65 protein-coding genes (1 of these 65 running past the window's edge) are annotated in these 53,295 nt (G+C 64.8%); 35 read left to right on the top strand and 30 right to left on the bottom strand.

Features of this window, described 5'->3' with window-relative positions:
• A protein-coding gene (locus GSQ79_RS27660; RefSeq protein ID WP_246725633.1) for a cytochrome c crosses the window boundary here: on the bottom strand, positions 1–669 show its beginning. It extends 822 nt beyond the left edge of the window; 669 of the gene's 1,491 nt are visible here — the first part of the coding sequence; it begins with the start codon at positions 667–669; its stop codon lies beyond the left edge, outside the window.
• Between the two features lie 306 nt (positions 670–975).
• On the bottom strand, positions 976–1,857 hold the full coding sequence (locus GSQ79_RS27655; RefSeq protein WP_158811955.1) for an alpha/beta fold hydrolase: 882 nt from the start codon (positions 1,855–1,857) through the stop codon (positions 976–978).
• 142 nt (positions 1,858–1,999) lie between these two features.
• Between GSQ79_RS27655 and GSQ79_RS27650 the strand changes: the two genes are divergently transcribed.
• From GSQ79_RS27650 to GSQ79_RS27585, 14 genes are all read left to right on the top strand, one after another.
• The gene (locus GSQ79_RS27650; RefSeq protein ID WP_158811954.1) at positions 2,000–3,217 is read left to right on the top strand and encodes a DUF2252 family protein; all 1,218 of its coding nucleotides are present in this window, start codon (positions 2,000–2,002) and stop codon (positions 3,215–3,217) included.
• 95 nt (positions 3,218–3,312) lie between these two features.
• On the top strand, positions 3,313–3,900 hold the full coding sequence (gene hisB / locus GSQ79_RS27645) for an imidazoleglycerol-phosphate dehydratase HisB (protein WP_158811953.1): 588 nt from the start codon (positions 3,313–3,315) through the stop codon (positions 3,898–3,900).
• 171 nt (positions 3,901–4,071) lie between these two features.
• Positions 4,072–4,461, top strand: a complete 390-nt coding sequence (locus GSQ79_RS27640; RefSeq protein WP_158811952.1) for a DUF2628 domain-containing protein — start codon at positions 4,072–4,074, stop codon at positions 4,459–4,461.
• Complete coding sequence (gene hisH / locus GSQ79_RS27635; RefSeq protein ID WP_158811951.1) at positions 4,458–5,108, top strand: imidazole glycerol phosphate synthase subunit HisH; 651 nt, start codon at positions 4,458–4,460, stop codon at positions 5,106–5,108. Before GSQ79_RS27640 ends, hisH begins: the two co-directional genes overlap by 4 nt.
• Positions 5,096–5,839, top strand: a complete 744-nt coding sequence (gene hisA / locus GSQ79_RS27630; RefSeq protein WP_158811950.1) for a 1-(5-phosphoribosyl)-5-[(5-phosphoribosylamino)methylideneamino]imidazole-4-carboxamide isomerase — start codon at positions 5,096–5,098, stop codon at positions 5,837–5,839. The genes hisH and hisA overlap by 13 nt, the downstream gene beginning before the upstream one ends.
• 293 nt (positions 5,840–6,132) lie before the next feature.
• Positions 6,133–7,407, top strand: a complete 1,275-nt coding sequence (gene soxC / locus GSQ79_RS27625; RefSeq protein ID WP_158811949.1) for a sulfite dehydrogenase — start codon at positions 6,133–6,135, stop codon at positions 7,405–7,407.
• Positions 7,397–7,936: a c-type cytochrome gene (locus GSQ79_RS27620; RefSeq protein ID WP_158811948.1), complete on the top strand. Its 540-nt coding sequence runs from the start codon at positions 7,397–7,399 to the stop codon at positions 7,934–7,936. The genes soxC and GSQ79_RS27620 overlap by 11 nt, the downstream gene beginning before the upstream one ends.
• A gap of 196 nt (positions 7,937–8,132) precedes the next feature.
• Positions 8,133–8,489, top strand: a complete 357-nt coding sequence (locus GSQ79_RS27615) for a DUF983 domain-containing protein (RefSeq protein ID WP_158811970.1) — start codon at positions 8,133–8,135, stop codon at positions 8,487–8,489.
• 190 nt (positions 8,490–8,679) lie between these two features.
• The gene (gene hisF, locus GSQ79_RS27610; RefSeq protein WP_158811947.1) at positions 8,680–9,453 is read left to right on the top strand and encodes an imidazole glycerol phosphate synthase subunit HisF; all 774 of its coding nucleotides are present in this window, start codon (positions 8,680–8,682) and stop codon (positions 9,451–9,453) included.
• Positions 9,450–9,791, top strand: a complete 342-nt coding sequence (locus GSQ79_RS27605) for a phosphoribosyl-ATP diphosphatase (RefSeq protein WP_158811946.1) — start codon at positions 9,450–9,452, stop codon at positions 9,789–9,791. The genes hisF and GSQ79_RS27605 overlap by 4 nt, the downstream gene beginning before the upstream one ends.
• Complete coding sequence (gene coaA / locus GSQ79_RS27600; protein ID WP_158811945.1) at positions 9,792–10,754, top strand: type I pantothenate kinase; 963 nt, start codon at positions 9,792–9,794, stop codon at positions 10,752–10,754.
• Positions 10,755–10,874: 120 nt separating this feature from the next.
• Positions 10,875–11,102, top strand: a complete 228-nt coding sequence (locus GSQ79_RS27595; RefSeq protein WP_158811944.1) for a hypothetical protein — start codon at positions 10,875–10,877, stop codon at positions 11,100–11,102.
• Positions 11,103–11,202: 100 nt separating this feature from the next.
• Positions 11,203–11,667 (top strand): DUF2721 domain-containing protein, encoded by a 465-nt coding sequence (locus GSQ79_RS27590; protein WP_158811943.1) that lies wholly within the window; start codon positions 11,203–11,205, stop codon positions 11,665–11,667.
• A gap of 10 nt (positions 11,668–11,677) precedes the next feature.
• Positions 11,678–12,334: a glutathione S-transferase family protein gene (locus GSQ79_RS27585; protein WP_158811942.1), complete on the top strand. Its 657-nt coding sequence runs from the start codon at positions 11,678–11,680 to the stop codon at positions 12,332–12,334.
• Between the two features lie 44 nt (positions 12,335–12,378).
• Here the strand turns inward: GSQ79_RS27585 and GSQ79_RS27580 are convergent, their stop codons facing one another.
• From GSQ79_RS27580 to GSQ79_RS27565, 4 genes are all read right to left on the bottom strand, one after another.
• A complete protein-coding gene (locus tag GSQ79_RS27580; protein WP_158811941.1) occupies positions 12,379–13,428 on the bottom strand; it encodes a site-specific tyrosine recombinase XerD in 1,050 nt (349 codons plus the stop codon).
• Between the two features lie 2 nt (positions 13,429–13,430).
• On the bottom strand, positions 13,431–13,574 hold the full coding sequence (locus GSQ79_RS27575; RefSeq protein WP_158811940.1) for a histidine kinase: 144 nt from the start codon (positions 13,572–13,574) through the stop codon (positions 13,431–13,433).
• Between the two features lie 139 nt (positions 13,575–13,713).
• On the bottom strand, positions 13,714–14,523 hold the full coding sequence (locus GSQ79_RS27570) for an SDR family oxidoreductase (RefSeq protein WP_210253239.1): 810 nt from the start codon (positions 14,521–14,523) through the stop codon (positions 13,714–13,716).
• A 101-nt stretch (positions 14,524–14,624) separates the two neighbouring features.
• Positions 14,625–15,590, bottom strand: coding sequence for a GlxA family transcriptional regulator (locus GSQ79_RS27565; protein ID WP_158811938.1), 966 nt, complete (start codon positions 15,588–15,590; stop codon positions 14,625–14,627).
• Positions 15,591–15,719: 129 nt separating this feature from the next.
• On the opposite strand from GSQ79_RS27565, the gene GSQ79_RS27560 reads away from it, so the two are divergent.
• The 8 genes from GSQ79_RS27560 (at position 15,720) to GSQ79_RS27525 (ending at position 20,727) form a co-directional block, all read left to right on the top strand.
• Positions 15,720–16,361, top strand: a complete 642-nt coding sequence (locus GSQ79_RS27560) for an HD domain-containing protein (protein ID WP_158811937.1) — start codon at positions 15,720–15,722, stop codon at positions 16,359–16,361.
• 184 nt (positions 16,362–16,545) lie between these two features.
• Entirely contained in the window at positions 16,546–17,661 is a 1,116-nt protein-coding gene (locus GSQ79_RS27555; RefSeq protein WP_158811936.1) for an S-(hydroxymethyl)glutathione dehydrogenase/class III alcohol dehydrogenase, read from the top strand.
• The gene (gene fghA, locus GSQ79_RS27550) at positions 17,661–18,512 is read left to right on the top strand and encodes an S-formylglutathione hydrolase (RefSeq protein ID WP_158811935.1); all 852 of its coding nucleotides are present in this window, start codon (positions 17,661–17,663) and stop codon (positions 18,510–18,512) included. Before GSQ79_RS27555 ends, fghA begins: the two co-directional genes overlap by 1 nt.
• Before the next feature lie 74 nt (positions 18,513–18,586).
• Positions 18,587–18,883 (top strand): nucleotidyltransferase family protein, encoded by a 297-nt coding sequence (locus GSQ79_RS27545; protein ID WP_158811934.1) that lies wholly within the window; start codon positions 18,587–18,589, stop codon positions 18,881–18,883.
• A gap of 35 nt (positions 18,884–18,918) precedes the next feature.
• Positions 18,919–19,233, top strand: coding sequence for a DUF86 domain-containing protein (locus GSQ79_RS27540; RefSeq protein WP_246725632.1), 315 nt, complete (start codon positions 18,919–18,921; stop codon positions 19,231–19,233).
• A 15-nt stretch (positions 19,234–19,248) separates the two neighbouring features.
• Positions 19,249–19,719 (top strand): cupin domain-containing protein, encoded by a 471-nt coding sequence (locus GSQ79_RS27535; protein ID WP_158811932.1) that lies wholly within the window; start codon positions 19,249–19,251, stop codon positions 19,717–19,719.
• A gap of 115 nt (positions 19,720–19,834) precedes the next feature.
• Positions 19,835–20,317 carry an SRPBCC family protein gene (locus tag GSQ79_RS27530; RefSeq protein ID WP_246725631.1) on the top strand — a complete coding sequence of 161 codons (483 nt, stop codon included), beginning with the start codon at positions 19,835–19,837 and terminating at the stop codon, positions 20,315–20,317.
• 41 nt (positions 20,318–20,358) lie between these two features.
• Positions 20,359–20,727 (top strand): DUF3574 domain-containing protein, encoded by a 369-nt coding sequence (locus tag GSQ79_RS27525; protein ID WP_158811931.1) that lies wholly within the window; start codon positions 20,359–20,361, stop codon positions 20,725–20,727.
• A gap of 79 nt (positions 20,728–20,806) precedes the next feature.
• On the opposite strand, the gene GSQ79_RS27520 is transcribed toward GSQ79_RS27525, so the two are convergent.
• The gene (locus GSQ79_RS27520) at positions 20,807–21,028 is read right to left on the bottom strand and encodes a hypothetical protein (RefSeq protein ID WP_158811930.1); all 222 of its coding nucleotides are present in this window, start codon (positions 21,026–21,028) and stop codon (positions 20,807–20,809) included.
• A 564-nt stretch (positions 21,029–21,592) separates the two neighbouring features.
• Between GSQ79_RS27520 and GSQ79_RS27515 the strand changes: the two genes are divergently transcribed.
• Positions 21,593–21,919 (top strand): polyhydroxyalkanoic acid system family protein, encoded by a 327-nt coding sequence (locus GSQ79_RS27515; RefSeq protein ID WP_158811929.1) that lies wholly within the window; start codon positions 21,593–21,595, stop codon positions 21,917–21,919.
• A 28-nt stretch (positions 21,920–21,947) separates the two neighbouring features.
• On the opposite strand, the gene GSQ79_RS27510 is transcribed toward GSQ79_RS27515, so the two are convergent.
• The 6 genes from GSQ79_RS27510 to GSQ79_RS27485 all read right to left on the bottom strand — a co-directional run bounded on the left by GSQ79_RS27510 (position 21,948) and on the right by GSQ79_RS27485 (position 26,274).
• Positions 21,948–22,736, bottom strand: coding sequence for an SDR family oxidoreductase (locus GSQ79_RS27510; protein WP_158811928.1), 789 nt, complete (start codon positions 22,734–22,736; stop codon positions 21,948–21,950).
• Between the two features lie 4 nt (positions 22,737–22,740).
• A complete protein-coding gene (locus GSQ79_RS27505; RefSeq protein ID WP_158811927.1) occupies positions 22,741–23,256 on the bottom strand; it encodes a TerB family tellurite resistance protein in 516 nt (171 codons plus the stop codon).
• A gap of 3 nt (positions 23,257–23,259) precedes the next feature.
• Entirely contained in the window at positions 23,260–23,607 is a 348-nt protein-coding gene (locus GSQ79_RS27500; RefSeq protein ID WP_158811926.1) for a hypothetical protein, read from the bottom strand.
• Between the two features lie 115 nt (positions 23,608–23,722).
• Positions 23,723–24,220 (bottom strand): L,D-transpeptidase, encoded by a 498-nt coding sequence (locus tag GSQ79_RS27495; RefSeq protein ID WP_246725630.1) that lies wholly within the window; start codon positions 24,218–24,220, stop codon positions 23,723–23,725.
• A gap of 152 nt (positions 24,221–24,372) precedes the next feature.
• Entirely contained in the window at positions 24,373–25,032 is a 660-nt protein-coding gene (locus tag GSQ79_RS27490; RefSeq protein ID WP_158811925.1) for a L,D-transpeptidase, read from the bottom strand.
• 129 nt (positions 25,033–25,161) lie between these two features.
• Positions 25,162–26,274 (bottom strand): acyltransferase, encoded by a 1,113-nt coding sequence (locus GSQ79_RS27485; RefSeq protein WP_158811924.1) that lies wholly within the window; start codon positions 26,272–26,274, stop codon positions 25,162–25,164.
• A 179-nt stretch (positions 26,275–26,453) separates the two neighbouring features.
• Between GSQ79_RS27485 and GSQ79_RS27480 the strand changes: the two genes are divergently transcribed.
• From GSQ79_RS27480 to GSQ79_RS27470, 3 genes are all read left to right on the top strand, one after another.
• On the top strand, positions 26,454–27,788 hold the full coding sequence (locus GSQ79_RS27480) for a UDP-glucose/GDP-mannose dehydrogenase family protein (RefSeq protein ID WP_158811923.1): 1,335 nt from the start codon (positions 26,454–26,456) through the stop codon (positions 27,786–27,788).
• A gap of 107 nt (positions 27,789–27,895) precedes the next feature.
• Complete coding sequence (locus GSQ79_RS27475) at positions 27,896–29,197, top strand: MFS transporter (protein WP_158811922.1); 1,302 nt, start codon at positions 27,896–27,898, stop codon at positions 29,195–29,197.
• Between the two features lie 100 nt (positions 29,198–29,297).
• Entirely contained in the window at positions 29,298–29,579 is a 282-nt protein-coding gene (locus GSQ79_RS27470; RefSeq protein ID WP_158811921.1) for a general stress protein, read from the top strand.
• Between the two features lie 52 nt (positions 29,580–29,631).
• On the opposite strand, the gene GSQ79_RS27465 is transcribed toward GSQ79_RS27470, so the two are convergent.
• Positions 29,632–29,835 (bottom strand): general stress protein, encoded by a 204-nt coding sequence (locus GSQ79_RS27465; protein ID WP_210253238.1) that lies wholly within the window; start codon positions 29,833–29,835, stop codon positions 29,632–29,634.
• A 94-nt stretch (positions 29,836–29,929) separates the two neighbouring features.
• Complete coding sequence (gene nth, locus GSQ79_RS27460) at positions 29,930–30,706, bottom strand: endonuclease III (protein WP_174243285.1); 777 nt, start codon at positions 30,704–30,706, stop codon at positions 29,930–29,932.
• A gap of 22 nt (positions 30,707–30,728) precedes the next feature.
• On the opposite strand from nth, the gene GSQ79_RS27455 reads away from it, so the two are divergent.
• Entirely contained in the window at positions 30,729–31,280 is a 552-nt protein-coding gene (locus GSQ79_RS27455; protein WP_246725629.1) for a DUF2244 domain-containing protein, read from the top strand.
• Positions 31,281–31,423: 143 nt separating this feature from the next.
• Here the strand turns inward: GSQ79_RS27455 and GSQ79_RS27450 are convergent, their stop codons facing one another.
• The 3 genes from GSQ79_RS27450 to GSQ79_RS27440 form a co-directional block, all read right to left on the bottom strand.
• Entirely contained in the window at positions 31,424–32,092 is a 669-nt protein-coding gene (locus tag GSQ79_RS27450) for a DUF4142 domain-containing protein (protein WP_158811918.1), read from the bottom strand.
• A gap of 115 nt (positions 32,093–32,207) precedes the next feature.
• Complete coding sequence (locus tag GSQ79_RS27445) at positions 32,208–32,891, bottom strand: DUF4142 domain-containing protein (RefSeq protein ID WP_158811917.1); 684 nt, start codon at positions 32,889–32,891, stop codon at positions 32,208–32,210.
• 17 nt (positions 32,892–32,908) lie between these two features.
• Entirely contained in the window at positions 32,909–33,850 is a 942-nt protein-coding gene (locus tag GSQ79_RS27440; protein WP_158811916.1) for a hypothetical protein, read from the bottom strand.
• Positions 33,851–34,158: 308 nt separating this feature from the next.
• Between GSQ79_RS27440 and dnaK the strand changes: the two genes are divergently transcribed.
• On the top strand, positions 34,159–36,078 hold the full coding sequence (gene dnaK, locus GSQ79_RS27435) for a molecular chaperone DnaK (RefSeq protein ID WP_158811915.1): 1,920 nt from the start codon (positions 34,159–34,161) through the stop codon (positions 36,076–36,078).
• 213 nt (positions 36,079–36,291) lie between these two features.
• Positions 36,292–37,437 carry a molecular chaperone DnaJ gene (dnaJ, locus tag GSQ79_RS27430; protein WP_158811914.1) on the top strand — a complete coding sequence of 382 codons (1,146 nt, stop codon included), beginning with the start codon at positions 36,292–36,294 and terminating at the stop codon, positions 37,435–37,437.
• A gap of 9 nt (positions 37,438–37,446) precedes the next feature.
• Here dnaJ and GSQ79_RS27425 read toward each other — a convergent pair whose 3' ends face one another.
• Complete coding sequence (locus tag GSQ79_RS27425) at positions 37,447–37,818, bottom strand: antibiotic biosynthesis monooxygenase (protein WP_158811913.1); 372 nt, start codon at positions 37,816–37,818, stop codon at positions 37,447–37,449.
• A gap of 89 nt (positions 37,819–37,907) precedes the next feature.
• Here GSQ79_RS27425 and GSQ79_RS27420 point away from each other — a divergent pair, with 89 nt between their 5' ends.
• On the top strand, positions 37,908–38,384 hold the full coding sequence (locus GSQ79_RS27420; protein ID WP_158811912.1) for a MarR family winged helix-turn-helix transcriptional regulator: 477 nt from the start codon (positions 37,908–37,910) through the stop codon (positions 38,382–38,384).
• Positions 38,385–38,459: 75 nt separating this feature from the next.
• Here GSQ79_RS27420 and GSQ79_RS27415 read toward each other — a convergent pair whose 3' ends face one another.
• The 10 genes from GSQ79_RS27415 to GSQ79_RS27370 all read right to left on the bottom strand — a co-directional run bounded on the left by GSQ79_RS27415 (position 38,460) and on the right by GSQ79_RS27370 (position 48,572).
• Entirely contained in the window at positions 38,460–39,551 is a 1,092-nt protein-coding gene (locus GSQ79_RS27415; protein ID WP_158811911.1) for an AbrB family transcriptional regulator, read from the bottom strand.
• 101 nt (positions 39,552–39,652) lie between these two features.
• Complete coding sequence (locus tag GSQ79_RS27410; RefSeq protein WP_246725628.1) at positions 39,653–40,708, bottom strand: tetratricopeptide repeat protein; 1,056 nt, start codon at positions 40,706–40,708, stop codon at positions 39,653–39,655.
• A complete protein-coding gene (locus GSQ79_RS27405; protein ID WP_158811910.1) occupies positions 40,705–41,337 on the bottom strand; it encodes a thiamine phosphate synthase in 633 nt (210 codons plus the stop codon). The genes GSQ79_RS27410 and GSQ79_RS27405 overlap by 4 nt, the downstream gene beginning before the upstream one ends.
• A gap of 170 nt (positions 41,338–41,507) precedes the next feature.
• Positions 41,508–41,906 carry a F0F1 ATP synthase subunit epsilon gene (locus tag GSQ79_RS27400; RefSeq protein WP_158811909.1) on the bottom strand — a complete coding sequence of 133 codons (399 nt, stop codon included), beginning with the start codon at positions 41,904–41,906 and terminating at the stop codon, positions 41,508–41,510.
• Positions 41,907–41,939: 33 nt separating this feature from the next.
• Entirely contained in the window at positions 41,940–42,191 is a 252-nt protein-coding gene (locus tag GSQ79_RS27395) for a hypothetical protein (RefSeq protein ID WP_158811908.1), read from the bottom strand.
• Between the two features lie 8 nt (positions 42,192–42,199).
• Positions 42,200–43,648, bottom strand: a complete 1,449-nt coding sequence (atpD, locus tag GSQ79_RS27390) for a F0F1 ATP synthase subunit beta (protein WP_158811907.1) — start codon at positions 43,646–43,648, stop codon at positions 42,200–42,202.
• A gap of 42 nt (positions 43,649–43,690) precedes the next feature.
• The gene (locus GSQ79_RS27385) at positions 43,691–44,575 is read right to left on the bottom strand and encodes a F0F1 ATP synthase subunit gamma (protein ID WP_158811906.1); all 885 of its coding nucleotides are present in this window, start codon (positions 44,573–44,575) and stop codon (positions 43,691–43,693) included.
• 130 nt (positions 44,576–44,705) lie between these two features.
• Entirely contained in the window at positions 44,706–46,235 is a 1,530-nt protein-coding gene (gene atpA, locus GSQ79_RS27380; protein WP_158811905.1) for a F0F1 ATP synthase subunit alpha, read from the bottom strand.
• Positions 46,235–46,798, bottom strand: coding sequence for a F0F1 ATP synthase subunit delta (locus tag GSQ79_RS27375; RefSeq protein WP_158811904.1), 564 nt, complete (start codon positions 46,796–46,798; stop codon positions 46,235–46,237). The genes atpA and GSQ79_RS27375 overlap by 1 nt, the downstream gene beginning before the upstream one ends.
• 403 nt (positions 46,799–47,201) lie before the next feature.
• Complete coding sequence (locus GSQ79_RS27370) at positions 47,202–48,572, bottom strand: diguanylate cyclase (RefSeq protein ID WP_158811903.1); 1,371 nt, start codon at positions 48,570–48,572, stop codon at positions 47,202–47,204.
• A 235-nt stretch (positions 48,573–48,807) separates the two neighbouring features.
• Between GSQ79_RS27370 and GSQ79_RS27365 the strand changes: the two genes are divergently transcribed.
• Positions 48,808–49,554 (top strand): YebC/PmpR family DNA-binding transcriptional regulator, encoded by a 747-nt coding sequence (locus GSQ79_RS27365; protein ID WP_158811902.1) that lies wholly within the window; start codon positions 48,808–48,810, stop codon positions 49,552–49,554.
• A gap of 21 nt (positions 49,555–49,575) precedes the next feature.
• On the opposite strand, the gene GSQ79_RS27360 is transcribed toward GSQ79_RS27365, so the two are convergent.
• On the bottom strand, positions 49,576–49,812 hold the full coding sequence (locus GSQ79_RS27360) for a hypothetical protein (protein WP_158811901.1): 237 nt from the start codon (positions 49,810–49,812) through the stop codon (positions 49,576–49,578).
• 120 nt (positions 49,813–49,932) lie between these two features.
• On the opposite strand from GSQ79_RS27360, the gene GSQ79_RS27355 reads away from it, so the two are divergent.
• The 4 genes from GSQ79_RS27355 to GSQ79_RS27340 form a co-directional block, all read left to right on the top strand.
• Positions 49,933–50,523 (top strand): isoprenylcysteine carboxylmethyltransferase family protein, encoded by a 591-nt coding sequence (locus GSQ79_RS27355; protein WP_158811900.1) that lies wholly within the window; start codon positions 49,933–49,935, stop codon positions 50,521–50,523.
• A 118-nt stretch (positions 50,524–50,641) separates the two neighbouring features.
• A complete protein-coding gene (locus tag GSQ79_RS27350) occupies positions 50,642–51,736 on the top strand; it encodes a branched-chain amino acid ABC transporter substrate-binding protein (protein ID WP_158811899.1) in 1,095 nt (364 codons plus the stop codon).
• A gap of 213 nt (positions 51,737–51,949) precedes the next feature.
• A complete protein-coding gene (locus GSQ79_RS27345) occupies positions 51,950–52,864 on the top strand; it encodes a branched-chain amino acid ABC transporter permease LivH (protein WP_158811898.1) in 915 nt (304 codons plus the stop codon).
• Positions 52,865–52,866: 2 nt separating this feature from the next.
• Positions 52,867–53,295 (top strand): DUF3382 domain-containing protein (locus GSQ79_RS27340; RefSeq protein WP_158811897.1); only part of this gene is annotated, 429 nt, incomplete at its 3' end.

Here is a 53,295-nt window from a genome sequence, read left to right as displayed (position 1 = left end):
GGTCGCGATCTCGTCTTCCGACCAGCTGCCGACGCCCTGCTTGCCGTCTGACGTTATGTTCGGCGCATACCAGCCGTTGATCTGGCCGCCCTCGAGCTTGCCGCTCCAGTCGGAGGCGCCGAGCAGATTGTTCTGGTTGTGGCACTCACCGCAGTGGCCGAGGCCCTCGACGAGATAGGCGCCGCGGTTGACCACGTCGCTGGCCTTGGGATCGGGCTTGAACGTATCGGCTTTGAAGAAGGCGGTGCGCCACGTCAGCAGCGCCGTGCGGATCGAGAAGGGGAAGGCAAATTTGAGCGGCTTGTTCTGCGCGTGTTCCGGCTTCAGCGAGAAGAGGTAGGCCTTGATCGCCAGCACGTCTTCGCGGGTGACCTTGGTGTACCAGGGGAACGGGAAGACGGGATAAAGGTACTCGTCCTGGTGCCCGATGCCCTCGTGGACGGCGCGGTAAAAATCGTCGTCGCTCCAGTCGCCGATGCCGGTCTCCTTGTCCGGCGTCAGATTGGGCGTCGCTATCTCGCCGAACGGCGTCTTCATGTACATTCCGCCCGCGAAGGGCGTGCCGCCGGGTGCCGTGTGGCAGGCGATGCAATCGCCGGCGCGCATCAGATACTCGCCCTTCTTGACGAGCTCGGGATCCGCCGCCGCCGAGGCCGGCGTGAAAAACAACGACGAAACCGAGAGGGTAAGGCACGCAGCGAGGACGCTACGAAGGGCAAGCGATGGCGCGCGCGGTGCTCTATCCATGGGATCAGGTCTCAACGGTCATGCATCGGGCTGAAACGTTGCGGGATATTGCCAGTTCCGGACGCTTTGGCGCGACGTGGGCGCGCAGCGTCGTGGCATCGACGCTTCACTTCACTGCATAAGGCAGCTTCGGCTTCGCTTTACCTCGGGGAAGACTCGAATTCCTACGCCGAATATCGCAGCGATACTTGAAACAACCTCGCAGATCTTCCCCCCAAAGAGGGATGCCTAGGCCCGCCTGAGATCGAGCCCGCGGGCCCGAAGCCAGGTCGCGAGCCTGGCGTTGACCAGGTCCGGCGCTTCCTGCTGCACCCAGTGCGAGACACCGGGCAGACGGTTCAGGGTGAAGTCGGCGACATAGGGCGCGTAACCCTCCGTCAGTTCGAGGCCGAGCGCCGTGTCCGCCTCGCCCCAGATCATCAGGATCGGGGTCTCGATCATCGGGCTCGGTGTCGGCTCGCCGAGGCGGCGGGCGTTGGCGCGATAGTAATTGAGCATCGCGGTGGCCGCGCCCGGCCGCAGCGCATTGGCCTGAAAGTGCTGCAGCACGGCCGGCGGAAACGCCGCCTTGTTCACCGCCATGCCGGCGAAGGCGCGGGCAACCGCCTTCGCGCCTTGCGCGCGCAGAGCCAACTCGGGCAGTACCGGCAGCTGGAAGAACAGGATGTACCAGGAGCGCCGCCGCTGCGCCCATGAGCGCTTCAGCACCGCGCGAAACACCGCGGGATGCGGGACGTTCATGATCACCAGCCCGTCGAGCGACCGCACTTGGCCAATGGCAAAGGCCCACGCGATGACGGCCCCCCAGTCGTGAGCGACGAGCAGGCGCCGACGGGCACCGTACACGTCGAACAGCGCCGCCGCGTCGGCGACGAGGTGCGTCAAGCGATAGGCCTCGACGCTCGTCGGCCGGCTGCTGTCGCCGTAGCCGCGCAGATCGGGGGCGACGGCGTGCCAGCCCATCGCGGCTAGAGGCTCGAGTTGATGGCGCCAGGAGAACCGGCTTTCGGGAAAGCCGTGGAGACAAAGCGCGATATCCGGCCCCTCACCGGCCTCGTCCACCGCGAAGCTCAGCCCGTTGGCCGCGATGGTCCGCGTGGTGATCGCCATACCGTCAATCCTCGCAACAGACTGTAAGGATGATGCTACATTTATATGACAAGCGATGGATAGAAGCGCGTCGCCGTTCGTTGGCTGCGCAGAAATGGTCTTCGCGACAGCATCGTGGGTCGCGCGAGTAAAGGTCGAGTGCATGTCGAAGGGTATCGGGTTCGAGCCGGCCGGGGCGGAGACGGAAGCCGCACGGGCGGACATTCTGGAATCGACGCGCACCACCAAGATGGCGCGTTCGGCCCACGCTTTTGTGCGCGGCAACACGGTGCAGTTCTATGAGTGGCTCGAAGGGCTCGACCGCGGCACCCTGCCCGAGGGACCGGCGGTTTGGATCTGTGGCGATTGCCACGTCGGCAATCTCGGTCCCTTGGCCAGCGCCGAGGGGCGCGTGGATATCCAGATCCGCGATCTCGACCAGACGGTGATCGGCAATCCCGCGCATGACATCATTCGCCTCGGCGTGTCGCTCGCCAGCGCCGCACGCGGCTCGGATCTCCCCGGTGTCACCACGGCGCTTATGCTGGAAGAGATGATGCGCGGCTACGCGCTCGGCCTTGCCGACCCTGGCGACGACGGCGCCGTGCCCGAGCCTGACGTCGTCAGCTTCGTGCGCCGGGAAGCGCTGGGACGCAGCTGGCGGCATCTTGCCCGCGAACGGCTGGAAAACGTCAAGCCGACGATCCCGCTGGGCAAGAAGTTCTGGGCTCTGTCGCCCGACGAGCGCGCCGCCATCAAGGATTTGTTTCAGCAGCCGGCCGTCAAGACGATGGTCCTCTCGCTCAACGGCCGGCCGGAGGATTCCAAACTGGAACTTCTCGACGCGGCCTATTGGATGAAGGGCTGCAGCTCGCTCGGCAAGCTGCGCTACGCCGCGCTTGTAAAAATCAACGGCAATCGCAAGGGCAAGCTCGCGCTCGTCGACCTGAAGGAAGCCGTGCCGGCCGCGGCGCCCGCTGCGCCGGGCGTAGTCATGCCGACGCATTTCGGCGAGCGTGTCGTCGCCGGCGCCAAGGCGCTGTCGCCAAACCTCGGCGAGCGGATGATGGCGGCGGATTTCCTCGACAGGCCGGTCGTGCTGCGTGAGCTGATGCCGGAAGATCTCAAACTCGAGATCGAACAGTTTTCCCGCGAGCAGGCGGTGAAGGCCGCGCGCTACCTCGCCTTTGTCGTCGGCAGCGCCCACGGCCGGCAGATGGATGATGCGACGCGCGCGACCTGGCGGCGTGACCTGGCGCATCGCCGCCCCGGCAATCTCGACGCGCCGTCCTGGCTGTGGAGCAGCGTGATCGAGCTGCTGATCCGCCACGAACAGGGCTATCTCGAACACTGCCGGCGCTATGCGCTGCGGGCGGCGTAGGACGCTCCCTTAAGGCTGACGCGGATTGTCGGCGGAAAAGTCTACCAACTTTTCCGCAATACGCTTTAGAAGCGACGTTCATCCGGAGACTCTCCATGCGCACCGCGACCGTCGCGCGCGATACCAAGGAAACCGCCATCACCGTGACCGTCGATCTCGACGGCACGGGGACAGGCACGATCGCCACCGGCATCGGCTTCTTCGACCACATGCTGGATCAGCTGTGCCGGCATTCGCTGATCGACATGACGATCAAGGCGGTCGGCGACCTGCACATCGACGACCACCATACCGTGGAGGATACCGGCATCGCGCTCGGCCAGGCGATCCGCCAAGCGATGGGCGACCGCGCCGGGATCACCCGCTATGCCGATGCGATGCTGCCGATGGACGAAACGCTGTCGCGCGCCGCCATCGACGTGTCGGGCCGCCCGTTCCTCGTCTTCAAAGCGGATTTCCCGCGGGAAAAAATCGGGACGTTTGATACCGAGCTGGTGCGCGAGTTCTTTCAGGCTTTCGCGATGAACGCCGGGATCACCCTGCACCTGGAGACGCTGTACGGCGCCAACGCGCATCACATCGCGGAATCGCTGTTCAAGGCGGTGGCGCGGGCGCTTCGCGTCGCCGTGACCGTCGACCCTCGGCAGAACGGCGCGATCCCATCCACCAAGGGGACGCTGTAGCGCCGAAGCGAGCCCCGTGTGCGTCGCCTTCCCCTTGCGGGGAAGGGACAGGGATGGGGGTTCTATCCGCCTTCGCGAGCGTCGAGGAACACCATGAACCCCCACTCCCAACCTCTCCCCACAAGGGGGAGAGGAGTAGATCCTGGGGCCGCCAGAGTTTGAGGAACCACCATGGCACTCTACGTCATCCAGGCGCGCGGCGCGGATCAGGCCTCGCTCGAGCGCGCGACGATCATCAAGGACGGCTTCTCCTGGCCGGCCTTTTTCTTCGCGCAAATCTGGCTGATCTATCATCGGTTGTGGATCCCCTTGCTGATCTGGATCCTGGCCGAAGTGGCCTTCGCGCTGGTGATGCTGCCGCATGTCGCCGCCGGCACCTTGGTCGCCGTCGACTTTCTGGCCCATCTTTTCATCGGCTTCGAGGGCAACCGCCTGCGTCAGGCCAAGGCCGCGCGCCGCGCCGTGCTCGTCGGCGTCGTCGAGGGCCGCACCCGCGACGCGGCGGAGGCCCGCTTTTTTGACCGCCTGCTACCAGCCGGCGGCCTGGAGACCCAACCTTGAGCGTTGCGATCATCGATTACGGCTCCGGCAACCTGCACTCCGCCTTCAAGGCGGTGGAGCGCGCGGCGCGTGAGGCCGGCCTCACCGAAACCATCACCCTCACGTCGGATCCCGACGTCGTCGCCAAGGCCGAACGCATCATCCTGCCGGGCGTCGGCGCCTTCGCCGACTGCCGTGCCGGGCTCGACGCGGTGCCGGGTCTCGTCGCCGCGCTGAACGAGGCGGTGCAGGTCAAAGGCCGGCCGTTCTTCGGCATCTGCGTCGGCATGCAGCTGATGGCGACGCGCGGCCTCGAAAACGGCGAGACGGCCGGGCTCGACTGGATCCAAGGCGACGTCGACGCCATTAGCCCGTCCGACCCGGACCTCAAAATCCCGCACATGGGTTGGAACACGCTTGACGCAGTGCGTGCGCACCCGGTGTTCGACGGCGTGGCCACCGGGCCCGACGGGTTGCACGCCTACTTCGTCCACTCCTACGGCTTTCGCGCCGCTTCATCCGCTGACGTCGTGGCGACGACCGATTATGCCGGTCCGATCACGGCCGTCATCGCCAAGGACACGATGATCGGCACCCAGTTTCATCCCGAGAAGAGCCAGGCGTTCGGCCTCGCCCTCCTCGCCAATTTCCTGCGATGGCACCCGTGATCCTCTACCCCGCGATCGACCTCAAAGAGGGCCAGTGCGTCCGGCTCAAGCTCGGCGACATGGCCCAGGCGACCGTCTTCAACGACGATCCCGCCGCGCAGGCGGCCGCCTTCGAGGCGCAGGGCTTTTCCTATCTGCATGTCGTCGATCTCGACGGTGCCTTCGCCGGCAAGCCGATGAACGCCGCCGCCGTCGATAGCATTCTGGCGCGCGTCAAAATGCCGGTGCAGCTCGGCGGCGGCATCCGCGATATCGCGACGGTGGAAGCCTGGCTCGCCAAGGGCATCGCCCGGGTCATCATCGGCACCGCGGCGGTGCGCGACCCCGCCTTTGTCCGCGAAGCCGCCAACCGCTTTCCCGGCCAGGTGGCAGTGGGCATCGACGCCCGCAACGGCTTCGTCGCCGTGGAAGGCTGGGCGGAAAGTTCGGAGTTGTCGGCGACCGATCTCGGCAAGCGGTTCGAGGACGCCGGCGTCGCCGCCATCATCTACACCGACATTTTGCGCGACGGGATTCTGGCCGGGCTGAACATCGAGGGCACGCTGGCTTTGGCGCACGCCGTAGCGATCCCGGTGATCGCCTCCGGCGGCCTCGCCTCGATCGCCGACGTAAAGCGGCTGCTGCAGCCCGATTGCGCCGTGCTCGACGGCGCCATCACCGGCCGCGCCTTATATGATGGCCGTCTGGATCCGACTGAGGCGCTGGCGCTGATTGCGGCGGGGCGGGGGTAGCGTCAGCGTTCCAGATGCCGGAAACGGCGCGAGAACTTTGCTTTTTGGCGCCGCTTCATAGCGCGTCGTTTCGGCGGAAGCTCGGCAGCTGATGCTTTCTTCCGCCAGATGCGGTCCAGGCAAGCGCGGGCACTTCAAAAATACACCGGTTATCAAAGGTTTGTGCGAATCCGGCTCTTGGGGAACGGGGCGACCGCTGCGCGGGTTTGGCACCTTGCGGGACGCGAAGGGTCGGACGTACGGTTCGCCCGCCCGTCTGCTTACGCCTCCACGACCATGGATTCCACAAACCGATGACAGCCAGCCGCAGAACCCCGTCCACTGCTTCGCGCCGCGCCTTCGTGGCGGGTGCGCTGACGCTCGCGACGGCCGCGGGACTTGAGGCGCAGGCCGCGATCGCGGACGACATCGCTGACGCGCCGCCCGTCACCCCACCGTGGCAAAAGGAGCAGGGCGCGCCGGTGATGAGCCCGCCCTACGGGCAGCCGTCGAAATTCGAAAGCGCCGTGGTGCGTCGGGAAAATTCGACCGGATCGCCCTATCCGACCCGGGAAGCGGCCGTCAGCCTGACGCCGCTGCAGGCTCTGCACGGTATCATCACGCCCAATGGGTTGCATTACGAACGTCATCACGCCGGCGTGCCCAGCATCGACCCGGCGGCGCATCGGCTGCTGATCCACGGTCTCGTCGATCGACAGATGATTTTTACGATGGACGACCTGATGCACTTCCCCGCAACCTCGCGCATCCACTTCCTCGAGTGTTCCGGCAATACCCAGAACTGGGGCAAGCCCAAGCCTGAACATACGGTGCAGGATACGCACGGCCTGCTCAGCTGCTGCGAGTGGACTGGCGTCCCGCTGAAGACCGTACTCGGCGAGCTTGGCGTCAAGCCCGACGCGAAGTGGATGCTGGCGGAAGGCGCGGACGCTGCCGCGATGACGCGAAGCATCCCGATCGAGAAGGTGTTGGACGACGCGCTGCTCGCCTATGCGCAGAACGGCGAGCGGCTGCGGCCCGAACAAGGCTATCCGCTGCGCCTGTTCCTGCCCGGCTTCGAGGGCAACATGAGCGTCAAGTGGCTGCGCCGGCTCAAGTTCGGGACCGAGCCGTGGCAGACGCGGGAGGAGACGTCCAAGTACAGCTGGGTGATGCCGGACGGCAGCGTCCGTCAGTTCAACTTCGTGATGGAAGCCAAATCCGTCATCACGTCGCCGTCGGGCGGGCAAAAACTTGGGGCCTCCGGGTTTCGTGAGATTTCCGGGGTGGCTTGGTCCGGGCGCGGCAAGATCACCAGGGTCGAGGTGAGCACGGACGGCGGGTCGACCTGGGCCGATGCCGAGCTGCAAGGCCCGGTGCTGCCCAAATGCCTGACGCGTTTCCGCCTGCCATGGCGCTGGCACGGTCAGTCGGCCAAACTGGCAAGCCGGTCGACCGATGAGACAGGCGTGGTGCAGCCGAGCCATGATGCTTTGCTGCAGCAACGCGACGCCAGATCATATTATCACTATAATGCCATCCAGACCTGGGCCGTGTCGGCGGAAGGAGCGGTGAGCAATGCGGGCTAGCATTTTTGCCGCCGCACTGATCGCGGTCGTCTCTCAAGCCACGCCCTCGTTGGCCACCGACTACGGAATCGGCAAACCGGCGACGCCGGCCGAAATCGCCGGCTGGAACATCGATATCGCCCCCAACGGAGCTGGCCTCCCGCCGGGCCACGGCAGCGTCAGCGACGGCGCTCGCGTCTATGCCGACAAATGCGCCGGCTGCCATGGGGCCGATGGTCTGGGCAAACCGATGCCGGCCCTCGCCGGCGGCGCCGGCACCATGGGCTCGGCCAAGCCGGACAAGACGGTCGGTAGTTTTTGGCCCTACGCCACGACGCTGTACGACTACATTCACCGCGCGATGCCGTTCAACGCGCCGCAAACGCTGGCGCCGGACGAGGTCTACGCGGTCTCTGCTTACGTCCTCTACCTGAACCACCTCGTGCCGGAAAATGCCGTGCTCGACGCCACGTCACTGCCGGCGGTGGCGATGCCGGAACGCGGAAAATTCGTCAGCGGCTACGTGCCGGACCGGCCGGGCGAACACTGACATAATGTCCTAGGGACGGTGCGGAGGCTTGGATCTGCCATGCGCATCCGCCATAAAGGGTGCGCGCGAACACGCTTGATTTCATGGGCTTGGCCCGGGTCCGCGCTTGCCTTGTGAGGCCGATGTGACCGACACCCCGACGAGCGCCACCGCTAAGGAATGGCCCGATCTCTCGCCCGTCCGCAGCGGCCTGGCGATGCGCTGCCCGCGCTGCGGCAAGGGCAAGCTGTTCAACGGATTCCTGACTCTCGCGCCGCGCTGCGACGTCTGTGGGCTGGACTACACCTTTGCCGATCCCGCCGACGGCCCGGCCTTCTTCGTCATCTGCTTCACCTGCGTGCCCGCGATCGCCCTCGCGGTGTGGATCGAGGTGCATTTTTCGCCGCCCTGGTGGGTGCATGTCTTCACCAGCCTGCCGGCGATCCTGCTGTTCTGCATTCCGCCGCTGCGGCCGCTGAAGGGCTGGCTCGTCGCCAGCCAATATTACTACAAGGCCGAGGAGGGACGACTTGCCCCGGCGCAGGAGCCCGCGCCGCATCAGCTGGACGGCTGAACGTCGTCATCGCGAGCGAAAGCGAAGCGACCCAGGAGCCGCTGCTTCTTCGATAGCGGTCCGATTGCACCTGGGTTGCTTCGCTCCGCTCGCAAAGACGGCCCTGGCGACGTTTCACCTTGGCATTGGCCCCGTAGCGGTCTAGGCGAAGGGCCGCGAGTCTGTTCGCCTGCTCAACCAGCGCCAAAAAATGCTCAAAGCCCGTGTGATCCCCTGCCTCGACGTCAAGGACGGCCGCGTCGTCAAGGGCGTGAACTTCGTCGACCTGCGCGATGCCGGCGATCCCGTCGAAGCGGCGATCGCCTATGACGCGGCGGGTGCCGACGAGCTCTGCTTTCTCGACATCACCGCCAGCCACGAGGGCCGCGGCACCCTCCTCGACATCGTCCGGCGCACCGCGGAAGCCTGCTTCATGCCGCTCACGGTTGGGGGCGGCGTGCGCAGCGAGGCGGACATCCGCAACCTGCTGCTGGCAGGCGCCGACAAGGTCTCCATCATGTCGGCCGCCGTCAATGACCGCGACCTCGTCCGCCGTGCCGCCGAAAAATTCGGCAGCCAATGCGTCGTCGTCGCCATCGACGCCAAGCAGACATCGCCCGGCCACTGGGAGATCTTCACCCATGGCGGCCGCAAGCCGACCGGTCTCGACGCCGTGGCCTATGCGAAAGAAGTCGTCGCTCTGGGCGCGGGCGAGATCCTGCTGACCTCGATGGACCGTGATGGCACCAAGATCGGGTTCGACATCGAACTGACCCATGCCGTCTCCAGCGCCGTCTCCGTGCCGGTCATCGCCTCGGGCGGCGTCGGCACCCTCGACCATCTCGTCGAAGGCGTGCGCGACGGCGGTGCGACGGCGGTGCTGGCCGCTTCGATCTTCCATTTCGGCACCTTCACCATCGGCGAGGCCAAGCGGCGGATGGCCAGCGCCGGCCTGCCCGTCCGCCTCGACGGGATCGCCGCATGAGCGCCTTCTCCCTCGACACGCTCACCGCGATCATCCGCGCACGAAAAAGCACCGATGCCGGCGCCTCCTACACCAAGTCGCTGCTGGACAAGGGGCCGCCGCGGGCGGCGAAAAAATTCGGCGAGGAGGCTGTCGAGCTCGTGATCGCCGCGATCGAGGGCGAGAGACGCCCCATCGTTTGCGAAAGCGCCGATGTCCTCTATCATCTGCTTGTCTTGCTCGAAGCGAGCGGCGTCGAACTGGACGAGGTGCTCGCCGAGCTTGCGCAGCGCACCGCGCAGTCCGGGCATCAGGAAAAGGCGTCGCGTCCAGCGGACCCGGCGGTTTCCGGAGATTGAATGGACGAGCGCGCCGCCTCCACGCTGCCGATCTTCTCGCCGTACCACCGGTTTTCGCGGGCGCAGTGGGCGGCGTTGCGGGCCGATACGCCGCTCACTTTGTCGATCGATGACCTGACCCGGCTGCAGTCGATCAACGAGCCGATCACGCTGGAAGAGGTCATCGCGATCTACCTGCCGCTGTCGCGGCTTCTCGCGCTCTACGTCGCGGCGACTCAAGGGTTGTTCAAGGCGACGCAGCGGTTTCTCGGCGCCGAGGATGGCAAGGTCCCCTACATCATCGGCGTCGCCGGTTCGGTCGCCGCCGGCAAATCGACACTTGCCCGCGTGATGCAGGCGCTGCTGGCGCGCTGGCCGAACACGCCGCGCGTCGAGCTTGTGACCACCGACGGTTTCCTCTTCCCCAACGCCGTGCTGGAAAGCGAAGGCTTGATGGCGAAGAAGGGGTTTCCGGAAAGCTACGACGGCGCGGCGCTGCTGCGCTTTCTCTCCGACGTGAAGGCCGGGCGGCGGGCGGTGGCGGCGCCGGTCTATTCGCATCTCACTTATGACATCGTGCCGGGCGACACCGTCGTGGTCGACCGGCCCGACATTCTCATCGTCGAGGGACTCAACGTCCTGCTGCCGAACCGCCGGGCGAAGGACGGTCGCACCAGCGCCTTCGTCTCCGATTTCTTCGATTTTTCCATCTATCTCGACGCGGACGACGACGATCTGGAGCGCTGGTATGTCGCGCGCTTCATGCGCCTGCGCGAAACCTCGTTCCGCGATCCGCGCTCCTACTTCAAGAAATACGCGGAATTCAGCGACGACGAGGCCGAAGCCACGGCGCGAAAGATCTGGCGCGAGATCAATCTCGCCAACCTCCACGAGAACGTCCTGCCGACGCGCCAGCGCGCCAATCTGGTCCTGACGAAGGGCGCCAGCCACAGGATCGAAGAGGTCGAGCTGCGCAAGCTTTAGGCGGGCACGATCGCCCGTCGCCTAAACTTTGCGTCGAGGTTTTTCGGAACGGATTGAGACAGCAGGCATTTCTACCTCGACTGCAGGGCGCCGTTGCCCTGATTGCGAGGGAGACGATTAATGATCAAGATCATGCTTATCGCCGCTACGATGCTCGGCGCAGGCTCGGCCTATGCCGACGAAGTCATCATTCACCGCGACGCACCGCGCGAAGTCGTGGTCGAACCGCCGGCCTCGTCCACGACCGTCGAGCACCGCTCGTCGAGCGACGGCTGCGCCACCAAGTCGGTCCATTCGGAAAACGACATGGGCGACTCCAAGACCGTGACAAAGTCGAACTGCGATTGATTCAATCGGTCATGGCTGACGAGACCAAACGGCGTGCTGCGGCGCGCCGTTTTTTGTATGCGCGTTTGACAAGCCCGGCCCTGACCGACATGCAGCGGCCATGATCGAATTGCAGGGCACCGACCTCGACACCGTCATCCATGTCATCCAGACGGCGCTGACCCCGATCTTTCTGTTGACCGCCGTCGCCTCGCTGCTCGGCGTGTTCACGACGCGGCTTGCGCGTATCTCCGATCAGGTCGACAGCCTCGCGTCCGCGGACCCGAAGACCGTGGCGGACGACGCGTTCATCCGCCGCCGGCTGACGCACCTGCGGCGCCGCTCCCACGCCCTCGATATCGCGGTGATCCTCGGCACGCTGGCGGGCGCCTGCACCTGCGGCACGGCCCTCACCCTGTTTCTCGGCGCGCTGCGGTCGCGGGCGACCGGCACCATTCTCTTTGTTCTGTTCGGCCTCGCGCTTCTCTTCGCCATCGGCGCACTGACCGCCTTCCTCACCGAGATGCTGCTCGCCGGCAAAGGCATCCGCGCCACGGTGGATCGCCATACCGAGCGGCTGGAATAGGATTTCTTACGTGATCACCGTCCATCATCTCAACCAGTCGCGGTCGCTGCGTATCGTCTGGCTGCTCGAAGAGCTCGGCGTGTCCTACGAGCTGAAGACCTACCAGCGCAACGCCAAGACGATGCTGGCGCCCCCGGAGCTGAAGGCGATCCACCCGCTCGGCAAGTCGCCGATCGTGGTCGACGACGGCATCGTGATGATCGAGTCGGGCGCGATCATCCAGCTGCTGCTGGAGCGTCATGGCGCCGACAGCGGGTTGGTTCCGGCGGTCGGCACGCCGGCGCATCACGACTACCTCACCTTCCTGCATTTCGCCGAAGGCTCGATGATGCCGCCGCTGCTGCTGCGCCTCATTTTCACGCGCATCGCGTCGGGATCACCGGCGCTGCTGCGCCCGCTGGTCAAGGCGATCACCGGCCCGGTCAACGCCGGCTTCATCGATCCCAACATCAAGGGCACGCTCGATTTTCTCGAAGGCGAACTCGCCAAGCGGCCGTGGTTTGCGGGCGAGGCCTTCAGCGCCGCCGACATCCAGATGAGCATTCCGATCGAGGTGGCGCGCCTGCGCGGCGGGCTCGGCCCGACCCGTCCGAAGCTGATGGACTTTCTGGCCCGCACCCGCGCGCGGCCGGCGCACGCCCGGGCGCTGGCGAAGGTTGGGGAGTAAGGCTCGATCTCGACTCCGTCTTTGCGAGCCGAAGGTGAAGCAACCTAGGGGCCGCTGGACGCGTCTTTGACGGAAGCGTTTGCTCTGGGTTGCTTCGCTTCGCTCGCAAAGACGGGCGCCACCTCCCGCCCCGCCGCATCGCCCATCGGATGCAGGTCGCGCACCATGGCTTTCATCCGCTCGTCCAGCACGTGCGTATAGATCTGCGTCGTCGAAATATCGGCGTGGCCCAGCAACTCCTGCACGATACGCAGATCCGCGCCGTTCTGCAGGAGGTGGCTGGCGAAGGCATGGCGCAGCACGTGCGGGCTGACGCGATGCGTCGCGATCCCCGCCGCCGCGGCCACGTCTTTCAGATCACGGGCGAACGCCTGGCGGGTGAGATGGCCGCTATCGCTGTCGGCGGGAAACAGCCACGGTCCGTCGATCTGGCCCGGCGCCCGGATTTTTAGCAGCGCGCGAAAGACATCGACCGCCTGGCGTGCCGGATCGGATACCACCACAAGCCGCTCGCGGCCGCCCTTGCCCTTGATCGCGATCAGCGGATCGCGCCCGCGCAAGGCAGTCCGCGGCAGCGAAACCAGCTCGGTGACGCGCAGGCCCGTCGCGTAGAGCAGTTCGAGCAGCGCGTTCATCCGCGCCGCGCGCAGCCGTTCGCCGGCCGGCCGGCTCTCGAGGTCGAGCCCCTCCTTGGCGACGGCCAACAGTTTGTCGACCTCGACCACCGAGAGGATCTTCGGCAAGCGCTGGCCCTGGCGCGGCCCCTCCAAAATCGCGGCGGGATCGTCGGCGCGGTTGTTTTCCGCGACGAGAAAACGGTGGAACTGGCGGATCGCCGAAAGTCGCCGGGCACTGGATGTCGGCTTGAACCCGGCCGCCTCGAGCGTCGCGAGGTAGGCGCGCAGGTCGTTGGTGGTGGCTTTCAAAGGCGTCGTCGCAAGGCTTTTCAGCCCGGCGGCATAGGCGATGAGATCGCGCTTGTAGGCTTCGAGCGTATTGGCCGCGGCGCCGCGCTCGGCGGCGATCATTTCGAGGAACGTCTCGATGAGCTGGAAGGTCTTTCCTTCCGGCGGTGGCACGGCGGCGCGCGGCATGATCAGCGCACGCCTTTGGGCAGTGGCACGGTCTGCGTGATTTCGCGCGGCTGCGGTTGCACGAAGGTGACGAGCGCGATCATCGCGCCATAACCGAGGGCTGCGATCATGCCGATCACGAAGAGCAGGCGGAACAGTGTAGGCACCGAGTCATCCCAAAGCGAGCGCGACACCTAGAGCTCGAAGTTTATAGACCGTTCTGATGAAGAGACGATTTAACGTCTCAATCTTAACGATGTTCTTTTGCGCGTGGCGAAAGCGGCGCGTACGGACCGGCGATCGCAGCTAGCGCATGAGCGTCCGGATGATGCTCCAGTAATCGACCGGGACCAGGCGCTGCAGCCATGCCGCCTGCCTGGCATCCTGGCCGATCAGCAGGCGCTTGGCGCGGCGCTCGATCGCTCCCGCAATGGCCGCCGCCGCGACATCCGGGCTGAGGCGCAGAAGCTTGTCCCACGTCTTGGCCTGCGCCTCGACATCTCTGTTGCTCAGTCCGTAGCGTCGCGCGTTGACGGCGATCCCGGTTCGCACCCCGCCGGGATGGACCACGGTAAGGCTCACCGGCGACCCTTCCAACTCGTGGCGCAGCGCCTCGGAAAAGCCGCGCACCGCGAATTTGCTCGCGACATAGGCGACCTGGCCAGGCGGCGCGATGATGCCGAACAGGCTCGACAGGTTGACGATGTGGGCAGCCGGCTCGCGGCGGAGCAGCGGCAGAAAGGCCCGCGTCATCCGCACCGTGCCGGAAAAGTTGACCGCCATCAGCCAGTCGAACGCCGCCTCGGGCACCTCGTCGAAGGTGCCGCCGAGCGCCACGCCGGCATTGTTGACGAGGACGCTGACCCGCCCGTGGGCGGCGAGGACGGCTTGCGGCAGCGCCGCGACCTGATCGGGATCGGCGACGTCGAGATGATGCGTGCTGACGGTGACGCCGTGGCGCCGCGCGGTGACGGCGACCGCTTCGAGCGTGGTTGCGTCGATATCGGCCAGCGCCAGGGCACACCCGCGCGCCGCCAGGATGTCGGCCAGCGCCGCGCCGATGCCGCCGCCAGCTCCCGTGATCACCGCCACCGCGCCGCGCAGCTGAAACGTCATTCTCGGGACCTTTTCGTCATTGTGCCGCCGAACCATCAGGGCATCGGACGTAAGAAGCGGCGCAGACGCCAGATCAATAGCACGCCAGACGTCGACGCCGGTCACGCGGCGGCAAAGCGCCGGCGGTAGTCGGCGGGCGTGATCCCGACATGGCGCACGAAGGCGCGACGCAGCGTATCGACATCGGAGAACCCGCAGCGCGCCGCGATCTGCTTCGGCGCTTCGTGCCCCTCCTCAAGCAAGGCACGGGCGGCGGCAATCCGCGCTTCCTCGACCCAGGCGGCCGGCGTCACGCCGACCTCATGGCGAAACAGCCTAGCAAAATGGCGCGGGCTGAGGCCGGCTCGCGCGGCAAGTTTGGGCACCGCATGATCGTCGGCGGGATGCGCCGCCACCCAGCGCTGCAACTCCTGCAGAATGGACCGGCCGACGGGGTCGGCCTCGCCATGACGGCTGAACTGCAGCTGGCCGCCCGGCCGTTTGAAGAACATCACCAGCTGGCTCGCCACGCGCAGCGCGACGTCGCGGCCGAGATCCTCCTCCACCAGGGCCAGCGAGAGATCCATCCCCGCGGTCACGCCGGCGGCGGTGCGCACGCGCCCGTCGCGGACGAACAGCGCATCCTCGTCGACGGTTGTGTCGGGATAGGCGGACGCCAACTGCGCGGCGACGGCCCAATGGGTGGTCACATGCTTGCCGGCGAGCAGCCCCGCCGCCGCCAGCAGAAAGGCGCCGCTGCAGACGGAGCCAAAGCGCCGCGCCGCCTGCGCTTCGGCGCGTAGCCAGGCCAGCAGGCGCACATCCGCCGGCTGGTCGGCGACACCCGGTGCGCCGGCGACGAGCAGGGTGTCCGTAAGATCCGCCCGCGGATCGCCGACCGCGAAATCAGCCATCAGCCGGACGCCGGACGAGCTGCGGATTGGCCCGGCCTCGAGGCCGATGACCTGCAGCCGATAGGCCTCGCGGCCGGCCTGCTGGTTGGCCTCGGCGAACACGTCGAGCGGCCCCGATACGTCGAGCAGCTGCACGCCGGGAATCGCGAGTACCGAAATCGTCCTGGTCGTCATCGCTTGCGGCCTATGTCTCGAACGCGCGCATTATGGCAGCTTTCGTCGCGTTACGTCAATTGAGGACAAGCAAGCGGTGCGGTAGGTTTACGCCGCAGGGTCACGACGACCCCAAGAGGAGACCGAGCTATGGGTTACACGATCGCAGACGTCAAAATCCCCGACAGCAGCCTCGCGCGCGCCGTTACCGAGTTAGTGCGCGATACGGAATCGCCGCTGCTGTTTCATCATTCCAGCCGCGTCTATTATTTCGGTGCGCTCGCCGGCAAGCAGCGCGGCCTCAGCTTCGATCCCGAGTTGCTCTATGCCGGCGCGATGTTCCACGACATGGGTCTGACCCATGCCCACAGCAGCGCCGACGAGCGCTTCGAGGTGGATGGCGCCAATGCCGCTCGCGATTTCTTGACGAGCCACGGCATCGCGCCGAACGACGTCGAGATCGTGTGGAATGCGATCGCGCTGCACACCACGCCCGGCATCCCCAAGCACATGCATCCCGTCGTCGCGTTGGTGACGGCCGGCGTTGAAATGGACGTGCTCGGCCTGACCTACGCCGAATACGACGATGCCGTTCGCGAGCAGGTGGTGAAAGCGCATCCGCGCGACGGCCATTTCAAGCAGGATATCATTCAGGCCTTCTACGACGGCATCAAACACAAACCAGACACCACCTTCGGCAACGTCAAGGCCGACGTGATCGCGCTCAAGGACCCGACCTTCAGGCGCGGCAACTTCTGCAGCGTGATCCTGAGTTCGCCCTGGGCCGGGTGACGCCATCGGAATCCCAGAGCGTCTTGACTCGTCACACCTTCTGGGCGCCGCCGCCGTGCAAAAAATGTTAAGTCTCGGGCAAAGCTTTTTCTTTTCCCGAGCGCCGATGGCGCGAAAACGCTCTAGCAACGGCAACCGGAAATGTTGTAGGCCATCCCCAACCAAAAGTTAGGGAGCGACATCCATGAAGACCCGCGCCGCCGTTGCGTTCGAAGCCCAAAAACCCCTTGAAATCGTCGAAGTCGATCTGGAAGGGCCGAAGCACGGCGAAGTTTTGGTCGAGATCAAGGCCACGGGTCTTTGTCACACCGACGCCTACACGATGTCCGGCCAGGATTCGGAAGGCATCTTCCCCAGCATTTTGGGCCATGAAGGCGCTGGTATCGTCGTCGAAGTCGGCCCCGGCGTCACCTCGCTGAAGAAGGGTGACCACGTCATCCCGCTCTACACGGCCGAATGCCGCGAGTGCGAATACTGCCTCTCGCAGAAGACCAATCTTTGCCAGAAGGTCCGCGCCACCCAGGGCAAGGGCCTGATGCCGGACGGCACCAGCCGCTTCAGCTACAAGGGCCAGCCGATCTATCACTACATGGGCTGCTCGACCTTCTCGAACTACACCGTCCTGCCGGAGATCTCGCTCGCCAAGATCCGTGAAGACGCGCCGTTCGAAAAGGTCTGCTACATCGGTTGCGGCGTGACAACGGGCGTCGGTGCGGTGCTGTTCACCGCCAAGGCGGAATACGGCTGCCGCGCGGTGGTCTTCGGTCTCGGCGGCATCGGCCTCAACGTGATCCAGGGCTTGAAGATGATCGGCGCGGAGCAGATCGTCGGCGTCGACATCAACAACAACAAGAAGAACATCGCGGCGCAGTTCGGCATGACCGACTTCGTCAATCCGAAGGAACTGCCGGCCGGCACCAACATGGTCAACCATCTGGTCGAGCTGACCAAGGGCGGCGCCGACTACACGTTCGACTGCACCGGCAACGTCACGGTGATGCGCCAGGCGTTGGAGGCCTGCCACAAGGGCTGGGGCACCTCGATCATCATCGGCGTGGCCCCGGCCGGCGCGGAAATCGCGACGCGTCCGTTCCAGCTGGTCACCGGCCGCAACTGGCGCGGTTCGGCCTTCGGCGGCGCTCGTGGCCGTACCGACGTGCCGCGCATCGTCGACTGGTACATGGACGGCAAGATCAACATCGACGACCTGATCACCGACGTGATCCCGCTCGACAAGATCAACGAAGGCTTCCACGACATGCACGAAGGCAAAGGCATTCGCACCGTGGTGAAGTACTGATGGCCACTGCTCCGGAAAAGACCGGCTCGCACGTCTGCTTCGGCGGCGACAACACGTTCTACAAGCATGCCTCGTCGGAAATCGGCGGCAGCATGAACTTCACGGTTTATCTGCCCCCGCAGGCGAAAGCCGGCAAGAAACTGCCGGTGCTGATGTACCTCGCCGGCCTGACCTGCGACCACACGACCTTCATCATCAAGGGCGGCGCGCAGCGTCTTGCCGCCCTGCACGGCATCATCCTCGTCGCGCCGGACACGTCGCCGCGCGACAAGCCCTACCCCGGCGACCACGACAAATATGATTTCGGCGTCGGCGCCGGCTTCTATGTCGACGCCACGCAGGAGCCGTGGAAGACCGGCTACCGCATGGGCTCCTACGTTTCCAAGGAGCTGCCTGCGCTGATCGAGGAGCACTTCCCGGTCGATCCGACGAAGTGGGGCGTGTTCGGCCATTCGATGGGCGGCCACGGCGCGCTCATCACCGCGCTGCGCAACCCCGACCGCTTCAAGTCGGTTTCCGCCTTCGCGCCGATCGTCGCGCCGTCATCCTGCCCCTGGGGCGAGAAGGCGCTCGGCAACTATCTCGGCGCCGACAAGGAAACCTGGAAGGAATGGGACGCGACCGAGCTCGTGAAAGCCGGCAAGAAAACGTCGCACATCCTGATCGACCAGGGGACATCAGACCAGTTCCTCGAAGGCGAGCTGCACCCGCATCTCTTCAAGGAAGCCTGCGAGGCCGCCGGTCAGCCGCTTAAGCTGCGCATGCAGGAGGGGTATGACCACTCCTACTACTTCATGCAGAGCTTCATGGAAGACCACATCGCGCATCATGCTAAGGTGCTGGGGGCTTAAGCTTAAAGTCCTGTATCATCATTTAGAAGTCGCCCCAGCTTGGATGCTTTGGCGGCTTCTGTTATTTTCGCGTAATGGTCCGCGAAGACGCCATCGTCAAACTGCAGGTATTCGAGCCGCGGCTCCGCGCGCTCGGGGCGACGGCGTTGTTCCTTTTCGGCTCGACCGCACGGGGAGAGGCCGCTGCGGCGTCTGATCTGGATCTGTTTCTTGAATACGATCCGGCGTCTCGGTTCGATCTTCTCGATCTCATCAAGGCCAAGCATATGGTCGAGGACGAGCTTGGCGTATCCGTCGACATGACGACGCGCGGCGGCCTCCATCCCCTGATCAAAGCGACCATCGAAGACGAAGCCATACAGGTCTTTTGATGGTAAAGCGCGGCGTCAAACTTCGCGTCTACGATATGCTTGCGGCGATCGCGTTGCTCGACGACGCCCTCGGCCAGAAAACCTTCGACGACTATGATGCCTCGACGCTCTTGCGCCTCGGTTGCGAGCGCGCAGTCGAAATCATATCGGAGGCAAGCCGCCACATCCCAGAGGACATCAAGGCCCGTTACCCTGACGTTGAGTGGCGGAGCATTGCGGGAATCGGCAACGTGCTTCGTCACGAATATGCCGGCGTTCAAAGCGAGATCATCTGGGGCGTGATCCAAAATCATCTTCCAGCACTTCGACTTGTGCTCTACGCCATCGACCACGATCTGCCCCCTCCCTGATCACCCGAGACCCCCATGTCCGACCACACCCACGACCACGCCTGGAAGACCGATGGCGTCTGCGTCATCCCCGCCGGCTCGCTCGATCCCAACACGGCGCAAACGCCAGGCATGGACCGTCGCGCGGCGATCAACTTTGCCCGCGTCGGCGCGCAAAAGATTTGGGCGGGCACGGTGACGATCCACCCCGATGCCAAGACCGGCGCGCACCACCACGGCCACCTCGAAAGCATCATCTATGTGCTGAAGGGCAAGGCGCGGATGCGCTGGGGGGAAAAGCTCGAGTTCACCGCCGAGGCCGGCCCGGGCGACTTCATCTACATCCCGCCCTATGTGCCGCACCAGGAGATCAACGCCAGCCCGGACGAGGTGCTGGAATGCGTGCTGGTGCGCTCGGATGGCGAGGCGGTGGCGATCAACCTCGACATCGAGCCGGTGGAAAAACCCGAGGATGTGCGCTGGGTCGATCCGACGCATCCCGCCTGAACCGGGCTATTCGTCGGGCTCGACTTTCTACGGCAGAGCCACAGATAACGGGTCACCGCGGAGCTTAACCGCGGCTGAGCTTTACGCCCGAAAAGGGCGGCAGGGAGAGAAACGCATGCGTATGTCCTCGATCATCATCGCGGCTGCCCTTCTGGGCGCCGGCACGGCGGCCGCCTCGGCCGATACGGTCACCAAGAGCATCGACGTGAATGGGACGCCCGACCAGGTCTGGGCGGCGATCGGGCCGTTCTGCTCGATCCAGGATTGGCATCCGGCGATCGGCAAGTGCACCACCGACGGCAAGACGCCGCCGACCCGCACGCTCGTCACCAAGGACGGTAAGGCCACCTTCGTCGAGCTGCAGACCGCCCGCGACGACAAGGGCTACTCCTACAGCTACGCGATCAAGACCAGCCCGCTGCCGCTCACCGACTATGTCTCGACGATCAAGGCCGAGGCGAAGGGCAAGGACATGACGACGATCACCTGGAACAGCACGTTCACGCCCGCCAGCGGCAAGGAAGCGGCGGCCGAAGGCGCGGTGGGCGGCATCTACCAGTCCGGCCTCGACGCCGTGAAGAGCAAGATGGCGAAGTAACACCGATGCGCCGCCGTCTCTGCGGGCTTTTTTTGTGTCTCATGGCACAGAATGCCGGCGCGGAGACGGCGGTATCGGAGCGCTGCCGTGCGGGATCGCACCGCCTGGCGCGGGTCGAGCTCTATTTCGGGACTGGCAAGCGGGCCGGTCTGCAGCGCGACGCGTGGCGCCATTTCATGGCTGACGTCGTGACGCCAAAATTTCCCGATGGTCTGAGCGTCTTCGAAGGCCTGGGCCAATGGCATGGGCCGCGCGGAAGCGTGCGCGAAGCATCGCGTATGATGATCATCATCTACCGACCTGCCGGCGACAGCGATGCCAAGATCGAAGCAATCCGCTCCGGCTACGAAACCCGGTTCAGGCAGCAGTCCGTGCTGCGCGTCGACACGACGGCCTGCGTGGCCTTCTAAAAGTCCGGTGCGCGATCGGCCGCGTGGCCTCCATCACCCGTTCTGCCGACGGGGCTTTCCACGCGTGATCGCGATCACGTCAATGCGCGCTGGCAACCTGATCGCGAACGCAGACGATCTTCATGTATTGCTTGCTCGGATCGGGAACCAGCGTGGTCGGCGCCAGCATGGCCTGACCCATGAAGCCGCACTGCTGCGGGGTATTGACCCGCGCCGTGGTGATCACATCCATCGCGGAATGGACGTCGCAGGCTGCAGGGTCCGTCGACGACGCGCAGATAAGGACAAGAACCTTTAACATGGGCACCCCTCTGTGAGCGGGGTAGGGCCGGGGCCAGCGATCCGGCAGAGGTTGGATCGTCAGCTTCGGCATTTCGCTCGCAAAAGAGTTGAGCAAGCTTCTGGCCATAAAACGTTAACAGAATGCGAAGCTGGTATGCTTCTTGCGCATTCAGCGACTATGTGACCGGGCGGTGACAGTGTTGCATTGCAGCACGAGGGTCGGCCTCCCCTGGATGCGTCCCGATCGGTCAAACCATACGCATTAGAAATCATTAGATTATTTGGCATCTTAAAGGGCAGTCTAAGCGACCTAATGGCGTCATGCCATCGTGGCAGATACTCCTTTTTACCAAGGTTTTAAATCGGCCCTTGTGCAACGCATCATGCACAAGCGTAACGGACTTTCGGCGGCTCCGAGGCCTCCGCGTTAACGAACACCTCGTTTTTTCTCAAAAATCTTCACGACCTCGATGCCGATTCGGTCCGGATCTTTCGAGCGTGCGCCGTGGCGATCAGGGGCGCGGGGCCTACATAAAGCTGGCGCAAGACATTCCTGCTTCAGACCGCCCGGAGATCGAGGCCCATGGCCAAATCCATTGTCGTGACCTTCCCGCACGAACTCAGCGTGGCCGAAGCCAAGAAGCGCATCACCGATCAGGTCGAAGTCGTGAAGAAAACCTACATCGACAGGGTCGGCACCGGCGAGATGGCCTGGGTCGGCGACACCGCGCATCTCCGTGTCTCCGCCGTCGGCCAGACGACCACGGCCGAGATCGACGTCAAGCCGGCGGAAATTCGCGTCGAGGTGCATTTGCCCTGGCTGCTCGCCGCTCTCGCCAACAAGATCGAAGGCCTGCTGAAGAGCAACGGCAAAGAGGCGCTGCGGATCGGGAACACGAAGAAAGTCTGAGCCTGCCCGCTCGCGTGACATCCGACGGTCAGCTGGCGCGCAGCCGGCTCTCCTGAAAGCGCCGGACCAGCGGCAGGAGCAATGCGTCGGGGATCAGCGGCATGATGAGGGTCCCGAGCTTGTTGCCGAGGCCCGGCACCACGCTGCGCCGGCCCGCCATCAGGGCGTGATAGCCGGCCTCCGCAACCGAAAGCGCGGTGGCGCCGGGCACCATGCCCATCGCCTTCGCATTGTCGAAGCCCGCGCGCCCCTGGAACCCCGTGGCCGTCATGCCCGGATGCAGCACGGTGACGGTGACGCCGGCCGGCCTCAGCTCCTCGGTCAAGGCGCGGGAGAACGAGCTGACGAAGGCCTTCGACGCGTAATAGACCGCCATGCCGGGTCCGGCGAAAAAGCTCACGATCGAGCCGACGTTGAGGATCTTGCCTCGGGCCGCGGTGATCTCCGGCAAGAACCGCAAGGTGAGGTCCAGAAGCGAGCGGACGTTGAGGTCGACGATGCCGAGCTGGTCCCGCGCGTCGAGTGTCGCCGCACCGCCGAGCAGGCCGAAGCCGGCATTGTTGACGAGAATGGCGACCGTCGCGCCCGCTGCGGATAGAGCCGCTGCGACCCGCTCGGCGGCGCCGGCTTCGGCGAGGTCGAGCGCGATGACGATCGGACGTGGGCGTCCCGAGGCGGCGATCGCGTCGGCCAGCGCCTCGAGCTTGTCCCGGCTGCGGGCGACCAGCGCGAGGTCATGCCCATGCCGGGCGAAGACGCGGGCGAGATCCGCGCCGATGCCGCCCGAGGCGCCGGTGATCAGCGCCACAGTGCGCATGATGCTAGGCTTTGCTAGACGCAGGCGACGACCACGGTCCGTCGACGGCGGCCTCGGGGCGTGGTTCCTCGGCGACCTTCTGGCGCAGCATCACGCGATCGCGCGTGGAGACCCCGAGAAGCTCGGCGACCCGCCAGACGACGTTTTCCTCGAACTCGGTGACGGTGCCGTCGGCGAACACGACGTCCCACATCATCTCGATGATCTTATGACGACCGTCATCATCGAGTTCGCGCTTGAGCACGGTGGTGAAGTGGAAGAAGTCGACGGCCTCGCGGTCGCTCTGCTCGGCGGCTTCGATCAGCTGGGTCGTGGTGGCCGCATCGAGGCCGAAGCGCGCTTCGATGATCTCGCGCAGGCGCTGTCGCTCGAGCGGATCGACCATGCCGTCGACATTGGCGACATGGACGAGAAGGGCGACGGTGGCGAGGCGGTAATCGCCATCCTCGAAGGCCGCTGCGGTCGCGGTGCGGCCGGTCGTGTCGGCAATGAAATTGCGCAGGCTGTCGAAGATCGACATGGCTCAGCGGATCGTCAGGCAGGTGTAATCGCCTTCGGGATGATGGAAATCGCGACGCATGCTGGAGACCCAGCGGTTGCAGGTCCGCCGGCTGGGGAAGCAGAGTTTTTCGTCGCGCCAGTCGAGGAAGATGCTGCCGCCGGGGCCGGAGTATTGCGACGCGCCACCGGCGAAATGGCCGAGGTACACGCTCGGGAAGGTCTGAACCTCGGGTCCCTCGCAGGCGACGCCATAGGTCGCGACCGGCGGCCGGACGTAGCTGCCGAGATCGGCCGCGCTCACCGGCGCGACGGATACGGCCAAACCGAGAGCGGCGGCCGTCATGAGAGTTTTAAGCGCGTTCGGGAGCATCGCTCGTCCATTCTGCCTGGGGGAGAGCCGCGCCGCTGATGGGCGGCTCATCCTGATTGTATTACGAGACCGATATGGCGAGCCGTCACCTGGGTGACGACCCCGCCGTCTGCCTCTACATGCCGAAGATCGACTGGAAGAAGCCCTTCTTGGCGTTCGGATCGTTCTGCGCGACGGCGCCATACGGCGCCTGGCCGGGCGGCGTGCCCGAGATCGTGATCGCGGCGCCTTCGGCCTTCACCAGGTTGAACAGGGTGGTGGCGTTGGCTGTCGAGAGACGGATGCAGCCGTGGGACGCCGGCTTGCCGAGGTTCTTCGCCTCGTTGGTGCCGTGGATCGCATAGCCGTAGTAGAAGAAGATGGCATGCGGCATCGGCGCATTGTCGTATTTCTTGGAATGGTAGTTCACTACCATGTTGGTCGGCGCGTAGGTGCCGGGCGGCGTCACGTAGCCTTCACGCGCGGTCGAAACCGGCCAGTCGTAGGTGTGCTCGGCCGACTGCACGTGCATGTGCTGCGTCGAAAGATCGATCGCGACGGTCACGGTGGCGTGGGCCGCCGAGCCTGCGAAAAGGGTCGCCAGAGTAGCAAGAATGGGCATTGTCGCGCGCATGAAAAAAAACTCCCGGGCCGAAGCGGCCTTGGTTTGAAATCCCTCTAGCCCTCTCATCGCGCGGCGAGTCGGTAAACAGGAAAGCGCGCGCGGGTGGCACTTTGCAGGCGCGCGCGGCCTTCGTGCCACAGAGTGGATTCAAGCCGACGGACTCAGTCCGGGAAGCCGAGGCCCGCCGCTGCGGGCGCATATCCGTAGCCTGGAGCCGCCTGGTAGACCCTGTGACCCTCCGTCGTTCCCACGTAACAATAGCCATAGGCGGCGTAGGGGTTTGGATCCCGGGCGCGCCGGATAGGCGCTTCGTCCGCGTCCTGATCGTAGCCGTAGTTCGGTTCACTCACCGCTTCGGATCGCGCGAGGTGCCGCGGGCGCGCGGCGTAGCGCGTGGCGCCCTGCGGCGGCGTCCCGCTGATGGCGATCTGCGCGCCCTCGGCCTTGACCATCGCGTAGAGGTGCGCCGCATTGCCGGGCGAGAGACGGACGCAGCCGTGCGACGCGGGCGAGCCCAACGAGCTGCTGGCATAGGTCCCGTGGATCGCATAGCCGCCACGGAAGAAGATGGCATGCGGCATCGGCGACATATGATACTTGTGGGAATAATGCATGGCTTCGAGATGCGTGGGCGCATAGCTGCCGCCGGGTGTCGAAAAGCCCGAACGACCGCTGGAAATCGGCCAGTCGTAGGTGCCGGTCGACGACGTCACATGCATCGTCTGATGGCTGAGGTCGATCGCCACGGCGACCGTCGCCTGGGCCGGCAGAGCGAGCGCCAGGGGCGCGACGAACGCGCAGACGACAGCAACGCGACGCATGAAAGTCTCCGCAATTAAATATTTGAGGCAAGCGTGACGACGCTTCACCAGTATCGTTTTAATTGCACGAGGGCCTGGTCTTGTAAAACCAAGTCTGGCGTTAAGGTTTATGCGGCCTGACAGGTCGCCTTACCTTGCGGTTGCATCGGCATCGAGCAGCCGCGGCGGGGCTTCCAAATGGGTCGGGCGGACCCCGAACAGCCTGGACAGGCGGCGGGTCAGCGGCCGCTCGATTCCGCGGTGGACGATCATCGCGAGCGGCACCACGAGCGTCAGGCCGAGCGCGATGAAGACCCACGGCGACAGCACGTCGCTGGCGTGTGTCTTGTCGAATCCGACTCGCAGGCCCCGGACGATGAGCGGGTGCAGCAGGTAGATCGCATAGGACGCATCGCCGAGGCCGACGAGCCAGCCGACGACGGGCCACGACGGCAGTCGCGCCAGGCTCAGCACCGACCCGACGAAGATCAGCGCCGCCGGCAAGCCCCAGAGCAGCGGTCTCAAGAGGCCATGGGCGTCGAGGCCGAGAAGGGTCGTTGCCGCGAACCCGCAGAGACCGGCGAGCAGCAGGCCGCCCGCCGCGACGGGCGGGAACCTCAGTCCGTCCCGGTAGGCGAGCGCGACCACGGCGCCGAGGACGAACTCGAGGACGATCGGGTGGCTCCAGAAGGCGAGCACCCCAGGCGCCGGGGCCAGCCAGAGTCCCAGCGCGACGAGAGCGGAAAACGCCGCCGCGATCGCCGCGACGGCGGCGCGCTGCGGCAGAACCAGCGTGCCGGTGAAGACGACGTAGAAGAACATCTCGTAATTCAAGGTCCAGCCGAGCTTGTAGACCGGCTGCATCATGTCGCCGCCCTGCGGCAGATAGGGAATGAAGAGGTAGGATTTCACGATCTCGCCGAACGTCGGCGCCGCGCTCGACAGGACGTGAGAGCCGGCCATTACGACGAGAAACAGGCTCGTCACCAGCCAGTAGATCGGCACGATGCGGGCGATCCGCCGGGTCAGGAACAGCCGCGCGGCCTGGGGCCGCGCGAACAGGTCGTGCGACGCATAGACCATGACGAAGCCGGAGATCACGAAGAACAGATCGACACCGGCGCCGGTCAGGTCGACGAGGATCGGCGCGAAACCGCTCGCCGAGGCAGACGGCAGCGAGGCCGCCTCATGCTCGAGGTGCCCCAGCGTGACAAGGAGGGCAGCGCCGGCGCGCAAAGCCTGGATCGATCGAATCTGGGCCATTGGCGGTGCTCCACCGCCACAATCGACACGAAAACCGTGCAGATTTCGCTAATGCCGAGGCGAGTGTCACGAGACGGACGGTACGCCCGTGCTTTATCTCGCGCGCGAACTCGGGTAGCACGCTTGCGAACAGCGAACACCCGTGGCGCACCGCCCAACCGGATGTGGAGTTTACGCTTTTGCGCATAGCGATGATTGGCAGTGGGTATGTCGGGCTTGTCTCCGGCGCCTGCTTTTCGGACTTCGGCCACACCGTGACCTGCGTGGACCTGGATGAAGGCAAGATTGCCGCCTTGAAGGCCGGGATCATGCCGATCTTCGAACCGGGCCTGAAGGAGATGGTCGACAAGAATGTCCGTGAGGCGCGCCTCAGCTTCTCCACGGATCTGCCGACGTCCATCGCCGATGCCGAAGCCGTGTTCATCGCGGTGGGCACGCCGTCGCGCCATGGCGATGGCCATGCCGATCTCTCCTACGTCTATGCCGCCGCCGCCGAGGTCGCCCGCGCCGCCACCGGGCCGCTGGTCGTCATCACCAAATCGACCGTGCCGGTCGGCACCGGCGACGAGGTCGAGCGCATCGTCCGCGAGGTTCGCCGGGACGTGACCATCGACGTCGTCTCCAACCCCGAGTTTTTACGCGAGGGCGCGGCGATCGAGGACTTCAAGCGCCCCGACCGCGTGGTGGTGGGCGCCGAGAGCGAGCGGGCCAAGATGGTGATGGCGGCGATCTATCGGCCGCTGTCGCTGAACAGCCTGCCGATGGTCTACGTTTCGCGCCGCACCTCCGAACTCATCAAATATGCCGCCAACGCATTTTTGGCGGTCAAGATCACCTTCATCAACGAGATCGCCGACCTCTGCGAGGCGACCGGCGCCAATGTCCAGGAGGTCGCGCGCGGTATCGGCCTCGACAAGCGAATCGGGGCCAAGTTTCTGCACGCCGGCCCGGGCTACGGCGGCTCGTGCTTCCCCAAGGACACGCTGGCCCTGGTCAAGACCGGGCAGGATCACGGCGCGCCGTTGCGCATCGTCGAAACCGTGGTCAGCGTCAACGACCAGCGCAAGCGGGCGATGGGGCGGAAAATCATCGCGGCCTGCGGCGGGTCGGTGCGCGGCAAGACGATCGCCATTCTGGGCCTGACCTTCAAGCCCAACACCGACGACATGCGCGAAGCGCCCTCGCTCGCCATCGTCACCGCGCTGCAGGATGCCGGCGCGATCGTCCGCGGCTATGACCCAGAAGGCATGGCGCAGGCGAAACCCCTGCTGCCCGGCATGACCTTCGCCGCCAACGCCTATGAATGCGTGACCGGGGCCGACGCCGTCGCCATCGTCACCGAGTGGGACGAGTTCCGGGCCCTCGACCTCCGCCGCATCAAGACCCTGCTCGCCAGCCCGGTGCTGGTCGATCTACGCAACATCTACCTGCCGGAAGAGGTCACCCGATACGGCCTGACCTACGCCAGCATCGGGCGGCCAGTCCGCGAAACGCCCGTCGCCGCGCTGGTTTAGACCCTGCCGAACGGCCGAAGCCATGTCGTTGGCTTCCCACCTTCCGTACGTCATGCTAGGGCCACGGGAAATGGTCCGGCGAAGCTGGCTGATACGGGGTGGGGACGATGGCATTGGCTGAGGGGCTCGCGGGCGGGCAAACGAAAACCAGGACGAAGCTGAACCGCCAGCAGATCGTCGGCTTCTGGAGCGCCTGGGCCGGCTGGATGCTCGATGGCATGGATTCGGTGATCTACGCCCTCGTTCTCGCTCCCGCCTTGACCGAATTGCTGCCGAAATCCGGCATCCAGGCGACGCCCGCCAACATCGGCACCTATGGCTCGCTCCTGTTCGGCGTGTTCCTCGTCGGCTGGGGCTGCTCCTTCATCTGGGGGCCGATCGCCGACAAGTTCGGCCGCACCAAGGTGCTGGCCGGCACGATCATGATGTACGCGGTCTTCACCGGCGCCGCCTATTTCGCCGACAGCGTCTGGCAACTCGGCCTGTTCCGCTTTCTTGCCGGCATCGGCATCGGCGGCGAGTGGGCGATGGCCGGCACCTATGTCGCCGAGGCCTGGCCCGAGGATCGTCGCAAGATGGGCGCCGGCTACCTGCAGACCGGCTACTACTTCGGTTTCTTCGTCGCTGCCGGCCTGAACTTCACCATCGGCGCGCATTACGGCTGGCGGGCGATGTTCCTTTGCGGCCTCGCGCCGGTGATCGTGTCGCTCTACACGCTGATGGAAGTGAAGGAGCCGGCGATCTTCAAGAAGATCGAGGGTGCGATCCGCGAGAACAGCCCGATCGTCGAGATCTTTTCCGCTCGCTACATCAAGCGGACCCTCGTCATGTCGGGACTGCTGACCATCGCCATCATCGGCCTCTGGGCCGGCGCGGTCTACGAGCCGGCCGCCGTCAACATGCTGGCGAAGAAGGCCGGGATGGATGCGCCATCGGCGGCGAAGATGGTCTCGGTCGCCACCGCCGTTCTGTCGATCGGGACGATCCTCGGCTGCCTGACGCTGCCGCATCTTGCGGAGTCGATCGGTCGCAAGCGCACGCTGGCGATCTATTTCGTCATCATGGCGATCACCATTCCTGTCGCCTTCGGCTGGGCCTTCTATCTCGAGAACGGGCTGGTGCCGTTCATCATCACCTTGTTCTTCCTTGGGTTCGGCGGCGGCAATTTCGCGGTCTTCAGCCTTTGGTTGCCGGAGCTCTACGAAACGCGGGTGCGTGCGACGGCCTTCGCCTTCGCGACCTCGGTCGGCCGTTTCATCGGCGCCGGCGTCAACTTCGCCCTCGGCGCCTTCGTCCTTTCGATGCACACGATCGGCACGCCGGTCGCCCTCACAGCTATCGCCTTCGGGATCGGGCTGCTGCTCATTCCCTTCGCGCTGGAAACCCGCGGCGACCGCCTGCCATCCTGAGCGACGATCGGGCCGCAGCTTCAGCGCTGCGGCCGGGAACCAATGTGTTTTTCTGCGTGTTCTCTAGTCGGGGCGGAATTGTCACGAATAGGTGAGCGCAATGGAATTTGCGAAAAAGCCGTCCACGCGCGGATTCGCTTCGATGGATCCGGAAAAGCAGAGGGCTATCGCGCGCAAGGGTGGCGAGAGCGTTCCTAACGAAAAGCGGAGCTTTTCGCAGAACCCGTCGCTCGCTGCCGAGGCCGGCCGCAAAGGCGGACATAGCGTCAACCCGACCAAGCGGAGCTTCTCGCAAAACCACATTCTGGCTTCGGAGGCTGGCCGAAAGGGTGGACACGCCTCCCATGGCGTGGTGCGCAAGGCCAGTGAAACGGACGCCTGATCGGCGTCTATACAGTAAAAAGAGCGCGGCGATGTCAGTCACCGCGCTTGGTTTATTCCGCTGCGACGTCGCGCCGACCATGAGACGAGTGACCGCCCTTGCGTCCGGCGTCAGACGCCAGTTGATGGTTCTGCGAAAAACTGCGCTTGTCGTTCGGAACGCTACGTCCGCCTTTCCTGGCAATCTCCCGCTGCTTCTCCGCATCCATCGAGGCAAATCCGCGCGTAGACGTTTTGGGTGTATCACTCCCAGCCATACTTAAGCCTCCATTCATTATAGCGGCTAACCGGCTCAAGCTGAGGTGGTTCCAGTATTCATAAACACGCGGGCGTGACGACATCTTCGAATTGCTAAGCTAAAGCTGTGAGGTCCTTGTCCGGCCAGCGGCAGAGATCGGCGATCAGGCATCGGCCGCAGGCGGGCTTCCGCGCCTTGCAGACGTAGCGCCCGTGCAGAATCAGCCAGTGATGCGCATGCTGCTTGAATGCGGCAGGCACGGCCTTTTCCAGGCCGAGTTCGATGTCCAGCGGCGTTTTGCCCCGGGCCAGCGGAATGCGGTTGGAGACGCGGAACAGGTGGGTGTCCACCGCGATCACCGCGACGCCATAGGCGTTGTTCAGCAGCACGTTGGCGGTCTTGCGGCCGACGCCCGGCAGCGTCTCCAGCGCCTCGCGATTGTCCGGGACCTCGCCGCCATAGACCTCGACCAGACGCCGCGACAGCGCGATCACGTTCTTCGCCTTGGTGCGGAACAACCCGATGGTCTTGATGAGGTCGCGGACGCGGTCCTCGCCCAGTGCGAGCATCTTGTCCGGCGTGTCGGCGAGGGCGAACAGGGCAGGCGTCGCCTTGTTGACGCCGACGTCCGTCGCCTGCGCCGAGAGGACGACGGCGACGAGAAAGGTGAAGGTGTTGAGCGAGGTCAATTCGCCCTTCGGTTCCGGCTCGGCCTCCTGGAAGCGGCGAAACACGTCTTGGATTTCGCTCTTGGTCAGGACGCGGCCGGTGCGTTTCGGCGGCTTTGGCGGGGTCTTGTCGGCGGGATCCGCGTGGACGGCGGCCGCCACCTCCGCCGTCGCGACGATTTGCGCCGGAGCCCTGGCCTTCTGGATTGGTTTGTCTCGCATCCGCTTCATATTAGAGTGCGCGATGCCTCGGGAGAAGACGGTGATGGCCCTGGTCGGCGAATTCGGTCCCAATGGTTCGGTCGGCCCGGATCCGGCGCAGGAACGCCTGTTCGAAGCCCGCATCGTCCCGCATCGATCGCTGAGCCGCCGCGGTTTTCGCGCCCTGATGACCGGCTTCACGGCCGTCAGCCTGGCCTCAGCGATCCCTTTCGTTTTGCTCGGGGCCTGGCCGGTCGCCGGCTTCGTCGGCCTCGACGTGGCGATCCTCTACCTGGCCTTCCGGGCCAGCTTCAGATCGGCGCGGGCTTATGAGGATATTCTGGTGACGCCGCTGGAGTTGCTGCTCGCCAAGGTGACCCCGACGGGCGAGCGCTCGGAATGGCGGTTTCATCCCGCTTGGGTGCGGCTCGATCGACAGGAACACGAGGAGTTCGGCCTGCAGCGCCTGTCGCTGCACTCGCGCGGACGCAGCGTCGAGGTCGCACGGTTTCTGGGGCCCGACGAGAAGGCGAGTTTTGCGTCGAACTTGACCAGCGCCTTGTCGCAGGCGCGACAGGGACCGCGCTTTTCCTGAGAACGAGGCTTCAGCGCACGCGCAGAGGTCAAAAATACACAGAGGTAAAATGCGAAAACGGCCGCTCCGGGGGGCAGGAGCGGCCGTCTTGTATAAGCGAACGATCTTGGGGGGATCAACCGTCCGCATGTAGAGACAATAGCTCAGACGGAAGAGAGTTCCCGGAGGTCCCGGTTTATTTTCGGGAGTTCGCTACGGGCCAACGCCCGGAGCGCCTCGTCGTCGCCGTTCTGCAGATAATCGCGGTAAAGAGTTGCCAGTTGCATCAGGGCGTCGCGCTGCGTCGAGCGATACAGCGCATCGAATTCGCGGCCCTGCAAGCCACGAAGGCGATCGAGGTCGGCGGCGCTGGCCGGCAGATAGGGCTGCGGCGCCGCCAGCCGCGGCGTCAGCGGATCGTCGATCGCCACGGACCGGCCGCTCAGAACGGCGTCGACATTGTTGCCGACACTCGTCGTGACGTTGCTCGCGACGTCGAGCGGGAGGACGGCGACGCCGACGACCGGACCCATGGGGCCGTCGACCAAGGTCTGCCCGACCACGATCTGCCCGTTCGTCGAAGCGAACGCGACGAGCGAATTGCTGGCGATGGTTTCCTCACGCGCCTCGCGGTGGGCGAAGGCCCGGATGCGGGCGCTGGACGACTGCGCCAACGCCAGTCGGCTCGAACTATCGAGAAAATCGACATTGGCACGAGCATTGGCGACGAAGGCATTGCTCATCGGCGATGCGGCCATCGCGGGAGCGGCGACGCCGGCCAGAACGCATGAACTCACGGCGAACAGGGTTGCCAGCTTGGACTTGATCTTCATGGGGCTGATCCTTTCGTAGAAAGTTGGGCCGCATCTCTGCTGCGGCGCCCCCGTTAACCGAAAAGCCCGTACCTTTGTTCCGGGATCGACGGCATGTGCCGACGCAATGCCGCTGTTATCGCTCAGCTTTAGCTACAGCCCGTGCCCCGTAGGAATGCCCGAGCTCGGTAAGCCGCGCGATGACCCGCGGGAGCTCATGGACCGTGACCGCGCGCAACGTCTCGTCGTCGCCGTTCTGCGTGTAATCGCGGTAGAGCGTTATGAGGCGCCGGAGGCCGTCGGTTTGGGTCTCCACGTAGAGCGCGTCGAAGGTCCGGCCGTCCAGGGCTGCCATCTGGCCAAGGTCGGCTCGTGCGGCCGTGGCGATCGCGCGGTCGGCCGCGATGGCGCGGGCCCCCGGGGTCTGCAGCAGGCGTGGCATCTTGGATAGGATCGTCTCGGCGCCTTCGTCGATCGACGCGGCGCCGACGGCGGCCGCATCCAGGGGATCGCCGGTGACGAGCGTCGGCGTCGCGGCGGCGTCGAGCGCGGTCTCCGCGGCGTTCTGCTCCCGTGCCTCGCGCCGGGCAAAGCCGCGGAGCCGCTGCGAGGCCTGGCGCTCCGCGATGTCGCTGGAGCGGGCGAGGAACGCTACGGTGGGGCGGGCGAGGGCGAGCAGACGCACCGTGATCGCCGTCGGCTGCGGCGGCTCACCATACTGCGGTGACACCAGCGGCAGCGATTGCGCCTGCACCGGCCCGAGGCCGCCGCTCAGGCAGAGGGCCAAGGCCGCTATTTGTGTCGAAATGCGAGAAGCCATCGGGGACACGATCCTGATCATTGCTGAGACGCCGGTAGAGCCGCACCCGGGACGGGCTCCGGCGCTTTCGCTGCTTTCGGGTGCGGCGGCGGCTTTTTCGCGGCGGCGTGCTTTTTCGGCATGTCGGTCGGCGCCTCGTCGGCGAATTTGGCGAGGATCGCCAACGAGCGCGCTTCCGTGATCTGGGCGCTGCAGAAGCCATGGACCGACTCGCGGGCATAGTCGCGGCAGGTCATCTCGCGCTGCGAGGAGAACGCCGCCTGCTCGCCGGCGATCGCCTTGACGGCCGCGCGGTCTTTGCCCGCCCGATGCAGAAGGACTCGAAAGTTGGCGCGCATCGTCGTCTCCGCACGGACGCGCTCGTGCTCCAGGTCCTTGATTCGCTGCGGCGAAATCGCATCACCCGACGGCCCCCAGAGGCCGATCGGGCTGACCCGGCAGTCGGCGGCGACGAAATCGCAGGTCGGCTGTGCGCTCGAGACCAGGGCTGCGCCATCGAGAACGTCGACGGTGAAGGGGCAGGCTTCCACCGCGACGCTCCAACGCAGCGCGCCGGCCGGCCGGCCGAGATCGGCGGCGACGATCGGCTGTTCCGCCACGATATCCACTTGGCAGGCTTCGCTGGGCTTGGACAGGCGTTCACCAGGCAAGGTCAACTTGGTCAAGGTGACGCCTCTCGCGGAGCGGTCGAACTGCATGCTCCCTTTGGCCCCGTCGAAGCTCAGCAGGCGGCCGAGAATGGCGTCCTCGCCCGGCGGTTTGACGCTGATCGGCTTGGCAGGCGTCTTCGATTCGGTCGGCGCCCCCGACGTTCTGGGCGGCTGATCCGGCGCGGCGCCGTTCATCGCACCCGGCAGCATCATCTGGGCCTGCGCGCCGACGGGCCCGAGCAGCAGGGCAAGCGTCGCGAGCTTGCCCCAGAGGCCAGGCTCGAACATAGTCTTTGCAAATCGCATCATCGCAGGCGCATTGGTAACACCGATCAATCGTTTGCGGCTCCGGCGATTGTGCTGGGTTCGTGCCGCTCAGTCCCACCCGTTGCCGGAAGCGCCCCCTGGGTCGTGGACGGCGCCTCGAAAACGGATTTTACAACCTCACTCCATCGGCTTGCGCGCTCAAACCGCTCTCTTATATACGGGCGGTCTTGCAGTCATAAACAGCAATCCCAATCTGAACCTCATCGGGGACCGGGCGCGCGACGTGTCCGCCCACAAGTTGGATCGCTTCGGGGTCCGACGGTCTTGCGACACGAAAGGAATAATAAGACATGGCTAAAGTAATTGGCATCGATCTTGGGACCACGAATTCTTGCGTCGCCGTCATGGAAGGCTCGACGCCGAAGGTCATCGAGAATGCCGAAGGCGCCCGGACGACGCCGTCCATCGTCGCCTTCACCGACGATGGTGAAAGGCTTGTGGGTCAGCCCGCCAAGCGTCAAGGCGTGACCAATCCGGAACGCACGTTTTTTGCGATCAAGCGACTGATCGGCCGCACCTTCGACGATCCGATGACCAAGAAGGACATCGGCCTCGTCCCCTACAAGATCGCCAAGGCCAAGAACGGCGACGCGTGGGTGGAAGCCGACGGCAAGCCCTATTCGCCCTCGCAGATCTCTGCCTTCATCCTGCAGAAGATGAAAGAGACCGCCGAGGCGCACCTCGGCCAGACGGTGACCCAGGCCGTCATCACGGTTCCGGCCTACTTCAACGACGCCCAGCGTCAGGCCACCAAGGACGCCGGCAAGATCGCCGGCCTGGAAGTTCTGCGCATCATCAACGAACCGACTGCGGCGGCGCTTGCCTACGGCCTGGACAAGAAGGGTTCGGGCGTCATCGCCGTCTACGATCTCGGCGGCGGCACCTTCGACGTCTCGATTCTCGAGATCGGCGACGGCGTGTTCGAGGTGAAGTCGACCAACGGCGACACGTTCTTGGGCGGCGAGGATTTCGACAACCGTCTCGTCGAGTACTTCGCGGACGAGTTCAAGAAAGAGAACGGCATCGACCTCAAGAAGGACAAGCTGGCTTTGCAGCGTCTGAAAGAGGCGGCGGAAAAGGCCAAGATCGAGCTGTCCTCGGCGAGCCAGACCGACATCAACCTGCCCTACATCACGGCAGACGCTTCGGGCCCGAAGCATCTGACGCTGAAGCTGACCCGTTCGAAGTTCGAGGCTCTGGTCGACGACCTGATCCAGCGCACGGTCGAGCCCTGCAAGAAGGCGATCAAGGACGCCGGCCTGACCGCCGCCGAGATCGACGAAGTGGTGCTGGTCGGCGGCATGACCCGCATGCCGAAGGTCCAGGAGATCGTGAAGTCGTTCTTCGGCAAGGAGCCCCATAAGGGCGTCAACCCCGACGAGGTCGTGGCGATCGGCGCGGCGGTCCAGGCCGGCGTGCTGCAAGGCGACGTCAAGGACGTGCTGCTGCTCGACGTGACTCCGCTTTCCCTGGGTATCGAAACCCTCGGCGGCGTGTTCACCCGCCTGATCGATCGCAACACCACGATCCCGACCAAGAAGAGCCAGGTGTTCTCGACGGCTGAAGACAATCAGACCGCCGTCACCATCCGGGTCTTCCAAGGCGAGCGTGAGATGGCGCAGGACAACAAGATCCTCGGCCAATTCGACCTCGTCGGCCTGCCCTCAGCGCCGCGCGGCGTACCGCAGATCGAAGTCACCTTCGACATCGACGCCAACGGCATCGTCAACGTGACGGCAAAGGACAAGGCGACGAACAAGGAGCAGCAGATCCGCATCCAGGCCTCGGGCGGCCTCAGCGACGCCGACATCAACAAGATGGTGAAGGACGCCGAGGAACATGCGTCCGAGGACAAGGAGCGTCGCGAGCTGGTCGACGTGAAGAACCAGGCCGAAGCGATGATCCACTCGGCGGAAAAGTCGCAGGTCGAGTACGGCGACAAGGTTCCGGCCGCGGACAAGACCGCGATCGAAGGCGCCATCGCGGCACTTCGCACCGCTCTCGAAGGCGAGGACGCGGAGGCGATCAAGACCAAGACCAACGATCTCGTTCAGGCTTCGATGAAGCTCGGCGAGGCGATGTACAAGGCCCAGGGTGCCGAAGGCGGCGCACCGGGTGAGGCTCACGAGGCCCATGATGACGCCAAGGACGACGTCATCGATGCGGACTTCAAGGAAGTCGGCCCGGACGACCACAAGAAGTCGGCCTGATCCACGGCAGAACGAGGGGCTTGCAGCAATGCGGGCCCCTCTTTCTCTATTTTCCGTCCGCACGATTTGATGTCATTGTCGACATGACGTGTTGATGGCGATGGGACACAATCGGTTCGCGCGCCTCGCACGCCCCAAGTTTCGATCACTCTAAGACTGGCGTATGCCCGCGTGCCGCTGAAGCCGCCGGGTGTCTCGCGGGAACGAATTCAGATGGCGAAGACCTGTTTCTATGAAGTTCTTGGCGTGTCGCGCACCGCCACGGACGGGGAAATGAAGACAGCCTTCCGCAAGGCGGCAATGCAATATCATCCCGACCGCAATCCCGGGAATGCCGAGGCCGAAGTCAAGTTCAAGGAACTGAACGAGGCCTATCAGACCCTGACCGACGGCCAGAAACGCTCGGCCTACGACCGATTCGGCCATGCCGCTTTCGAGCATGGCGGCGGCGGCGGTGGCGCGGCCGACGGGTTCGGCTCGTCGATGGCCGATATCTTCGACGATCTCTTCGGCGACATGATGGGCCGGCGCGGTGGCCAGGCCGGGGGCGCTCGTCAGGGCGGCCCGGGCCGTGGCTCGGACCTTCGCTACAACATGGAAATCACGCTCGAGGACGCTTTCAAGGGCAAGACCGCGAGCCTCAAGCTGCCGACCAGCGTCTCCTGCGAGCCGTGCAGCGGCAGCGGCGCCCGGCCCGGCGCCAAGCCAAAAGTTTGCTCGATGTGCGGTGGCCAGGGCCGCGTCCGCGCGCAGCAGGGTTTCTTCGCCATCGAGCGCACCTGCCCGCAGTGTCAGGGCCGCGGCGACATGATCGACAATCCGTGCCCGGCCTGCGCCGGCTCCGGCCGCGTCACCCGCGAGCGCGCGCTGTCGGTGAACATCCCGGCCGGCGTCGAGGACGGCACCCGCATACGCCTTGCCGGCGAAGGCGAGGCCGGGACGCGCGGCGGCCCATCGGGCGATCTCTACATCTTCGTCTCGACCAAGCCGCATCCGTTCTTCCAGCGCGACGGCGCGGACCTGTTCTGCCGCGTGCCGATCTCGATGGTCCAGGCGGCCATCGGCGGCGAGATCCCGGTGCGCACCGTCGATGGCGGCGAGGTCAAGGTGAAGATCGCCGAGGGCACGCAGTCCGGCAAGCAGGTGAAGGTCCGCGGCAAGGGCATGCCGGTGCTCCGCTCGCGCGACGTCGGCGACCTCTACATCCAGGCCACCGTCGAGACGCCGCAGAACCTGACCCGCCGCCAGCGCGAACTGCTCGCCGAGTTCGAAGCGGAATCCTCGACCAAGACGCAGCCCGAAGCCTCGGGGTTCTTCACCAAGATGAAGGACTTCTTCGAGAACCTGAGCGGCGCCTAGGGTCGAAACTCAACCCACGCAGATGCCGGGAACCTCGACCTTGCGAAACAGGTGCGGGCTGATCGTCGTGCTCTCGGAATAGGACCCGAGCCTTGCCTTGAATTCGGGATTGTCGAAAGCAGCCCGGAAGTGGGCGACGGATTGCCAGATCGCATAGTTCAGGAAAGTCCCGCTTCCGGCGATGCCGCGGTGAAGCTGGGTTGAAATGAACCCGGGCTGGCGCTTCATAAGACCCGCATCGCGACTCCAGGCTTCCAGCAGCGCATCCGCGTTGGCGGGCTGGACGGTGAACGTGTTGATCAACACGACCGGGCCAGTCCCCGCGTCGCGGAGTTGGTCGGCGAGCGCGACATGCGCATTCATTTCCACGAATTTGGGCATCCGAGTCTCCTTGTCATCTATGAGCCGAATTGGCATCATGATGACAATACAGAAATTTGACATCATGGTGTCAATAGGAGCGACCCTGCATGCCTCCCAGAACGCCGTCGGCAGAGATCCTGACCGATCTCATCCTCTCGCTGTTTCGGGCCAACAACGCGACCCTCGTCTGGGGCGACAGGCTGGTCCGGCCCTTTGGTCTCACGAGTGCGCGTTGGCAGGTGATCGGGGCCATCGCTTATGCCGACCGACCGCGCCCGGTGGCGTGGCTCGCCCGTGATCTCGGCGCCAATCGCCAGAACATCCAGCGGATCGTGAACGACCTCGCGAAGGATGCTCTGGTGACGTTCGAGACCAACCCACACCATAGGCGGGCGCAACTCGTGGTGCTGACGGAAGCGGGGAAGCGCGCCTACGCCAACGCGATCGACGTTTGGAACCCCGCCGCCGACGCGTTGGCCCATGACCTTTCGGCGGATGAATTGACGACCGCCCTTCGCGTCTTGGATGTCCTGCGTGCCAGGCTGGCGGAGATGAACGCGGCAGACGACAGCGCCGACACGTGAAGCGACGCAAGACGCCACCCTCGACAGCCACGCGCGCGGTCGGGCTGATGGTGATTTGACGCTAGGCGGCTCGGATCAGGGGGCCGCGGTCGCGGGCTTGATGACCTTGTCGATCTGGCGCGCGACGAGACGCGCCAGTGACGGACTGACCAGCAGCACCAGAAACAGCCGCAGTGTCTGCATCGCCATCACGAAGGACAGGTCGACGTGGCTCGACGCCGCGATGATGGCGATCGAATCCGCGCCGCCGGGGCTGGTCGCCAGGTAGGCGCTCAAGGGATCGATGCCGGCAAACCGCGTCAGCAGAGAGGCGACCCCCACGCAGAAGCCGATCTGCGCGACGATCGCCAACGCGACGCGCGGGAGCGCACCGGCAACATAGGTCAGGATTTCGCGCGTGAAGCGGGTCCCGATGTTCCAGCCAATGATGGCGTAGCTCACGGCGAGGAACCATGGCGGCAGCGTAATCGTCATGATCCCGCTTCCCTGCAGGATGGCGCCGGCGATCAGCGGCCCCAGCAGTCCGCCCGCGGGTATCTTCAGGAGACGTCCCCCCGTTCCGGCGATCGCCGCCAGCGCCAGTGTGGCCGCCACGTCCTTCCAGGCGAGATCGGGGAACCACTCCATCGCATGGGCGGGCGGCCCGGACGAACCGGCCCATAGGCCGGAGACCAGCGCCGCCGCCAGCGCGACGAAGACGACGCGCAGATACTGCATGAAGGCGACGAGCCGCATGTCGGCCCCATGCGCGCCGGCCAGAACCGTCATCGCGCTCGCGGCCCCGGGTGCGGAACCCCAGACCGCGACGGAACCGGGAAGAACCTGGAAACGGGCCAAGAGCCAGCCGCAGAAACAGCTGGCGATGAGCACCGCAAAAATGGTCCCGAAAAACATCGGCCAGCGCGCCGCCACGGTGCCGAGCGTCGACGGGGTGATGCTATGGGCGATCAGACACCCAACGACGGACTGCGCGGCAAAGAACGCGTGGCGCGGGACCTTGATCGCGATCCCTCGGGTCGAGATGATGACCGCGGCGGCCATCGGCGCCAGTAGCAACGCGGCCGGCATGCGCAGCAATTCGAGGACGCCGACCATCACTGCGGATAGCAGGATCAGGATCGACCAATGGAATGCGGTCCGACTCTTGGACGGCAAAGGAACAGACATTTCGAGCATCGGGTCCGTCAGAGGAGGCCGTATCGGCCCTGTCTTAGACTTGCGCCCGTTTGCTCACCAAGCGGTGAAAAGAGCCACGCGCTTGGCGGGCCTCAGCTTCCCACATACTGCTTGACTGCCGCATCCACCGCGTTGCGCTGCCATGGCGTCAGGAGATTGAGCTGGCTGTCGAGCCACTCGTCCTTCAGGCCGGCCGAGCGGGCAAGAATGTGCCACTTCATGCCTTCGATCACGTCCTGCTTGACGCCGCGGCCGAGCACCAGGAGGCGGGCGGCCCGGTTCTGGGCGACGGGGTTGTTGCGGCCGGCCGCCTTGAGGAAGTAGCGGGCGGCACCGGCTTCGTCGCGCTCCACGCCGATGCCGTTGAACAGCATGATGCCGTATTCGACCATGGCCGCGATATTGTCGTCGTTGGCCGCGCGCTTCATCAGGCCGGCGGCCTTGGCGGAATCCTGCTCCACGCCGTTGCCGTTGCGGTACATGACCGCCAGCGCATAATCCGCCTCGTTGTTGCCGATGTCGCTGGCGCGGGTGAAGAACGTCGCCGCAGTCTTGAAATCCTGCACCACGCCGTTGCCTTGCAGGGCGATGATCCCGAGGTTGAACAGAGCGCCGGCATGGTTCTTCGCCGCCGCCTGTTCGAACAGGTTTTTGGCGCTGGCGCGATCCTGCGGAACGCCAGTGCCCTTCATCGTCGCCACGCCGAGCTCATACATGGCCTGCGGATCGCCGGCATCGGCCGCCAGCTTGTACCAGCGCGCGGCTTCGGCTGGGTCCATCTTGACGCCCAAACCCTGGGCGTAAAGTTCACCCACGAGGGTCATCGCCGGCCCGTCACTCTTGTTCTTGCCGACGCGCTTCACCGCCTCGCGCATCGCCGTCGCGTAGAAGCCGCGCTGGTAGGCGCCGAATGCCAGATCCGCGTTCGGGTTCTTGGGATCGGCGGCGGTAGCGTCCGGCATGCTGCTCGGCGGCATCAGGTCGGCGTCCCCTTTGGTCGGCGGCGCCGTAAACGACTGGAGAGCCGGCTGCCCGAAGGCAGAGGGGCTCGTCGGGACGAACTGCTGCGCGGCCACCGGGTGAAGCATTGCGGCGGCCAAGAGCGTCGCCGCGGCCGCCAGTCCGCAAAGCTTCGGCCGCGCCGTCAACGCACGGTCTCGCCAACGAGTGCGATGGCGCGGGTGACGCTGGCTACCGTCGCGGCGGTCGCCTCGGGTGTGTCCCAGAGACCGTCGCAGAGGGCGATGAACTCGGCGCCGGCCAGGGCCATGTCGCCGGCGAGGGAGGGATCGCTGACATAGCCGACGCAAGGGATGTTGAAGATCTCGGCCCACCATTGGACCCGCTCGCGGATGCTCTCGTGGGTCTCGGGATCGTCGGGGCCACCGAACATCAGGTAATCGACGCCGGCTTCGCCCGCCTCCATCGCCGCGTCGCGGCCGTTCAAGCCCCCGACACCGACGATGCGATCCGGCCGCATCGCCACGATGGCCTCTTCAAGCTCGGGGCCGACGCCGGCCATGTGAACGCCATCGGCATCCGCGCGTGCGGCGATGCGCGACTCGTGCTCGACGAGGCAGGCGGTGCCACCCGCCTGGGCGATCGGGGCCAAAATCTTGAAGATCGCTTTGATCTGACCCTCGTCGCGCGTGCTGGTGCGCACCAGAAGGCATGCGACATCGCCCGCAGCGAGCGCCGCCTCGAGCAACGGCACAAAGCTCGAGGCTTCGGCCAGCGGCGGCGTGATGAGGAACAGGCGGGGCGCTTCGTCGGACATGCGCGTTTCGTTTCGGCGAGAGACCATGGGCATAGCGCTACCAGCAAAGCGTCACGCCCGCTGACGAGATTGCGCATATCGTAAAAAAGCGAAGAGCGCGCTCCGCTCGGAACACGCTCTATTTCACCGAAAATCTGGGCAAAAGCAGGACTGCGGCGCGCCTCGCGGCCTCAGAGGTGCAGCGCAGCCTTGAGCTCGCGCAGCTGGTCGCGTTTTTCCTGGGCCAAGCGATGCGTCTCGTTGCCGATCGCATCCTTCAAAGCGGCTTCCGCCGTCGCGATGTCGGCATCGATCGTGGCGGCGCTAAGCTCGCCGAGCGGAATCGCATAGTCGGCGAGGATGGTGAACCCGTTCGGCGCCACGTCGGCGAAGCCGCCGCGAACGAACAGCTTTTCCTTCTTGGATCCGGCGTCGATCTCGATGACGCCAGGCTTCAGCGTCGTCATGAACGGCGCGTGATCCTTGAGGACGGTGAACTCGCCTTCGGTGCCCGGGGCGATGACGGCGTCGACCTGACCGGAGAACAGGAGCTTCTCGGGCGAGACGAGTTCGAAGGAAAAGGAGGCCATGATCGTATCGTCCCTAAATGCAGCGTCGCAAACCTATCGACGACGGTCGACGGCAAACCCGACCAGCAGGCCGGCCACGCCACCGATGAGCGTGTACAGCATGATGTGCCGCGCCTGCCCACTCGTCAGATCGTCGGAAGACCCCGACGACACGTGATTGTTGCTGAACTCGACCGACATGTCGCCGATCTTGATCTGCGCCGTTTCCGGCTTGGTCAGGTAGCCCGCGACCGCGCCGATCAGAAGACCGAGCAGCAGCGTCGCGACCTTGGTGTTCAGCGTCATCGTCAGTGCTACGCGTCGGCCTTCATTTTCTCGGCCTTGGCTTCGGCCTCTTCGATCGCGCCGACCATGTAGAACGCGGCCTCGGGGAGGTGATCGTACTTGCCTTCGACCAAGCCCTTGAAGCCCTTGATCGTATCTTCGAGCGGGACCAGCTTGCCCGGCGAACCGGTGAAGATCTGGGCGACGAAGAACGGCTGCGACAGGAAGCGCTCGATTTTACGCGCACGCGCCACGGTCAGCTTGTCGTCTTCCGAGAGCTCGTCCATCCCTAGAATGGCGATGATGTCCTGCAGCGACTTGTAGCGCTGCAGCGTCTGCTGGACTTTGCGGGCGACGCTGTAGTGCTCTTCGCCGACGACGAGGGGGGACAGCATGCGCGACGTCGAGTCGAGCGGATCGACGGCCGGATAGATGCCCTTTTCCGCGATCGAGCGCGACAGCACGGTCGTCGCGTCCAAGTGGGCGAAGGAGGTGGCAGGCGCCGGATCGGTCAAGTCATCGGCCGGGACGTAGATGGCCTGCACCGAGGTGATCGAACCTTTGGTGGTGGTGGTGATGCGTTCCTGCAGCGCGCCCATGTCGGTCGCGAGCGTCGGCTGATAGCCCACTGCGGACGGGATACGGCCGAGAAGCGCCGACACTTCCGAGCCCGCCTGGGTAAAGCGGAAGATGTTGTCGACGAAGAACAGCACGTCCTGCCCCTTGTCGCGGAAGTCTTCCGCGATGGTCAGGCCGGTCAGCGCGACGCGGGCACGGGCGCCCGGCGGCTCGTTCATCTGACCGTAGACGAGGGCGCATTTGGAGCCGGCGGCCGAGCCACCGTTCTCGTGCGGGTCGACGTTCACCTTCGACTCGATCATTTCGTAGTAGAGATCGTTGCCTTCGCGGGTGCGCTCGCCGACACCGGCGAACACGGAGTAGCCACCGTGGGCACGCGCGACGTTGTTGATGAGCTCCATGATCAGCACGGTCTTGCCGACGCCGGCGCCGCCGAACAGGCCGATCTTGCCGCCCTTGGCGTATGGCGCGAGCAGGTCGACGACCTTGATGCCGGTGACCAGGATCTGCGATTCCGTCGCCTGGTCGGCATAGGACGGCGCAGGCTGATGAATGGCGCGGCGGTCTTCGGTGTTGATGGGGCCGAGCTCGTCGACCGGCTCGCCGATGACGTTGATGATGCGGCCGAGCGTCTGCTCGCCCACCGGCACCATGATCGGGGCACCGGTGTCGGTCACAGGCTGACCGCGCGTGAGACCTTCGGAAATGTCCATGGCGATGCAGCGCACCGCATGCTCGCCGAGATGCTGGGCGACTTCGAGAACCAGGCGGTTGCCGTTGTTCTCGGTCTCCAGCGCATTCAGGATCTGCGGCATGTGGCCATCGAACTTGACGTCGACGACGGCGCCGATGACCTGGATGATGTGGCCCGTGGGCTTGTTGGTGGCGGCTTCGGCCATGGTCTAGTCCTCTTTAAAATGTCGGGGCGCGAACGAGCGCGGTTAGAGCGCTTCGGCGCCCGAGATGATTTCGATGAGTTCCTTGGTGATCATGGCCTGACGGGAGCGGTTGTAGAGCATCGTCTGCTTCTTGATCATGTCGCCGGCATTGCGCGTCGCCGAGTCCATCGCGCTCATCCGCGCGCCCTGTTCGGAGGCCGCGTTTTCGAGCAGCGCACGGAACACCTGCACCGATATGTTACGCGGCAGGAGGGAGACGAGAATGTCCTCCTCCTCCGGCTCGTATTCATAGGCCGCACCGGTGCTCGTCACCTGGGCGTCGGCCTTTTCCGGGATCTGCAGCGGGATCAGCTGCAGCGCCGTCGGGATCTGCAGGATCACCGTCTGAAAGCGCGAAAAGAACAGGGTGCAGACGTCGAACTCGCCCTTGTCGAAGAGGTCGATGATCTTGGCTCCGATCGGCTCGGCGACGCCGAAATTCAGGGCCTTGATGCCGCGCAGCTCGATCAGCTCGATGATCTTGTCGCCGAACTGGCGGCGCAGGACATCGTAGGCCTTCTTGCCGACGCAGATGATCTTGACCGTCTTGCCTTCACGCAGCAGCGCGTTGGCCTTGTCACGGGCGAGGCGGGCGATGGAGGCATTGAAGCCGCCGCAGAGGCCGCGTTCGGCACTGCAGACGATGAGCAGATGCGTCTGGTCCGAACCGGTGCCGCTGATCAGGGCCGGCGCGTTCGAGCCGGCGCCGAGACCGGCGGCGAGGCTCGCCAGCACTTTTTCCATGCGCTCGGCGTAAGGACGCGCGGCTTCCGCCGCCAGCTGCGCGCGGCGCAGCTTGGCCGCGGCGACCATCTGCATCGCCTTGGTGATCTTCTGCGTCGCCTTGACGGAGGAGATGCGGTTTCGGAGGTCCTTTAGCGAGGGCATTGTGCTTCCGTCTCGAAGGCTGGTCCGGCGCGTTCAGCCACGCCGGATGCCGTCATTGAGCTGCAGGACAGTCAGAGCGTGTTCCGAAAAAGTTGCAGACTTTTTCGAGGAGAACACGCTCCCGTTGGAGTTAGACGAAGCTCTTGGCGACCTCTTCGACGAGGCTTTTCAGCTTCGACGCGGAGTCGTCGGAGAGATCCTTGGAGGACCGGATCGTCTCGAGCAGAGCGGTGTGCTTGGTGCGAAGCTGCGCCAGCAACGCGTCCTCGAAAGGACGAATCTTGTCGACGGCCATCTTGTCGAGGTAGCCGTTGACGCCAGCGTAAATCACGCAGACCTGCTCTTCGATCTTCAGCGGCGAGAACTGCGCCTGCTTGAGAAGCTCGGTCAGGCGGGCGCCGCGGGCCAGCAGCTTTTGCGTCGAGGGATCGAGATCCGAGCCGAACTGGGCGAAGGCGGCCATTTCACGATACTGGGCGAGCTCGCCCTTGATCTTGCCGGCAACCTTTTTCATCGACTTGGTCTGCGCCGACGATCCCACGCGCGACACCGAAAGGCCGACGTTCACGGCCGGACGGATGCCCTGGTAGAACAGGTCGGTTTCCAGGAAGATCTGGCCGTCGGTGATCGAGATCACGTTGGTCGGGATGTAGGCCGACACGTCGTTGGCCTGGGTCTCGATGACCGGCAGAGCGGTCAGCGAACCGGCGCCGCGGGCGTCGTTGAGCTTCGCTGCGCGCTCGAGCAGGCGGGAATGCAGGTAGAACACGTCGCCGGGATAGGCTTCGCGGCCGGGCGGACGACGCAGCAGCAGCGACATCTGGCGGTAGGCGACGGCCTGCTTGGAGAGATCGTCATAGACGATCAGGGCATGCATGGCGTTGTCGCGGAAGAATTCGCCCATCGCGCAGCCGGCGAACGGCGCCAGAAACTGCATCGGGGCGGGATCCGACGCCGTCGCGGCGACGATGATCGAATATTCCAGCGCACCCTGCTCTTCGAGCACTTTCACGAACTGCGCGACGGTGGAACGCTTCTGGCCGATGGCGACGTAGACGCAATAGAGCTTGGCGTTCTCGTCGGTGCCCTGGTTCAGCGACTTCTGGTTGAGGATCGCGTCGAGGGCGACGGCGGTCTTGCCGGTCTGGCGATCGCCGATGATCAGCTCGCGCTGGCCGCGACCGATCGGGATCAGGGCATCGATCGCCTTGAGCCCGGTCGCCATCGGCTCGTGCACCGACTTGCGGGGAATGATGCCCGGCGCCTTGACGTCGACGCGGGCGCGGTGCGCCGCCTCGATCGGGCCCTTGCCGTCGATCGGGTTGCCGAGCGCGTCGACGACGCGGCCGAGCAGACCCTTGCCGACCGGCACGTCGACGATGGCGCCGGTGCGCTTGACCGTCTGGCCTTCCTTGATCTCGCGATCGGAGCCGAAGATGACGATACCGACGTTGTCGCTCTCGAGGTTCAGGGCCATGCCCTGGACGCCGGACTCGAACTCGACCATCTCGCCGGCCTGGCAGTTGTCGAGGCCGTAGACGCGGGCGATGCCGTCGCCGACGGACAGAACCTGCCCGACTTCGGTGACTTCAGCTTCGTTTCCGAAATTGGCGATCTCGTTCTTGAGGATCGACGAAATTTCAGCGGCGCGGATATCCATCAGCCGACCTCTTTCATGCGTGTGCGGATCAAATTGAGCTTGGTCTTGAGCGACGAGTCGACCATGCGGGACCCGAGCTTGACGATCATGCCGCCGATGATCGACGGATCGACCGTGACGGTGACTTCGACGTTCGTGCCGCCGGCGACTTCGGCCAAGGCGCTCTTCAGGGCGGCGACATGCGCGTCCTTCAGCGGCTCGGCGACCGTGACGTCGGCGCGCGAGATGCCGCGCGACGCATCATAGAGGCGCTGGTAGCCGGCGATCATGTCGTCGATAGCGAACAGCCGGCGCTTGGTGGCGACCAGCTTGAGAAATTTTGCGGCCTGACCGGCGATACCGGCCTTGGTCAGGATGCTGTTAAGCGCTGCGACCTGCTCCTCGGCGGTGAAGACCGGGCTTTTGACGAAGCGGGCGAAGTCCGGGCTCTCGGTAACGAGGCCACGGAACGCGACGAGATCCTTGGCGACCTGATCGGTGGTCTTGGATTCCTTGGCGAGCTCGAACAAGGCCTGCGCATAGCGCCCAGCCATCCCGGAGACGAGTGTTTCCTCTTTCGCCAATCCCTGCCCCTGAACCTTTGGAGCGCGTTCCGAAGCCGGGAGACTTCCGAGACACCACGATCCATCTTGTCGATTTAGAGCGGTCTGCCGACGACAGGATAAAGCAACCCGGTCGCAAAACGCTCTCGTGACCCGCTCACAGGCTCGAAAAATCAGGCAGATCCAGAGATCCGCGACTCGAGAGCAAATGATGCTTGGCTAGGGCGCGGTGCCTCTCGGCAGCCCGCTCCGCACGGCGACGGGTCCGTAACATACGGCTTTTTTGTGCGCAACCCTGAGCGGTCTGGTCCACGCCGCGATCGGACACCGCGCGGGCAGCGTTGCGATCCGACGATAGGGCGCAAGATCACGCAACAGGCGGTGGGTTCACAGCGGTGGGTTCGGACGGCGGCGGCGCAGGGACCTATCCCTCGATCCATTCTTCGGTCCGGCGCCTGCCGATCACCGGCGCCGGGCGCGAGACGGAGGCGGGCAGCGTGCCGGAGTCGAGCCGCGTTTCGAGCTTGGTCTGCATCGCGCTCGTGCTGCCGGTCGCATGCTGCACCCGGTTCCGACCGGCCGACTTCGCCTGATACAGGGCGGTATCGGCGCTCTCGATCAGCGCCGAAAGCGCCAGCCCGGTGCAGAGATCGGTTCCTGCGACGCCAAGGCTGATGGACACCCGCGGGACCCCGTCGCTGCGGTTTTCATGCGGAAGCGCGAGGATCTGCACGGAAAGGCGCAGCCGTTCGGCGACGATCATGGCCTCCGCGGTGCTTCGATCCTGCAGGACGACGACGAATTCCTCGCCGCCATAGCGAACCGTCACATCGGTTTCGTCCCGACGATTCTGGCGGAACACCGCTGCCAGCTGCCGAAGGCATTCATCGCCCGCCCGGTGGCCATAGAAGTCGTTGTACGTTTTGAAGTGATCGACATCGACGATGATGACCGCCATGTGCCGGCCCTGGACGATCGCATGGTCGAAAGCGTTCGTGCGATCCTCCAGGAAGCGCCTGTTCGACAGGCCCGTCAGGGCATCGGTCGTCGACAGCTGCGTCAGGGCGGTGTTGTCGGCGGTCAGCGAACTCACCCGCAGGGTCTCCCGGAGGGTCAGGAGATAGTCGCGGCGCTCGCTCCGCTCGATTCGGTAATTGGCCGCCAGACTATAGATGACGGTCGTCATCATATTCAGCATGATCGCGGCCGACAGGCCCCAGCCGAGTTCCGGCTTGCTGCAGACGCACGCGGCCAGGGCGACCAGGACGGTCGCCGACACGATGCAGGCCCAGGGAAAGCGCAACGGCATGGTGGTGTTCGCATAGAGCACGCACAGCATGATTTCGCCGGTGGTAAACGGCGCCAACGGATCGCTGCTGAGGAAGAACAGCAGCATCGGGATGCCGGTGGTGCCGATCATGCCGATGGCGCAAAGCCCCTCCCGGAACTTGTCCTTCACGTTGTCGACCATGGCGGAGAGGCCGATTGCGACAGGCGTCAGCAACAGGACCCGGAGACAGAGGTTCAGCCACGCATAATGCGGGAGCGTGATGAAGCCCGAAAGATTGTAGACGTTGGAAACCAGGACGCCGAGCCAGATCATCCGCCGGAGATGATGCACGCGCTGGGCTCGCGTATCCGTCTCGAATCGCGCGGCGAGCAGCGGGCAAAACCGGGCCGTCCCCTTGCCGCTCGACAAGGATGCCGCGATCGCCGCCGTCAACTCCGCGTCGCTTGCGGCGTCGCGGGAGTCTGCCTGGTCGACCGTCAAGCGGTCGAAAATACGAAACAGCAAGGCCGTAGCCCTTAAAAGACGTGAACGTATCGCCCATCAATACAGCGCAGATCTAAACAGACTCTCACGCAAATGATGGATTTTTCGGCACTATCGAGCCGTTTTGGTAAAATTCCTTCCGTAAAGGAAACCAGCATGCGTCAGGGCGGAGGCGCCGATCGCCAATCTTCCCTTCTGCGCCCGCGCGGCGTATGGAGCGTTCCTGATCAATCAGAGGGGCATCGAGGAAGCGGCAATGGCGGGCCACAGTCAGTTCAAGAACATCATGCACAAGAAGGGCAGGCAGGACGCGATCCGCTCCAAGCTCTTCTCCAAGCTTGCCCGCGAAATTACCGTCGCCGCTAAGATGGGCCTTCCCGACCCCGCGATGAACGCGCGGCTGCGCGCCGCCTGTATCGCCGCGCGGCAGGAGAACATGCCCAAGGACAACATCGACCGCGCCATCAAGAAGGCGTCGGGCGCCGATGCCGAGAATTATGACGAAGTGCGCTACGAGGGCTATGCGCCCGGCGGCGTCGCGGTGATCATCGAGGCGCTGACCGACAATCGCAACCGTACGGCGGGCGAAGTGCGCTCCTACTTCACCAAGGCAGGCGGTGCGCTGGCCGAAAGCGGCGCGGTCGCCTTCATGTTCGACCACATCGGGCTGATCGAATTCGATGCCAAAGTAGCGAGCGAAGACCAGATGCTGGAAGCCGCCATCGACGCGGGCGCCGACGACGTCGCCTCCAGCGAGGATGGCCATGAAGTCATCACCTCGATCGAGGCCCTGCGCAGCGTGGCGCAGACGCTGGAGACCAAGCTCGGCGAGCCGCGCAAGGCGGTGCTCGGCTGGAAGCCGCAGAACACCATCCTGGTCGACGACGAGGCCGGCGAGAAGATTTTGAAGCTCATCGGCAATCTGGAAGAAAACGACGACGTCCAGACCGTTTATGCCAATTTCGAGATCTCGGACGCCTTGATGGCGCGGCTGGGCGGCTAGGCGCGTCCGGTTCGCTACGGCTCAATAATAGACGTAGCCGTTGGTGCGGCCATAGCTCGGTCCGGCGAAGAAGCCGGTCTCCGGGCCGCCGTAGACGCCGTAATTGTCGGGATCGACGCGGCCAAAACGGCTGTAGACGTGGGCATGGCTGTAGTGGCGGATATGGCCGTGGTGGCGCGTCGCCGCCGCAGCCGGCTGGCAAGTCGCGGCCATGATGAGGATCGTGCCGATCGCGCACATCGTTCCGGTCATGGTCATCGGTTTTACTCCTCGATCGCGCATTTAATCATGCCGTCCTCAGCTTAACCGTGCGAGGCGGCAATTGGATGCAAGGCTGCGCGAAAACCGGCTCCGGAACCATCACCCGAGGACAAGCCCATGACGCCGTCTGTGGTTTTCGACACGACGTGGAGCCTATGGGCGCTGTCGTGGATCCTCGCAGCGTTCTGGTCGGCGCCCGCCGTCGAACGGCGGGACTGGCGAGCCGTATGGCTGCCTTACGCGCTCATCGTCCTCGCCATCGTCTTTCCTCTGGCCTGGCATCAGGCCGGCATGGCTTCGCCGCGCTGGTGGAACGTCGGTCGCGGCGGCGCCTATGCGCTGGCCTTCGCGACGATCCCCGGATTTCTCTTCGCCTGGTGGGCGCGGCTGCACCTCGGCCCGTTGTGGTCCCCCGCAATCACGCGAAAGCAGAATCATCGCGTCATCGACACCGGCCCGTACGCCCTCGTGCGCCATCCGATCTATACCGGCATCCTCTGGGCCGCGCTGACATCGGATATCGCGGCGGCGAATCTTCCGGCGCTGGTCAGTTTCGCCGCTCTCGTCGGCGGTTTCTGGCTCAAGGCACGCGTCGAAGAGCAGTTCCTCGGCGAGCAGTTGGGCGAGGACGCCTATGCGGCCTATCGCCGGCGGGTTCCGATGCTCGTCCCCTGGCCGACACGCCGTGCGTGGAACATTTCCTGCTGAGCCCAATATGCCGTCGTCGTGTTGAGCCGCGCTGGCCAGCCACTTGGCAGGTTCGCGTAGATCTATAGGAAGACGTAGAACCAACGGGCCCCACATCACCGGGGCTGGAGCCATCATCATGTTGAAGACTCTCTATGCATCGACGGCCATCCTCGTCATGCTGTCTGGTGTTGCGAACGCCGATGTCAATCTCGCCCTCGTCGGCCCGATGACCGGACAGTATTCGTCCTTCTTCGATCAAATGAAACACGGTGCCCAGGCCGCCATCGCGGCGATCAACGCCAGCGGCGGGATCAAGGGCCAGAAGATCGTTCTCGAACTCGAGGACGACGCCTGCGACCCCAAGCAGGCGGTCGCCGCAGCCAACAAGGTTACCAGCGCCAACGCCGGCGGCATCATCGGACACTTCTGCAGCAGCTCTTCGATCCCGGCCTCCGAAGTCTACGCCGAGGCCGGCATTCCGATGATCAGCCCGGGCTCGACCAATCCCAAGCTGACCGATCGCGGCATGAAGAGCGTGTTCCGCACCTGCGGGCGTGACGACCAGCAGGCGGCGATCGCGGCGACCGCCATTGTCGGAAAAAAACTCGGCAGCAAGATCGCCATCGTCGATGACAAGTCGACCTACGGCAAGGGGCTCGCCGACGGCGTGCGCAGCGCGCTCAACGCCAAGGGCGTCAAGCAGGTGCTCGACGATACGGTCACCCAGGGCGACAAGGATTTTTCGACGATCATCTCCCGCCTCAAGTCGGCGAACGTCGACTTCGTCTTCTTCGGCGGCTATTTCGCCGAGGCCGGCCTGCTGGTTCGCCAGGCGCGCGAACAGGGGCTTAAAGCCACGTTCATGGGCGGCGACGGCGTCGCGGCGACGGAATTCGGCAGCATCGCCGGCCCGGCCTCCGACGGCTTTCTCATGACCTTCTACCCCGACCCGCGCAACAACCCCGGCGCCGCGGCCATCGTGAAAACCTTCCGCGACGCCAAGTATGAGCCCGAAGGCTATACCCTCTACACCTATGCCGCCGTCACCGCCTACGCCGATGCCGTCAAGCGCGCCGGCTCGACCGACGGCGGCAAGGTGACGGACGAACTGCACAAGGGATCCTACGACACCGTGCTCGGCACCATGGCCTTCGACGCCAAAGGCGACCCCAACATGGAGCCCTTCGTCGTCTACGTCTGGAAGGACGGCAAATATACGCCGATGAAGTAGCGCGGACGTCGGCCTCGATCTACTCCTCTCCCCACTCAACAAGGGCTTGCCCTTGTTGAGCATCCAAAGCGAACAAGTCAGGCAGGCCTGACCTGTTTCCGGGGGCGAGGTTGGGAGTGGGGGGTCCAGGTGTTCCTCAGCGTTGTTGAAGGACCCCCACCCCTAACCCCTCCCCGCAAGGGGGAGGGGACTCGAACGCAGCAAACGGATTTCATGGCCTATTTTCTTCAGCAGACCATCAACGGCCTGACGCTCGGCTCGATCTACGGCTTGATCGCGCTGGGCTATACGATGGTCTACGGCATCGTCGGCATGATCAATTTCGCCCACGGCGAGATTTTTATGATCGGCGCCTTCATCTCGCTCATCGCTTTCACCGCGCTCGGTCTGATCGGCATCACCTGGGCGCCGCTCGCCATCGTGCTGGTGTTGCTCATCGCGATCCTCTTCACCGCCGCCTATGGCTGGGCGGTGGAGCGCATCGCCTACCGGCCGCTGCGCGGTTCGTTCCGCCTGGCGCCGTTGATCTCGGCGATCGGCGTCTCGATCTTCCTGCAGAATTACGTGCAGCTGCTGCAGGGCGCAAAGCTGCGCACCCTGCCGATCACCGTCACCGGCGGCGTCACCTTGTTCGAGCAGGACGGCTTCGTCGTCCGCATCTCGACGATCCAGATCGCGATCATTTTGCTTACAGTGAGCCTGATGGGCGTGCTCACCGTGCTCATCGAATACACCAAGCTTGGCCGCTCGCAGCGCGCCTGCGAGCAGGACATGGGCATGGCCGGGATGCTCGGCATCGACGTCGACCGCACGATCTCGCTCACCTTCGTCATCGGCGCCGCGCTGGCCGCCGGCGCCGGCCTGATGGTGACGCTGTATTACGGCTCGGTGGATTTCTTCATCGGCTTTTTGGCCGGGGTGAAGGCGTTCACCGCGGCGGTGCTCGGCGGCATTGGCTCGATCCCCGGCGCCATGCTCGGCGGCCTGCTCATCGGGCTGGTGGAAGCCTATTGGGGCGGCTATGTTTCCGGCGCCTACAAGGACGTCTCCGTCTTCGCCGTCCTCATCCTTGTCCTCACCGTGATGCCCACCGGCCTGCTCGGCAAATCGCACTTGCAGAAGGTTTGAGCATGCCTCCCGCGTCGACGTCGGCAGAGGCCGTGAAGAAAGCGGGGCTTGCGGCGCTCGTCGCGCTGGTCCTGGCAATCCCCTTCATCGGCGTCCGCCTCGAAGATGTCGACGGGCGCAACGGCCTGGCCTATCGCCCGCTCTGGGTGGCGATTGCGGTCGCGGTTGTCTTCGCCGGCCGGTTTGCGATGGAGCTTGGCGGCGGCCGGTTCGCGGTGCCGGCTTCGTTCAAGACGATGCGGCTGCCAATCCCAAAACGCCGGAAGCTCTCGACAGCCTTCGTCGTGATCCTCGGCTTCGCCGTCGTGTATCCCTTCACACCCTTCGTCACGCGCTACGAACTCGACCTCGCGACCACCTTCCTGATCTACGTGATGCTCGGGTTCGGGCTGAACATCGTGGTCGGTCTCGCCGGCCTGCTCGATCTCGGC

This window comes from Beijerinckia sp. L45 (genome assembly GCF_009765775.1).
Classification (GTDB): Bacteria; Pseudomonadota; Alphaproteobacteria; order Rhizobiales; family Beijerinckiaceae; genus RH-AL1.
The sequence above is the reverse complement of the archived record's forward strand: the minus strand, read 5'-3'. Positions and strand labels throughout refer to the sequence as shown.

Bases quoted from the DNA above. Each gene is read 5' to 3' on its own strand.
- GSQ79_RS27655 (WP_158811955.1), bottom strand. From the start codon at position 1,857: ATGGCGATCACCACGCGGACCATCGCGGCCAACGGGCTGAGCTTCGCG.
- GSQ79_RS27650 (WP_158811954.1), top strand. From the start codon at position 2,000: ATGTCGAAGGGTATCGGGTTCGAGCCGGCCGGGGCGGAGACGGAAGCC.
- hisB (WP_158811953.1), top strand. From the start codon at position 3,313: ATGCGCACCGCGACCGTCGCGCGCGATACCAAGGAAACCGCCATCACC.
- GSQ79_RS27640 (WP_158811952.1), top strand. From the start codon at position 4,072: ATGGCACTCTACGTCATCCAGGCGCGCGGCGCGGATCAGGCCTCGCTC.
- hisA (WP_158811950.1), top strand. From the start codon at position 5,096: ATGGCACCCGTGATCCTCTACCCCGCGATCGACCTCAAAGAGGGCCAG.
- soxC (WP_158811949.1), top strand. From the start codon at position 6,133: ATGACAGCCAGCCGCAGAACCCCGTCCACTGCTTCGCGCCGCGCCTTC.
- GSQ79_RS27620 (WP_158811948.1), top strand. From the start codon at position 7,397: ATGCGGGCTAGCATTTTTGCCGCCGCACTGATCGCGGTCGTCTCTCAA.
- GSQ79_RS27615 (WP_158811970.1), top strand. From the start codon at position 8,133: ATGCGCTGCCCGCGCTGCGGCAAGGGCAAGCTGTTCAACGGATTCCTG.
- hisF (WP_158811947.1), top strand. From the start codon at position 8,680: ATGCTCAAAGCCCGTGTGATCCCCTGCCTCGACGTCAAGGACGGCCGC.
- GSQ79_RS27605 (WP_158811946.1), top strand. From the start codon at position 9,450: ATGAGCGCCTTCTCCCTCGACACGCTCACCGCGATCATCCGCGCACGA.
- coaA (WP_158811945.1), top strand. From the start codon at position 9,792: ATGGACGAGCGCGCCGCCTCCACGCTGCCGATCTTCTCGCCGTACCAC.
- GSQ79_RS27595 (WP_158811944.1), top strand. From the start codon at position 10,875: ATGATCAAGATCATGCTTATCGCCGCTACGATGCTCGGCGCAGGCTCG.
- GSQ79_RS27590 (WP_158811943.1), top strand. From the start codon at position 11,203: ATGATCGAATTGCAGGGCACCGACCTCGACACCGTCATCCATGTCATC.
- GSQ79_RS27580 (WP_158811941.1), bottom strand. From the start codon at position 13,428: ATGCCGCGCGCCGCCGTGCCACCGCCGGAAGGAAAGACCTTCCAGCTC.
- GSQ79_RS27570 (WP_210253239.1), bottom strand. From the start codon at position 14,523: ATGACGTTTCAGCTGCGCGGCGCGGTGGCGGTGATCACGGGAGCTGGC.
- GSQ79_RS27565 (WP_158811938.1), bottom strand. From the start codon at position 15,590: ATGACGACCAGGACGATTTCGGTACTCGCGATTCCCGGCGTGCAGCTG.
- GSQ79_RS27560 (WP_158811937.1), top strand. From the start codon at position 15,720: ATGGGTTACACGATCGCAGACGTCAAAATCCCCGACAGCAGCCTCGCG.
- GSQ79_RS27555 (WP_158811936.1), top strand. From the start codon at position 16,546: ATGAAGACCCGCGCCGCCGTTGCGTTCGAAGCCCAAAAACCCCTTGAA.
- fghA (WP_158811935.1), top strand. From the start codon at position 17,661: ATGGCCACTGCTCCGGAAAAGACCGGCTCGCACGTCTGCTTCGGCGGC.
- GSQ79_RS27545 (WP_158811934.1), top strand. From the start codon at position 18,587: ATGGTCCGCGAAGACGCCATCGTCAAACTGCAGGTATTCGAGCCGCGG.
- GSQ79_RS27540 (WP_246725632.1), top strand. From the start codon at position 18,919: ATGCTTGCGGCGATCGCGTTGCTCGACGACGCCCTCGGCCAGAAAACC.
- GSQ79_RS27535 (WP_158811932.1), top strand. From the start codon at position 19,249: ATGTCCGACCACACCCACGACCACGCCTGGAAGACCGATGGCGTCTGC.
- GSQ79_RS27530 (WP_246725631.1), top strand. From the start codon at position 19,835: ATGCGTATGTCCTCGATCATCATCGCGGCTGCCCTTCTGGGCGCCGGC.
- GSQ79_RS27525 (WP_158811931.1), top strand. From the start codon at position 20,359: ATGGCACAGAATGCCGGCGCGGAGACGGCGGTATCGGAGCGCTGCCGT.
- GSQ79_RS27520 (WP_158811930.1), bottom strand. From the start codon at position 21,028: ATGTTAAAGGTTCTTGTCCTTATCTGCGCGTCGTCGACGGACCCTGCA.
- GSQ79_RS27515 (WP_158811929.1), top strand. From the start codon at position 21,593: ATGGCCAAATCCATTGTCGTGACCTTCCCGCACGAACTCAGCGTGGCC.
- GSQ79_RS27510 (WP_158811928.1), bottom strand. From the start codon at position 22,736: ATGCGCACTGTGGCGCTGATCACCGGCGCCTCGGGCGGCATCGGCGCG.
- GSQ79_RS27505 (WP_158811927.1), bottom strand. From the start codon at position 23,256: ATGTCGATCTTCGACAGCCTGCGCAATTTCATTGCCGACACGACCGGC.
- GSQ79_RS27500 (WP_158811926.1), bottom strand. From the start codon at position 23,607: ATGCTCCCGAACGCGCTTAAAACTCTCATGACGGCCGCCGCTCTCGGT.
- GSQ79_RS27495 (WP_246725630.1), bottom strand. From the start codon at position 24,220: ATGCGCGCGACAATGCCCATTCTTGCTACTCTGGCGACCCTTTTCGCA.
- GSQ79_RS27490 (WP_158811925.1), bottom strand. From the start codon at position 25,032: ATGCGTCGCGTTGCTGTCGTCTGCGCGTTCGTCGCGCCCCTGGCGCTC.
- GSQ79_RS27485 (WP_158811924.1), bottom strand. From the start codon at position 26,274: ATGGCCCAGATTCGATCGATCCAGGCTTTGCGCGCCGGCGCTGCCCTC.
- GSQ79_RS27475 (WP_158811922.1), top strand. From the start codon at position 27,896: ATGGCATTGGCTGAGGGGCTCGCGGGCGGGCAAACGAAAACCAGGACG.
- GSQ79_RS27470 (WP_158811921.1), top strand. From the start codon at position 29,298: ATGGAATTTGCGAAAAAGCCGTCCACGCGCGGATTCGCTTCGATGGAT.
- GSQ79_RS27465 (WP_210253238.1), bottom strand. From the start codon at position 29,835: ATGGCTGGGAGTGATACACCCAAAACGTCTACGCGCGGATTTGCCTCG.
- nth (WP_174243285.1), bottom strand. From the start codon at position 30,706: ATGCGAGACAAACCAATCCAGAAGGCCAGGGCTCCGGCGCAAATCGTC.
- GSQ79_RS27455 (WP_246725629.1), top strand. From the start codon at position 30,729: ATGCCTCGGGAGAAGACGGTGATGGCCCTGGTCGGCGAATTCGGTCCC.
- GSQ79_RS27450 (WP_158811918.1), bottom strand. From the start codon at position 32,092: ATGAAGATCAAGTCCAAGCTGGCAACCCTGTTCGCCGTGAGTTCATGC.
- GSQ79_RS27445 (WP_158811917.1), bottom strand. From the start codon at position 32,891: ATGGCTTCTCGCATTTCGACACAAATAGCGGCCTTGGCCCTCTGCCTG.
- GSQ79_RS27440 (WP_158811916.1), bottom strand. From the start codon at position 33,850: ATGATGCGATTTGCAAAGACTATGTTCGAGCCTGGCCTCTGGGGCAAG.
- dnaK (WP_158811915.1), top strand. From the start codon at position 34,159: ATGGCTAAAGTAATTGGCATCGATCTTGGGACCACGAATTCTTGCGTC.
- dnaJ (WP_158811914.1), top strand. From the start codon at position 36,292: ATGGCGAAGACCTGTTTCTATGAAGTTCTTGGCGTGTCGCGCACCGCC.
- GSQ79_RS27425 (WP_158811913.1), bottom strand. From the start codon at position 37,818: ATGCCCAAATTCGTGGAAATGAATGCGCATGTCGCGCTCGCCGACCAA.
- GSQ79_RS27420 (WP_158811912.1), top strand. From the start codon at position 37,908: ATGCCTCCCAGAACGCCGTCGGCAGAGATCCTGACCGATCTCATCCTC.
- GSQ79_RS27415 (WP_158811911.1), bottom strand. From the start codon at position 39,551: ATGTCTGTTCCTTTGCCGTCCAAGAGTCGGACCGCATTCCATTGGTCG.
- GSQ79_RS27405 (WP_158811910.1), bottom strand. From the start codon at position 41,337: ATGTCCGACGAAGCGCCCCGCCTGTTCCTCATCACGCCGCCGCTGGCC.
- GSQ79_RS27400 (WP_158811909.1), bottom strand. From the start codon at position 41,906: ATGGCCTCCTTTTCCTTCGAACTCGTCTCGCCCGAGAAGCTCCTGTTC.
- GSQ79_RS27395 (WP_158811908.1), bottom strand. From the start codon at position 42,191: ATGACGCTGAACACCAAGGTCGCGACGCTGCTGCTCGGTCTTCTGATC.
- atpD (WP_158811907.1), bottom strand. From the start codon at position 43,648: ATGGCCGAAGCCGCCACCAACAAGCCCACGGGCCACATCATCCAGGTC.
- GSQ79_RS27385 (WP_158811906.1), bottom strand. From the start codon at position 44,575: ATGCCCTCGCTAAAGGACCTCCGAAACCGCATCTCCTCCGTCAAGGCG.
- atpA (WP_158811905.1), bottom strand. From the start codon at position 46,235: ATGGATATCCGCGCCGCTGAAATTTCGTCGATCCTCAAGAACGAGATC.
- GSQ79_RS27365 (WP_158811902.1), top strand. From the start codon at position 48,808: ATGGCGGGCCACAGTCAGTTCAAGAACATCATGCACAAGAAGGGCAGG.
- GSQ79_RS27360 (WP_158811901.1), bottom strand. From the start codon at position 49,812: ATGACCATGACCGGAACGATGTGCGCGATCGGCACGATCCTCATCATG.
- GSQ79_RS27355 (WP_158811900.1), top strand. From the start codon at position 49,933: ATGACGCCGTCTGTGGTTTTCGACACGACGTGGAGCCTATGGGCGCTG.
- GSQ79_RS27350 (WP_158811899.1), top strand. From the start codon at position 50,642: ATGTTGAAGACTCTCTATGCATCGACGGCCATCCTCGTCATGCTGTCT.
- GSQ79_RS27345 (WP_158811898.1), top strand. From the start codon at position 51,950: ATGGCCTATTTTCTTCAGCAGACCATCAACGGCCTGACGCTCGGCTCG.